We start from the raw sequence: 56,262 nt of genomic DNA on the forward strand, positions 1-56,262 counted from the left end.
AGCGGTGAACGAAGGCGACGTAGTCCGTCTGGCCGGTGGCTTTCAAGGTTTCAAGATGCGGGAAATCCGCCGGGTCGCCATGCCCGATCCTCCGACGAAGCTCGTCGGCCCCGGTGACCAGGAGATGGTAGAAGACGCTGCGTTGCCAGTTGGCAGCGGCCTCGCCCTCGTTACTGCGTCCATATTCGACGATGGAGCTTTCCTCGATGCCGTCATTCCGCCAGCGGAAAACCCGGCCTTCGTAGATGGGGTGAAGCGTGTCGATCAAGGCGACGGCGCGGGAGAGATCGAGCCCTGCTCCACCGCACCGGTCGCAAAAGCCGTGCAGCAGGTCCGTCTCCAATGCGCCGGCAAGGCCGCGCTCGACCAGCCAGGCGGCGATCCGGTCAATGTCGCTGTCGTTCATGGGCCTGTTCCGAACCATGGAATCCAAAGGCAATCTTCGCCGCCCAACCTGTAGAGGCCATGTTGGGCGGCAAAGGCATCGAGCGAACGCATCATCTGCGGCTGCGGGAGCTGAACTTACCGCTCCGCATCATTCAATGCCCTTCCAACTCCCGCTCCTCGAACAATTCGCGCAGGGCCTGCGCCGCGTCAATCGCTCTCGGGAAGCCGGCATACACTGTCGTCAGGTAGATGACCTTCTTGAGCTCATCCTGGGTCACCCCGAGGTTGAGGGCATAACCCGCATGGATCTTGAAATAGGGGCGGTTTCCCAGCGCCGCGAATGTCGCGACGGTCGCAATCTGGCGGGTGCGATGGTCGAGTCCGGGCCGCGCCCAGACGTCACCGAGCGCATAGTCGGTGATTGCGTCAGCCAGGAAAGGAAATTCCTGGCGCAGACTTTCCAGCACGGGCTGGCCTTCACCGGCGCTGAGCGTGGCGATCACAGCCTCGCCGCGTATGCGCCGATCGCTCCCATCCGGCTCCGCCAAGACGGGAGAAGCTGCCGCTACGATCATGCACGCTACGATCACACTCTTCATCATCATGCGGTCCTCATTGTGTTTCGGTAGACGACCGGAACAGCCATCGTCGAGATCGACCGCTCCGGCCTTACTCCTTCCCCGTTCAGTAGGGGCTCGCGGTCGGGCGGACGATCAGCTCGCTGACATCGACGTCGTCGGGCTGCTCGATCGCGAACAGGATCGCGCGGGCGATCGCGTCCGGCGAAATGGCGATCTTACGGAACTCCTTCATCGCCTCACGACCGGTCGGATCGGAGATGCTGTCCGCCAGTTCCGACTCGGTGACGCCGGGCGAGATCACGGTCACGCGGATCCTGTCGGTTTCCTGCCGCAGCCCTTCCGAAATCGCCCCAACGGCGAACTTCGTCGCGCAATAGACCGCGGCGGTCGGCGACACGGCATGGCCGCCGATCGACGAGACATTGATGACCTGCCCCGATCCCTGCGCTTCCATAATCGGCAGCGCGGCGGCGATCCCATGGAGAACGCCGCGGATGTTCACGTCGATCATCCGGTCCCATTCTTCGACCTTCAGAGCAGCGAGCGGCGACAGCGGCATGACGCCGGCGTTGTTGACGATGACGTCGACGCGTCCGAACGTGGCTTTCGCGAAGCTGATGAAGGCTTCCATGTCTTCTCGGACGGTGACATCGAGCGCGCGGTACTGAGCCGAGCCGCCTTCGGACCGGATCTCCGAGATCAGCCTTTCCAATCTGTCCGTCCGCCTGGCGCCCAGCACGACATGGGCGCCGTGTCGGGCGAGAAGACGCGCGGTCGCCTCGCCGATGCCGCTGCTCGCACCCGTGATGGCGACGGTTTTTCCTGTGAGGTTCGACATCTCCATTTCCCTCCTGTGGTCCGGCCTGCGGGGGTCCGCGCCGGTACGAGGCGAAAAGTGACCCAGTCAGCCAGGAGAGAGGTAGACCAGAGCTGCCGCCTTCTTGCCTAATCCTCCAAACATGCGATTGCCGGATTTCGCTTCGGGTTCGAGGCGTCTATGATCCGGCGTCGTTTACGGCGGGATTTATCGGCTGATTTCTAAAGTTTCGAGGAACGCATATGACAGGAGCGGGCATAAACAGGCAGGACGAATTCGCCGCCTTGATTGACCAATATGCCGGAGAGGACGGCGTCCATGCGACCGCCATCCCGCGAGTTTTCCTGATCCGATGCTCGCAGCCGAGCGAGCCGATCCACGCGCTTCACGAGCCGGCCCTATGCATCGTCGCGCAAGGACGCAAGCAGGTGATGCTCGGCGAGACGATTTATCTGTACGACCGGGCGCAGTATCTCGTCGTTTCGGTCGACCTGCCGATTGTCGGACAGGTGATCGAAGCCACGCCCGAGGCGCCGTATCTGTGTCTTCGCCTGGATCTCGATCCGGCAATGCTCGGCGCCTTGATGTTGGACTCCGGATTGGGTGACGTCGAAAGCCTGCGTCCTGGGCAGCGTCGCGGATTGGGGCTGGTGCTGAGCCATGTCACGCCGGAACTGCTCGATGCGGCCGTCCGGCTTCTGCGACTGCTCGCGGCGCCGCGCGATATATCCGTTCTGGCGCCCCTTGCCGAACGCGAGATCCTCTACCGGCTGCTTATAGACGACCAGAATTCAAGACTGCGTCAGATCGCGCTCGCCGACAGCAAGCTCAACCAGATCAACCGGGCGATAGGCTGGATCAAGCGAAACTACCGGGAGCCGTTCCGTATCGACGCTGTCGCCTCGGAAGCCCGGATGAGCCCCTCGGCACTGCACCACCATTTCAAAGCCGTGACCGCGATGAGCCCGCTGCAATATCAGAAGCAATTGCGGCTTCAGGAAGCCCGCCGTCTGATCCTGGGCAGGTCCATGGACGCCGCGATGGCCGGCTACAGCGTCGGATATGAAAGCCCGTCGCAGTTCAGCCGCGAATATAGCCGGCTGTTCGGGGCGCCGCCCCTGCGCGACATCGCAAGGCTGAGAGCCGTGCCGGACCTCGTCCTGGATGCCTGACCTAAGTCGGATCGAGGAGCCGTGGCCCGGGACCTTGTTCGGAAAGTTTGTCCCACGGGTTTCGTAGCGGGCAGGATTTCACCGACAGGCAGCCGCATCCAATGCAATCGTTGAGTTGATCGCGCAACCCGATCAACTTGGCGATGCGATCATCGAGGTCCTTCTTCCATCCGGCGGACAGTTTTTTCCAGTCTGCAGCGGTCGGCGTCCGGCCTTGCGGAAGCACCGACAAGGCGTCGCGAATCGAGGCCAGCGGAATGCCGGCGCGCTGTGCCACCTTGATGATCGCCACGCGACGCAGGACCTCGCGCGGATAGCGGCGCTGGTTTCCCTGGTTCCGGGCACTCTGTATCAGCCCCTTGGTTTCATAGAAATGAAGCGTGGAAACGGCGACGCCGCTGCGTCGTGCGACCTCGCCCACCGTAAGTTGTTTACCATGTTCCTGGGGCTTGATCCTGCCCATGAAAAAACCCTCTTGACCTCAACTTTGGTTGAGGTCTTATAGCATAGCCTCCTCAAGTGACAATGCCTGGATCGAGGAGGCCGAATGACCACAACCGCCAATCCACTGCCCGATATCACCCGTCCCGATGTCGGCACAGTCCTGGTCAGCCCATGGCTGGTGGACACGCCTGAGCGTCAGCAGGCCGCTGTGGAGGCCACCATCGCCGCGTGGGAGAGTGCGCCATGGCCGCACGGCTTTCTCTCGCTCAGCTGTTTCGTGAGCAGCGATGGCGAAACGGTGCTGAACTACGCCCAGTGGACGAGCGATGAAGCCCACCACGAATTCGTGCGAACCCAACGTCCGACACTCGTTCGCGGGATCGACGATGCAGTTCCGGGCATCGAACGTCCGGGCGTGGTCAGATACCGGCTCTATCGCAGCCACGTTTCGGACGGCCCGCCACGGACCGCCGACTGCATTGTCATAATCAGCATCCAGGCCAACGGCCCCGAGCGGGCGCGACAGTGGATCGATACCGTACTCGACGCCCTGAAGGCCGAGACAGATCCGCATGCCGGGCTGATCTCCGCGCACTTTCACATCAGCATCGACGGCACCCGCATTCTCAACTACGCCGAGTGGACCGACGAGCAGGCCCATCGCGAGGCCCTCGAACGCTCCGGCCCGGGAACCATCGGTTCGGCTCCCGCGTGGCGACAGGTCCAGACCATGCCGGGAGTGACGCATATCGGATTCAAGCGGTACCGCCTCCAACGGTCTCTCTCCCCCAGCCGCTGAGCTTGAGTGCGGGATTCCAACCGACCGGCAGCCCTATTTGACCTCAAACCTCCTTGAGGTCCCACAACCGCATTTCTCAATCGACAATCCGTAAGGAGCACGAAACCGATGGACGGCAAAATCAATCTTGCGCTGATCTATGGCAGCACGCGGGAGGGCCGCTTCTGCGACAGGATCGTAAACTGGGCCGTATCCGAGATTTCCGGTCGAAGTGATTTTGCCCTGGACCTGATCGATCCGGCTACGTTCGACCTGCCGACGCAACATGGGCGCAAAGAGAGTGCCGGGCTGGCCGATCTGACGCGACGCATCGGCAAGGCCGACGCGTTTATCGTCGTTACCCCTGAATACAATCACGGCTACCCGGCGGCTCTCAAATTCCTGATCGATTCCGTTTCCGGCCCGTGGCAGGCCAAGCCCGTCGCCTTCGTCTCCTATGGCGGGATTTCCGGCGGGCTGCGCGCGGTCGAGCAGCTGCGCCAGGTCTTCGCGGAACTGCATGCCGTCACGATCAGGGATTCCGTGAGCTTCGTCGATCCCTGGGGCAAATTCGATACCGACGGCAGGCTACTCGATCCAGACGCTCCCCGGAAAGCCATGGCGACGCTGCTGGCGCGCTTGCGATGGTGGGCAGTTGGTCTGCGTAATGCGCGCAAGGTCGCGCCCTATGGCGAGATCGCGGCATGAAGCGGCTCGATCCCCTGGTCCTGCGGGCCGACAGCACGGCGAGCACAGCCGCGCCCACGGTCCACGTCAATCTTCCCTGGCGCAAGGTGACGCTGCTCCTCGTCAGCGCGCTCACCATCATGTCGGGAGCGACCATCGCACCGTCGCTGCCGGCCATCGAGGCACATTTTGCCGCCACCGAGAATGCCGCGCTGCTGACCCGGTTCGTGCTGACCATGCCGGCCCTTCTCATCGCACTCTGCGCTCCGCTCGCCGGGAGTCTCGCCGACCGCTATGGGAGGCGGCGGCTGCTGATCGGCGCGACGCTCCTCTATGGCTTCGCAGGCATGTCAGGCCTCCTGCTCGGCACGCTCCACGGCCTCCTCGTCGGCCGGGCGCTGCTCGGCATGGCGGTCGCCGGGACCATGACGACGGCGACGGCGCTCGTCGGCGACTATTTTGCCGGGCCGGAGCGGGATCGGTTCATGGGTTTGCAAGCAGCCTTCATCGGCTTTGGCGGGCTGGTGTTCCTGACCGGGGGCGGAGTGCTGGCCGAATTTCACTGGCGTGCGCCCTTCGCGGTCTACGGTCTGGCGTTGGTGCTGCTTCCGGCCATCATTCTCTATATCAGCGAGCCGTCCCGCTTGGCGCCGGGTTCCATGTCGGCGATGAACCAACCGGCTGTCGGCCACCCGCGGACAGCGATCGCCGCGCTCTTCGCCATCGCGGCCCTGAACAGCGTGGTCTTCTATCTTGTCCCAACCCAGCTGCCGTTCTACCTCCAGACTCTCGGCACCGAGGCGCCAAGCCAGGCCGGGCTGGCGATCGGCCTGTTCAACGTCACGATGGCGGCCATGTCCCTTGCCTATGGCCGGACTCGTCATCGCGTCGGGATCATGGGCATGTTCGGGGTCGGATTCGGCTTCATGGCGGCCGGGTATGGGCTTGTCGCGGCGGCAGGATCCTATCCCGCCATCCTGGCCGCCATGGCCGTGACGGGAATCGGGATGGGCGCGATCATGCCCAATCTGATGGCGAGCGCGCTGACCATCGCGCCGCCGGCGCTTCGCGGCAGGGTCGCCGGCGGCCTGACCGCGAGCATCTTCGTCGGCCAGTTCCTGTCGCCCCTCGTCAGCCAGCCCTGGATCGAATCCTTCGGCTTCGCCGCCGCCTTCCGGGACATGGGACTGCTTTTGGCCGCAGTGGCGGTCGGAGCGGGATTATTGGCCGCGGGATCGAGGAGAGCCGCCTCACCGGTTTCCACGTCACCACGGTCCTGACATTTGCGCAAGCGCAGTTGAGTCAGGCTGCCGGACACTATATGCCTCCGTCGGGCATCCGATTGTCCGGAAGGCGGAGACTGTCGCGGTCCGGCGGATTTCTCACCAATGCAAGGCGGCGTCACTGATGACGAACTACTTTGAAAGCCCGTTCAAGGGAAAGCTGCTCTCCGAGCAGGTGACGAACCCCAATATCATTGTGGGCAGATACAGCTACTACTCGGGATATTACCACGGGCACTCGTTCGACGATTGCGCACGCTATCTCATGGCCAACCGCGATGACGTGGATAAGCTGATCATCGGCAGCTTCTGCTCCATCGGAACCGGAGCGGCCTTCATGATGGCAGGCAACCAAGGCCACCGGAACGACTGGGTCACGACGTTCCCCTTCTTCTACATGAACGAGGAGCCGGCCTTCGCCGACGCACGCGATGCATTCCAGCCGGCAGGCGATACGGTCGTGGGAAGCGATGTCTGGATCGGTGCTGAGGCCATGATTATGCCCGGCATCCACATCGGCCATGGCGCCGTGATCGGAAGCCGTGCGCTGGTCACAAAGGACGTTGAGCCTTACACGATCATCGGCGGGAATCCCGCCAAGCCGATACGAAAGCGGTTCTCCGATGAGGACATCACCAAGCTTCTCGAGATGGCATGGTGGGATTGGCCGCTGGACCAGATCAAAGATGCCATGAAGCTGCTGTGCTCGGCCGATATCGCGGCCCTTCACCGTCATTGGCGCGAAGGACGCCATTCGTCGAATCATTGAGCGCTTCGAGCAAGCTGCACCGGGTCAAGCCCTATGGAAATCTATCTCTCGACGCTTCTGGCGATCTGTGGCCTCTACCTGCTGGCGGCTGCGAGCCCGGGTCCGAATTTCTTCATCATCAGCCAGCTTTCGCTCTCCGGACGCCGCCGCCTTGCGATCCTCGTCGCTCTCGGCATTGCGGTCGGCTCGACGACATGGGCCACGCTCGCCATGCTCGGCGTTGCAGCGTTGCTGGCCCAGCTGGACTGGCTTTACGCCGGCATCCGGCTTGCCGGTGCGCTCTATCTGATCTGGCTTGGCGGCAAGCTGCTGATCGGTGCGGCGCGCCCGGCTCCGAACGCACCGAGGGAAATCGGCATCGGCACGACGGCTCATGCGCTGCGAACCGGATTGTTCACCAGCCTGTCCAATCCCAAGTCGGGTGCGTTCTGGACGGGCGTCTTCGCGACGACCTTTCCGGCCCAGGCGCCGCTTTGGTTCTACCTGATGACCGGGCTTCTGGTCGCCCTCATGTCGCTCGGCTGGCATCTCGGGATCGCGCTCGTTTTCACGTCCGCCCGGGTGCAGGCGGGATATCAGCGGGCGCAACGCGTCATCGACGCCGTCTGCGGCGGCATTCTGGTGAGTCTCGGCGTGCACCTGGCAAGCGAGCGATGACCGAAATAATGGCGCAAAATATCTATGACACCCCGGAGTTCTTCGAGGGCTACAGCCAGTTGGGCCGCTCGGTCGAAGGGCTGGCCGGTGCAGCGGAATGGCCCGCGCTGCGGGCTCTGATTCCGGATCTTCACGGCCTTGAGGTCGTCGACCTCGGCTGCGGCTTCGGCTGGTTCTGCCGCTGGGCGCGCGAACAGGGAGCGGCGCATGTTCTCGGCCTCGATGTGTCGGAAAAAATGCTGGCGCGGGCCAGGGCTGCCACCTCGGACGCCGCGATCACCTACGTCAGAGCCGACCTGGAACGGCTCGATCTGCCTGAAGCGTCCTTCGATCTCGCCTACAGCTCGCTTGCCCTGCATTACATCGTGGATCTCGCTGGGCTGCTGGCGAAGGTGCACCGCGCCCTCATCCCGGGCGCACACCTGATCTTCTCGATCGAACACCCGATCTACATGGCGCCGGCGCATCCGGGATGGTCGGTCGATCGAGAGGGTCGCAAGACATGGCCCATCGACAGCTATCAGGTCGAAGGCCCGCGTAGGACGGATTGGCTCGCCAAGGGCGTAATCAAGCAGCACCGAACCATCGGAACGACCCTCAATCTGCTGATCCGCCTCGGGTTCGCGATCTCCCATGTCGAGGAATGGGGGCCGACGGACGAGCAGATCGCAGCCAAGCCGGAACTGGCGGAGGAACGCGAGCGGCCGATGTTCCTGCTGGTCGCGGCTCGACGGTAGGGCGCTCTGGATGAGAGATTCGGCGGCTTAGTCCGGCGACTGATCGGTGAAGCCGGCCTGCGCCGCCCGGCGTTCGAGATCGTCAATCGTGATGACGCGCTTGCCGATCGGCCAGAGCGATAGCCCGGCCAGCTTCAGATGCGCCCAGGCGAAGGGAATGCCGATGATGCTGACTGCCAGGGGCACGGCCGTGAACAGATGCCCGAGCGCCAGCCACCATCCCGCCAGCAGCAGCCAGATGATGTTGCCGAGCACGCCCAGCGGACCGGTACCGATGTCCTCGCGCCCATCATGCCGATCGCGCGACACGACGGTCCGACCGAACGGCAGAAAGGTGTAGTCGGCGATGCGGACCGCCGCCCAGGCCCAGGGCAGGCCGACGATCGTGATCGCCATGATAACGGCGGCAATCAGCCAGCCGAGCGCCATCCAGATTCCGCCAGTGAAAATCCACAGGACGTTCAGGATCAACCGTAGCGCTTCCATCATGACGCTCCCTGCAGGAATTAGATTGATATGGCGCTCTCGGACGGTCACCGCCAGCCGCGATGATGTCCGCGGCAGCGAGCCGTTGTGAGCCGTTCTACTCGGCAGCCGCCGCAGGAGATTCGTTTGGCAGGTGCGCGATGGCCGCCGGCTTCGGTCCGCCGGTCGCCCAGTCCAGCAGTTCGACGGTGTGGACGATCGGAATTCGCGTGCCGGTCGCGATCTGAGTGATGCAGCCGATGTTGCCGGTCGCTATCAGGTCGGGCCGAAGGCTTTCGATGTTCTTGACCTTGCGGTCGCGGAGCTGCGTCGCGATCGCCGGCTGCAGCAGGTTGTAGGTACCGGCCGAGCCGCAGCAGAGATGCCCTTCCGGCACCTCGAGCACCGTGAACCCGGCATCCGCCAGCAGGCTTTTCGGCTGGGTCTTGATCTGCTGGCCATGCTGCATCGAGCAGGCGGAATGATAGGCGACGGCGAGGCCGGGCCGGCGGACCGGCGCGGTCAGGCCGAGCTCCACCAGGAACTCTGTGATGTCGCGCGTGAGATCCGAGATTCGTGCCGCCGATGCCGCCCAACCCTGATCCTCCCGCAGCATGAAGCCGTAGTCCTTCACCTGCGTGCCACAGCCCGAGGCATTGATGACGATCGCGTCCAGCCCTTCGCCGTCGATCTCCCGCATCCAGGCGGCGACATTCGCGCGGGCATATCCGAGCGCCGGATCCTCCTTGCCGAGATGATGCGGGAGCGCGCCGCAACAGCCGGCGCCCCTGGCCACCACCACCTCGACGCCGTGACGGGTCAGCAGCCGGATTGTCGCCTCGTTGATGCCGGGATCCAGCACCCGTTGCGCGCAGCCGCTGAGCAGCGCCACGCGCTTGCGACGCGCGCCCTCGGCGGCGAAAACCTGAGGCCGATCCACCGGCGAGGGTGCCGGCAGCGATCGCGGCGCCATGGCGACCATCCCCTTGAGCCGGCCGGGCAGCACCCGCGTGAACGGACGCGCGAGCCAAGCCCCGGCGAGCGCCAGCCGGAACAGGCCCGGCCGCGGCAGCACCAACGCCAGGAGACGCCGCATCAGCCGGTCGGGCAGCGGCCGCTCGTAGGTTTCCTCGATATGCCGGCGGGCATGGTCGACGAGATGCATGTAATGCACGCCGGAGGGGCAGGTCGTCATGCAGGACAGGCAGGACAGGCAACGGTCGATATGCTTGACCACTTGGGCCGTCGCCGGCTTGTCGTTCTCCAGCATGTCCTTGATCAGGTAGATGCGGCCGCGCGGGCTGTCGAGCTCGTCGCCCAGCAGCGCGTAGGTCGGGCAGGTTGCCGTGCAGAAGCCGCAATGCACGCAGGTGCGCAGGATCTTCTCCGATTCGGCGGTGTCGGGATCGGCGAGCTGCGCCAGGGTGAAGTTGGTCTGCATCGTCGCGGTCGTCGCTTCAAATGGCGGCCGACAAGCGGCCCGGGTTCAGGATGCGGCGCGGATCGAAGCTCTCCTTGACCCGCCGGCTGAGCAACGCCAGGGGCTCGGGCTGCGGCTGAAAGACCGGAACGGCGACGCGGGTCTCGTCCGGCGCGCGAACCAGCGTCGCGTGGCCGCCGCAGGCGGCGATCGCGCCCCGCACCGTCTCGGCCGCGGCATCAGCAGTCGCCGGCAGCGCGAACCAGATCAGCCCGCCGCCCCAGTCATAGAAATATTGGGATTTTCCGAGCACATCCAAGGCCGCCACCAAAGTCGTTACCACTTGGGCCCCGGCCATCGGTGGCACCGAGAGCCGCCAGACCGCCGTCTGCCGATCGGCGACGAACGGCGCGACATCGCGCAGGCCGCGCCAGAACAGCGCGGAGTTATGGCTGTGCAACTCCTCCGTCGCGGCGCCGAGGTCGGCCAGCTCCCGGCGCAGCGCCGCACAGCGGAACTCGACGGATGGTCCCGGCCCTTCGACCCGGATGGCGGTCACCGCGTCGCCCGCGCGGGCGACAAGCTCCACCGGCAAGGCCGCCGCAAGCGCCGCCGGCAGATGCGCCGCGCCCGAGACCTCATGGCTGCTCTGCAGGGCCCGGCTCATCGCCCGGACCGCCACCGCATCAGCGAGGCCGACGAGCAGGAGCGTGCGCGTCTTCTCCGGTGCCGGGAGCACCTTGATCGTCACATCGGTCAGCGCGACGAGCGTGCCGTAGGACCCGGCCAGCAGCTTGCAGAGATCATAGCCGGTGACATTCTTGACGACGCGACTGCCGGCCTTGAAGGCCTCGCCGCGGCCGCTGACCGCCTTAAACCCGAGAAAATGATCGCGGGCGCCGCCGGCCTTGATCCGCCGCGGACCGGACAGGTTGCAGGCGAGCGCGCCGCCGATCGTACCCTTCCCCGCCGGCGCGCCGAACAGCGGTCCCAGATCGGGCGGCTCGAAGGCAAGCTGCTGCTGCTTCCCGGCAAGCGCGGTCTCGATCTCGGCCAAGGGCGTGCCGGCGCCGGCGCTCAGCACCAGCTCCTCCGGCTCATAGAGCGTAATGCCGTAGAGCGCCGAAAGGTCGAGCGTGTGGCCCGCCTGCACGGGCCGGCCAAGGCCGCGCTTCGTCGCGGCGCCGACCAGCTCCAGCGGCGCCTCGTCAGCCGCCGCCCAGGCGACTGCCTCGGCGACCTGCGCCGGGGTTTCCGGTCTCAGGACGGTCGTCATCAGAACCGCGGCAGGTCCGGGAACGGAAGCTGCCCATGATGGACATGCAGGCGGCCGAGTTCGGCGCAGCGGTGAAGCTGCGGGAACATCTTGCCCGGATTGAGCAGCCCGCCCGCATCGAAGGCGCATTTGATACGCTGCTGCTGCTTCAGGTCGATCTCGTCGAACATCTCATGCATCAGGTCGCGCTTCTCGACGCCGACGCCGTGCTCGCCGGTCAGCACCCCGCCGACGGCGACGCAGAGCTTCAGGATATCGGCGCCGAACGCCTCCGCCTTCTCCAGCTCGTCGGGCTTGTTCGCGTCATAGAGGATCAGCGGGTGCAGATTGCCGTCGCCGGCATGGAACACATTGGCGACGCCGAGGCCGTAATGCGCCGACATCTCGCCCATGCGCTTCAGCACCAGCGGGAGCTGGCTGCGCGGAATCGTGCCGTCCATGCAGTAATAATCCGGCGAGATGCGCCCGACCGCCGGGAAGGCCGCCTTGCGGCCGGCCCAGAACTTCTGACGCTCCTCCTCGCTTTGGCTCACCTGCTTCGCGACCGCGCCATGCGCATCGGCGATCGCCTCGACCCGCTCGATCAGATGGTCGACCTCGACCTGCGGGCCGTCGAGCTCGACGATCAGCAGGCCCTCGACATCGAGCGGATATCCGGCATGGACGAAGGCCTCGGCCGCGTGGATGGCCGGCCGGTCCATCATCTCCATGCCGCCCGGGATGATTCCGGCGGCGATGATCGCAGCGACGCAATCGCCGGCCGATTCGTTCGTCGGAAATCCCAACAGCAGCGCCCGCGCCGTCTCCGGCTTCTTGAGAATCCGCACCGTCACCTCCGTGACGACGCCGAGCAGCCCTTCGGAGCCGGTCATCAGGCCGAGCAGGTCATAGCCTTCGGCATCCAGATGCTTGCCGCCGAGCCGGATCACCTCGCCGGTCACCAGCACCATTTCCAAGCCGAGCAGGTTGTTGGTGGTGAGGCCGTATTTCAGGCAATGCACGCCGCCGGAATTCTCGGCCACATTGCCGCCGATCGAGCAGGCGATCTGGCTCGACGGATCCGGCGCGTAGTAGAAACCCTCATGCTGCACCGCGTTAGTGATGCCGAGATTCGTCACGCCCGGCTGGGCGACGACGCAGCGGTTTTCGAAATCGATCTCAAGGATCCGGTTGAACTTGCCGAGGCCGAGCAGGACACCGTCGGCAAGCGGCAGCGCCCCGCCGGAGAGCGACGTGCCTGAGCCGCGCGGCACGACCTTGACGCCGTTCTCGTGGCAGTAGCGCAGGACCTGCGAGACCTGCTCGGTCGTGCTCGGCAGCACGACGACGAGCGGCGATTGCCGATAGGCCGTCAGCCCGTCACTCTCATAGGGACGGCGCTCATCGGCGTCGACGATCACCCCTTCGCCGGGCACGATGCGGCGGAGATCCTCGGCAATCTGGGCGCGCCGGGCGAGAACATCGCGATCCGGCTCTGGCATGCGCATGGAACGGAGCCTCTCGACTGCCCGCCAGCCAAACATAGAATAGCGGGCAGGCCCAAAAACGGTCCGCCACAATTTGCGCGAGCCGGCAGTTCGGGTCAATGCCGGCCGTAGACTTGGGCCGATCATCGACTCGACCATCCCGTTGGCGCAGACAACAAAAACCGCGCCTTGGGAGGCGCGGCCTGTCCGTTCCGATTGCCGGCGGGTCTGGTTCCCGGCGGGTCACCGCCAGGGCGGCAAGCGCCGCTTAGCCCTGACGCGCCTTGAAGCGGGGGTTGGCCTTGTTGATGACGTAAACGCGGCCCTTGCGCCGAATCACCCGGCAGGCCTTGTGGCGCAACTTGGCCGACTTCAACGAATTCACGACCTTCATGGTCCGATCCTCAATGGTCGCAAGCATGATCAAATGAAGGCCGGAACATAGGGAACGCGGCCGGCCCTGTCAATTCCCGCGTGCGGCCGGCCTCTACCAGTCCGACAGCATCTTCTCGGCCACCTTCTTCAAGGCATAGATGCGATATACGCGCAGTTCGCCGCTGTCGAAGGCCGCCACCCGGCTCGTCCAGAGATTGACCTCTTCGGTGAGGCAACTGGCCATTTCGGGGTCGAGATCGCCGGCGGAGGCCGTCGCCGTAAAATTGGCCCAGCCCTGGATGATCATGCTGCGGACGGCGGCGGTCACGTCCTCGGTGATCCGGATGTCGAGCTTCAGGTCGGCAAGAAAATCGGTGTATTCCTGTGCCGTCCACGGGTGCGGTGCCACCGGCTCCTGCTTCATCCAGGCCTGGATCTCCGGACTCTCCTCGCCGCCGCGCCTGGTCAGCACATAATCGGTGAACAGAAGCTGGCCACGTTCCTTCAGGGCCAGATCGAGAATCCGCATGAGGCGGTGCTTGTCGACGATCGGGAAAAAGATGCTGTCGGCAAAAATGGCGTCGCAGCTGTTCAGCGACAGCTCGAATTTCTGCAGGTCGAACGGCGCGACCATCGCCTTCTTCGCCATTCCGGCCAGGTTCGACAGAGCCGCGCCGGCCTGGGCAAGCTCGTGGTCGCTCTCGAAGCCGGCGATCCAGACGCCGAATTCCCCGGCGATGGTGCGCGCGGGCCCGCCGAGCCCGGCGCCGAGATGCAGCATGCTCATCGCCGGGGTAAGGCCGAACGGCTTCACCAGCTCCAGGATATGGTCGGGCCCACCCGGGGCGCAAAATCCTTCGCCCCAGACCGCCTGAAGCATGCGAACGCGCGGCGAGTCCCAGGGCCGTTCGGGATCGCGGTAGCCCTTCTGCCGCGTCAGCGTGTCCTTGCCGTGCGATCGGCGGTCCCGCTTGCGGCGCCGGAGATACAGCTCGTTGCCGTCCCACCAGGCCTTCAAGCGCAGGCGGAATGGGATTTTCCCGGCAACGGCACGCTGCGGCTTCGAGCGTTCCGTCCCACGCACCATCGCTCAGCCCTCCTTCCGACGCGTCGCAGCGTAGGAATGTAGTGGTAAACATCTAATAAATATGGCGCTTTTGGCGAAACCCGCTCGGAAGGCGCGAATGCGGCGGCTCCAAGCCGGCTTGACCCGCGATGCAGGCCATGGACGGGTCACGGGAGAGGCTCTAATGTCGCCGCCGCCATGACGATGAACACGACGCGCGCCACGACGAGCGTTCAGGGCGCGCCGCTGGCGCAAGCCGGCTTCCCCCTCACCATCGGGCAGCATATCCGCCGCACCCTCGTCCTCGCGGTGCCGGTGATGTTCGCGCGGGCCGGACTCGTGATCATGGTGACCGTCGACACGGTGATGACCGGCCGGGCCGGGGCGCAGGAGCTCGCCTATTACGGCATCGGCTTGGCGCCGCAGCTCGTGATGCAGACGATCGGCATCGGCCTTCTGGTCGGCACCGTGGTCCTGTCGGCGCAGGCCGACGGCGCCGGCGAGACGGAGCGGTGCGGGCGGATCTGGCGTCTGGCGCTGATCCTCGCCCTCGGCCTTGGCCTCTTCTACGCAGTCGCGCTGCTCTGGGGCGAGGGCATCCTGCTGCTGATCGGCCAAACGCCCGACATCGCCGCCGGCGGCGGCGCGGTGCTGCGCTACTTCGCCCTTGGCATGCCTGCCATCCTGATATTCATCGCCACCTCCGCCTTCCTCGAAGGCATCAGCCGGCCGCGCGCCGGCATGGTGGTGTCGCTGGGCGCGAATCTGGTCAATGCCGGACTCAACTGGATCTTCATCTTCGGGCATCTCGGGGCCCCTGCAATGGGCGCCGCCGGCGCCGCGCTCGCCACGTCGATCACCCGCTGGCTGATGGTGGCCGCGCTGGTCGGCTATGTTCTGACCATGCGGGACGCGGCGCGGTTCGGCGTCCACGTGCCGCTCGCCGGCCATTGGCGGATGCTTCGGACGCTGCTGCTTCTGGGCATCCCGCTTGCGGCCGCTATCGGGCTCGAGACCACGGCCTTCGCCGCCAGCACGACCTTCGCCGGCTGGATGGGCACGGCGCCGCTGGCCGGATTTCAGATCGCCTTCAACACGACGGCCCTCGTCTACATGCTGTCCATCGGCCTGTCGACGGCGACGGCGGTGCGGGTCGCCAACGCCATCGGCCGGCGGGACCGGGTCGGGCTGGCGCGCGCCGGCTGGACCGGGGTCGGGCTGGCGATCCTGCTCATGCTTGCGGTTGCCGTGATCCTCAATCTGACCAGCGGCGCGATCGCGGCGATCTATACGGATGATATCGCGGTGCAGGCGATCGCGATCCCGGCGCTCGGCATCGTCGCCTGGCTCGTCATCGCCGACGGCGCCCAGGGCGTATTAATGGGCGCGATGCGCGGCGCCGGCGACGTGATCCTGCCGACGGCGATCTATGGCTTGGCATTCTGGGGGCTGGCGATCCCCCTCGCCTATGGCCTCGGCGTCGCGGCCGGCTACGGCGTGCCGGGGCTGCTGTGGAGTCTCTGCGTCGGACTGATCGTGGCGATGGTGCTGCTCGCGCTGCGCTTCCACTTCCTTAGCAAGCAGGAGATCCGAGCTTTATGACATGTGACGATTTCCTGGGCGATTTCCTGGTCATCGGAGCCGGCGTTTCCGGCGCCTCCGCTGCCTACGAGCTGGCGCGGCATGGCCGCGTCTTCCTCCTCGAAGGCGAGGCCGGACCCGGCTATCACAGCACCGGGCGGTCGGCGGCCCTCTACACCCGAAACTTCGGGAACCGGGTCGTCCGCGCGCTCAATGCCGCCAGCCTGCCCTTCCTGCTCGACCCGCCGCCGGGTTTTGCCGAGCATCCGCTTCTGACGCCCCGCGGCTCGCTCACGATCGCCACCGCGGAGCATCGCGCCGCGATCGACCAACTGCTCGCGCTCGGCGGTGACGGGAACGAGATCCGCGAAATCACACCCGATCAGGCGGTCGAAATGGTTCCGATCCTGCGGCGCGAACGGATCGCCTTCGCCGCCTATGAGCCGGACGTCATGGACATGGACGTCAACGCGATCCATCAGGGATTCCTGAAAGGGCTGGCGGCGCGCGGCGGAACGCTCGTCTGCGGGGCCGCGGTGACGGCGATCGAGCGGCGCGGCGGCGCCTGGCAGGTCGCGACCGCCAGCGGCGGGGCCTTCGCTGCACCTGTTCTGATCAACGCCGCCGGCGCCTGGGCGGACGTGATCGGCCGGCTGGCCGGCCTGGCGCCGATCGGGCTGGTCCCGAAGCGGCGCACCGCGGTCGTCGTCGATCTGCCGCCGGGCGTCAGCCCGCGCGCCTGGCCGGCCGTCGACGAGGCGGGCGAGGACAGCTATTTCAAGCCGGAGGCGGACGCGCTGATGGCCTCGCCCGGCGACGCGACGCCGGTTCCGCCCGGAGATGTGCAGCCGGAGGAATTGGATGTCGCGATCGTCGCCGACTGGCTGGAACGCGCGACGCATCTCGAGGTGCGCCGCATCGCCCATAAATGGGCCGGGCTTCGCAGCTTCGTCGCCGACGACGCGCCGGTTGTCGGCCGCGACCCCACCGCGGAGGGCTTCTACTGGCTGGCCGGACAGGGCGGCTACGGCATTATGATGGCCGAGGCGCTCGGGCGCGCGACTGCCGCCCTGGTGGCGACGAACACGCTGCCGGCGGATATCACCGCCGGCGGCGTCACGGCCACCGACCTGGCGCCCGACCGTTTGCGGCGCTGATCCGGCGGCGCGACGCAAGGGCTCCCCGTGCCCGGTCAATCGCCGCCCAGACCTCCGCCAGGGTCAGGCGGTCGCGGCGCAGGATGAACTGCATCACCGGGTCGGAAATGATCTCCTCGACGGAGGGCTCGACGCCGGCGGTCGCGTATGGTCGTTTCATCACTCTATTCCCGGGATATAGCTTGGAGGCGGGCGGAGCATCGCCGTCATGCGGCCGGCGCTTCGCCTTCGGCGATCCAGAAAGCCCGTGAGCCGCCGGTTGCCGCCTCGGCGAGGATCTTCGACACGGCGAAGTTCGCTTCCGCCTGGGACGCCTCATGGAAACGCTCCCGGTAGACGGTGACGGCCCGCTCGAAGGCGAGATATTCGGGACCACCGCGCCGCAGGGCGTCCCGGTAGGTAAAGAAGACGGCATCTGCGACGATCATCTCCAACTCCTCATCCCAGCACTCCCCTCACAGCGCATTTTTGCGCATCTCTGCGGATGCGAAGAGGAAGCGTAGCGTTCTTCGGCGCGGCGGCGCCTTAATCTGGATCAGGCCAGCAAGGAATTGGTTGCATCACGGCCAACAGTCGAACGCCCTCATATGTTGCTCCGACTCGGCGCAATGGAATCGGTGGAAAGGCTTGCCGAGCCGATGCACCGGTGCGCCCGCGATACCATTTTCTACGCTCATGACTGATGGACGGTCGGGCTCTATACTGTCGAAGTCAGAACGACAACAGGGATAGGGCATGAAGAACGAAGACCGACTGCCGAACACCGCCGACGATCTCATCGGCGCGCTCGAATCGGCGCAAAAGGGAAGCAGGACACTCGACGTTCAACTCGCCTTCAAGCTCGGCGAAGCCGGTGGCAGCATGGAGGATTTCCCGGCAACGACGCGGCTGCCGGCGAAGTGGCATGCGCTGGGGGACTTTCCGGCCATCGCGAAGATCATGCTGGACGAGGGTTTCTCGTGGCAGAGCGTGTGCGACGTGCTGGATTGCGAAGCGCCCGCCTACACCACGTCGCTCGACGCCGGCATTCCGGGAGAGAATATCGTCTTCGTGATCCGATCCGCAAAGCGGAATCAGTGGGGCGCCATTCATAAGACCGCCGATGGCGAGGAGATCTTCGGCTGGGGCGCGACGGAGGTCCTCGCCCGGCGGACCGCCGCGTTGAAGGGATGGGAGAGAGCAACCGCCGCAATGCCGGAGATGACGCAACCGGACGCATCCTCCCAGAACGGCTTACACCACGATGTACGGACAGAGTCAGCCGGACGCCGTAAATCTGTAATAAACGGCGAGCATCACGCGGTGAGAACCGAAAAATCCCTGGAAGAAGCCTTCGCAGAGCAGGAAGATCGTGATTGGGAGATCTTGTTTTAGCTCTGGGGATTAGGCAATAGTTTCTTGGATCGAATGCGCGGACTTGGCGCGGCCGTCGCAATCGTTCTTCTTGGAGCCCGACCCGATCACATAGAAACGATGTGATCGGTGAATCGGTCTCTAATTATTTGAGTTTGAGCACGATCGCCATTCTGTATTGACGGCCGGCACAGACTGGCCAGGGGGGGCTTCTGTTTACCAACATAACACCCGACCGAAATGCTGACCGCGGCCCCGAGGCAGCCTCCACCCGCTTCAGCATCAGACGATCGCGCCCCCATGTCATCGTGCTCGGCAACGAGAAGGGCGGCTCGGGAAAATCGACCACGGCCATGCATTTGGCTGTCGCCCTGATGAAGAACGGCTACAGGGTGGGCACGCTCGATCTGGACGCACGGCAGGGTACGTTCTCACGCTATATCGACAATCGGCGCAGCCTGGTCGAGGAGACCGGACTGCCTCTGCCGCTGCCCGAGCACCGCCGCGTCTTCCGCTCCGAGGCCGCCGCGCGCGCCGAGGCGGAAGCCGAGGAGGAGACGAAGCTGCGGACGGCGCTGGCCGAGCTGGGCGATCGCGACTTCATCGTCGTCGACACGCCCGGCAGCGATTCTCACCTCTCCCGCGTCGGCCACACCAATGCCGATACGCTGATCACGCCGCTCAATGACAGCTTTCTCGATATCGACCTTCTCGCCCGCATCGACCGGGAAGGTCGCAAGGTGCTGGCGCCCAGCGTCTACAGCCAAATGGTCTGGGAGCAGCGCCAGCGGCGCGCGTTGAGCGGCCGCCCGCCGATCGACTGGGTGGTGATGCGCAACCGCCTCGGCCATGTCGACGCCCATAACAAGCGTGACATCGCCCGCCTGCTGGACCAGCTGGCGAAGCGGCTCGGCTTCCGCGTCGCGCCCGGCTTCGGCGAGCGCGTGATCTTCCGCGAGCTGTTCCACAAGGGATTGACGCTGCTCGACCTGCGGGCCGAGCGCTCCGGCGCGCCGTTCAGCGTGAGCCACGCCGCCGCCCGTCAGGAGGTCCTGGCGCTGCTCGACGCGATCGGTCTGTCGGAACGCGCCGAAGTGTCACTTTAGAGTACGATCCGATCAGGTTGACCCATCCTGATCGGATCGTACTCTCATTCAAATAATTAGAGACTGATTCACCGATCACATCAGTTCGATGTGATCGGATCAGGCTCTAAAATGGATTCGTTCGCAAGCTTCGGGAAGATCCCCACCCCGGCGGCGCGTAACGTCCTCCTCGACTGGAAATGCCGGAAGAGGATGACAGACCGTGACCGCCATGCGCCCCGCAAGACCGCAACCGGATATCCCTCGGCCGGACGCGACCAAGGGCACGGATCCGCTCTGGAGCGCCCCGTCGAAATGGATCGACCCGACGATCCGAACGCTCCTCCGGTGGGAGGATCGCCGCCGGCAACGCCGGGCGCTCCTTTATCTCAGCGACGCGATGCTCAAGGACATCGGATTGTCCCGCGCGGATGTCGAGAACGAGGCCGCCAAGCCCTTCTGGATGCCCTAGTACCACCTTTCGTAGAAAGTTGGTACGTGAGTTTAACTCTAAGTACCTGATTCACACGCAAATTCGAGAAACGGAGCGTTTCGCGAATTTGTGCGACCAAGTACTAGGCGGCACTGCTCAGGACGGTTCGACGACGATCTCGTCCATCTTGTGGATGTAGAACGCCAGCCGGTCACGTACTCCGGCCGTCTCGTCATAGGGCGCGAGATAGCTCCAGACCGCGTTTTCGCTCGTCTTCCCATCTGCGGTGAGCGTCCAGTAGGACGCATCGCCCTTGAAGGGGCAGTGCGTCCGGTGGCTTGTCGGCGTCAGCAGATCCATTCGGACATCCTCGCGCGGGAAATAGAAGACCGGCGCATGGCCGGTCTCCTTCACCGTCAGGACATCGGCGCTGTCCGCGACCGCGACGCCGTTGAAGAGGACGCGCACGCGCTTGCCCTCGCGCAGCAGGTCGACCCGATAACCGGGATGCTTCTTGAATCCCGGAGCCTTGTTGTCGCTGGACTCGTTGAGCATGAATTGCCTCTCAGACCTCCAGATTCTGTTTGCGGATCGGCAATGAGCGGATCCGCGTGCCCGTCACCGCGAAGATCGCGTTCGCAACCGCCGCCGCGATCGGCGGCGTACCCGGCTCGCCGATCCCGCCGATCGGCGGTCCGCCCTCGATGATGACGGTCTCGACCACGGGCATTTCGTCCATGCGCAGCAGTTCGTAATCGTGGAAGTTGCTCTGCTGCACCTTGCCCTCCTCCAGCGTGATCTCGCCGCGGAGCGCGGCCGTCAGGCCGTAAACGATGGCGCTCTCCATCTGCGCCTCGATGCTGTCCGGATTGACCGCCATTCCGCAGTCGATAGCGCAGGCGACCCTATGCACCCGCACATCGCCGTCCTCTATGGAGACTTCGGCGACCTGCGCCACGAGGCTGCCGAAACTCTCATGGAAGGCGATGCCGCGGCCACGGCCCTGCGGCAGGGGCGCACCCCAATCGCCTTTCTCCGCCGCGGCGTCGAGCACCTTCAGGGCCCTGGCATCATGCGCCAGGAGCCGGCGGCGGAACTGGTAGGGGTCGGCCTGCGCCGCGGCGGCAACCTCGTCCAGGAAGCCTTCGGTGAAGAAGCCGTTATGCGAATGCCCGACCGAACGCCAGAAGCCGATATCGAGATGCGTCTTGCCCATTACATAGTCGACACGCCGGGCCGGGAAAGCGTAGCGCAGCTCGACCGCTCCTTCGACGTTGCTGGGATCGACGCCGTTCTCGATGGCGCCCGGGAAGACGTGCTGCATCACCGACGGAGCGGAAATCCGCGTCGTCCAGGCGAGGATATTGCCGTCGGCATCGAGACCGGCGCGGAATCGCGCTACGGCCGCCGGCCGGTAGAAGTCATGCTGGATGTCCTCCTCGCGGGTCCAGATCAGCTTGACGGGCCGGCCGACCGCTTTCGAAGCCGCGACCGCCTGGGCGACGAAGTCGGGCTCGAACCGCCGGCCGAAACCGCCACCGAGAAAGGTCGTATGGACGGTCACCTGCGACGGCTCGAGGCCGGCCACCTCGGCCGCCGCGGCGGTTACAGAGACAGGCGACTGGTTGGGCGCCCAGACCTCGCAGGAGCCGTTTCCGACGCTCGCCGTGCAGTTCATCGGCTCCATCGTCGCATGGGCCAGGAGCGGCGCGTCATAGTCGGCTTCCACGAAGGTCGTCGCATCAGCGAGCGCGGCCTCGGCATCGCCATCCTCCTCCGCCAAGGCGGCGTCGGACGCCTCGAACGCGGCCCGTAGGCTGTCCATCAAGGCGGCCGTCGTTGCACCGTCATGCGGAGTTTCGGCGAAAGTGACGGCGAGGGCGTCGACGGCCTGCTTGGCGCGCCACCAGCGGTCGGCGACGACGGCGATGCCGCCCGGCACCTCGACGACATCGATCACGCCCGGCATGCCGTCGATCGAGGCGCGATCGACGGATCCGACGGCGGCGCCCTTGACGGGCGCATTGCGAACGGCGGCATATGCCATGCCCGGAACGGTAACGTCGACGCCGAAGACGGCGCGGCCTTCGACCTTGGCCGGCAGGTCCGGACGATCGATGCGCCGCCCGATGAGCGTGAAGTCCGCCGGGTCTTTGAGCCGGGGCTCCGCTGGCGGCGCCATGCGGGCCGCGGCCGCCGCGATCTCTCCGAAGCCGAAGCGGCGATCGCCCGCCGCATCGACGACGAATCCGGCCTCGGTCGAGAGCCCGTCCGGCGATATCCCCCACGCCTCCGCGGCCGCATGCACCAGCATTTCCCGCGCGGTGGCCGCCGCTTTGCGCAAAACGTCGTAATGCGCGCGGATCGACATGCTGCCGCCGGTCATCTGCATGTCGAGCCAGGGATTGTTGTGGTCGGGATGCGGCGCGGCGCTCACCACCGAGACGCGCGACCACTCAGCACCGAGCTCATCGGCGAGGATCTGCGCGAAGCCCGAATAGACGCCCTGCCCCATCTCGGCTTGGCCGACGGTCATCGTCACCGCGCCGTCAGGCTCGATCCGGATGAAGCTGTTGATCCCCGTCGTCGCGGCGGCGGCCTGCGCCCGCCCAGCCGGCCCGCCCAGTGCCGGCCCCAGCGTCGGCAGGGCGAACTCGAGCAGGAGCGCGCCGCCGACGACGGTCGCGGATTTTAGAAAGGAGCGGCGGGACGTTTTCATCATGTCGATCATCGCTCGGCTCCTTCTCAGGCTTCGGCCGCGGCGTGGATCGCCCGGCGAATCCGGGCATAGGTCCCGCAGCGGCAGAGATTCGTCATCGCGGCGTCGATATCGGCATCGCTCGGTCGCGGGCTTTCGGCCAGGAGGGCGGTGGCGGCCATGATCATCCCGGGCTGGCAGTAGCCGCACTGCGGCACCTGCTGCGCAAGCCACGCCTGCTGGACCTTGCGGCCGAGATCGGACGACAGCCCCTCGATCGTCGTCACCTCGCTCCCGGCGACGGCCTCGACGGGGGTGATGCAGGCGCGCGTCGCCACGCCGTCGACATGCACGGTGCAGGCGCCGCAGAGGCCGGCGCCGCAGCCGAACTTGGTCCCGCTCAGGCCGATCTCGTCCCGCAGGACCCACAGCAGCGGCGTCTCGGGCTCGATGTCGAGATCCTGCCGGGTCCCGTTGACGGTAAGACTGATCATGATTTTCCTCCTCGCCTCTGAATAGGAAGGATGTTCTATGCCGGCTCCGGTCGACTGCAATATCGACGGGCCTCGGACATGTGTCACGGATAGGGGCAGGATAACCGATCGACTCGCGCCGTATACTTAAAATCCTGTTACAGGATCTTGCCGTCGGCATGCCGCGTCACGGCCGTTCGGAGCATGCTTCGGCGCTCTTGGGCTTGGGGCTTGGGGGCTTGGGCGCTTGGAATCGGCGAAAGACCCCCGGCGCGGGGGCGGCGCGATCTCTCGATGTCAAGCCGGCGCGGACTTTCTAAGAAAGTGGGTGCTCGGCCGGCACCACCGCTGCCTTCGCGACGGTGCTCCGCCCCTTGCGGCTCCAGGCGGTGATACGGTCGAGCAGCTTTTCCCGTGCGAAAGGTTTCAGGATAAAGTCGTCGCCCCCGGCGTCCAGCGCGGCGGAAAGGTCTTCGGACGTGTTGGACGCCGTCAGGAACAGGATGGGCGCCGTGATATGCGGCAACTGGGCATGAATGCGCCGGCAGGTCTCGATACCGTTCAAGCCCGGCATCTTCACATCCAGGAGGATGATTTTCGGCTGAACCCGCCAGAGCAGGTCCAGACAAGCAAAGCCGCTTTCGGCCGCCACGAAGCTATATCCTGCGGTTTCGAGGATGACGCGCAAGACCTTAAGATTCGTAGGATTATCATCCACGCCGAGGATAAGCGTTGATTTCCGGTCTGGGTAAGACATGGCACACCCCCTCCCGAAGCAATTTAACCGCTAACGATAAATAATCCGTAAATAACCACAGCATGCTTGATAAAAACGCTGATAATCGCTTCATTCCGACACACCTCGTCATGGAGGCGCCCGTCCCTGCTGCCCAACAGTCTCGAAGTCAAAAATGCGACGGCGGCCCCTTCGACTCCGAGATGGCCGGGCCAACGGCGATAGCCGGTTGTGACCGCACCTCTACAATGCAACGCGCGCCCATGGTAATCTCGACTGCGTTTCATCCGTCACGCGGTTGACCGCAACAGGCTGATGAAACACCACCAAATCCCATTCGGTCCACCCAACCCAAGCCGCAGGTCCTCTTAGCCCTTGTTCGACGTCGCCGGTGTTGTCCTGATCATTGCAAGCCTTTCGGCAATGATCAGCCTCATCCAGCCCTTGGCCGTCCAGCTGCGTCTGCCTCCCACGGTCCTGCTCGCGCTGGTCGGTGTGGCAATCGGCGCCGGCGCATCGTTCCTGCTCTACACAACGATGACGGACGCCTTCAACGAGGTAGCCGAGCCGATCGTCAAACTGCCTTTCACCTCGTCGACCTTCCTCGTCATCTTTCTGCCGCTTCTGCTGTTCCAGGCGGCCTTGACGATCGACGTGCGGGAGATGGTCCGCGACGCCGCGCCGCTTCTCCTGCTGGCGGTCGTCGCGGTCTTCGTCGCCACGATCGTGATCGGCTACAGCCTGTCGATGATCGGCGGCGTTCCTCTGCTGGTCGCGCTGCTCGTCAGCTCGATCGTCGCAACGACGGACCCGTCCGCCGTCATCGCGATCTTCCGCGATCTGGGCGCACCGGGGCGATTAACCCGCCTGATCGAGGGCGAGAGCCTGCTCAACGACGCAGCCGCCATCGTGCTGTTCACGATCCTGCTGGGCATGCTCCTGTCGGGACAGGAGCCCGATCTGGTCGACGGTGCCTGGCGGTTCGTCGCGGCGTTCGGCGGCGGGATCGTCCTCGGGCTCGCCGGAGCGCGGCTGATCGCCATGCTGCTGCCGTGGCTGAGAGGGCTACGGTCGGCGGAGGTTACCCTGACCCTGGCGCTGCCCTATCTGATGTACATTCTGGGCGAGCATCTGCTGAACGTTTCCGGCGTGATCGCGGTCGTGACCTCCGGACTTGCGTTGAGCGCGACGGTGCGTGCGCGCCTGTCCCCGGAAAACCGGACCTATCTCGAGGCGTTTTGGGAGCAGCTCGCGTTCTGGGCCGGCTCGCTGGTCTTCATTCTCGCATCGATCCTGGTGCCCCGGCTGCTCTGGAATGTCAGCCTGTACGATCTCGGCCTGATCCTGATCATGGTGCTCGCCGCGCTCGCCGCGCGCGTCCTGGTCCTCTTCGTGCTGCTGCCGATGTTGAGCGCCGTCAAGCTGACCCAGAAGGTAAGCCACGCCTATAAGCTGGTGATCACCTGGGGCGGGCTGCGCGGCGCGGTCACGCTGGCCCTGGCGCTCGCCGTGACCGAAAGCCGGGTTCTCGATCCGGAGGTGAAGCAAGTCGTCGCAGTGCTCGCGACCGGTTTCGTTCTGTTCACCCTGTTCGTCAACGGCCTGACGCTGCGCCCGGTCATCCGGCTGCTCAAGCTCGACGGGTTGTCGCCGGTGAATCAGGCGCTCCACCGACAGGTCCTGGCGCTCTCGCTCGCCGATGTGAGAGATGCCGTTCAGGACACCGCACGGGCCTATGAGATCGCGCCGACCGTCGCGCGGTCGGTGACCCGACCCTATGAGGAGCGGATCGAGAAGGCAACCGCCGGTCAGTCGCTTGAAGAGGCGATCTCGGACCGGGACCGTCTCACGATCGGGCTGATCGCGCTGGCCAACCGCGAATTGGAGCTGGTGCTCGACCACCATGGGCAACGGACCGTGTCGCCGCGAATTGTCGAACGGCTCCTCGAGGAGACCTCCCGGATTCTCGACGGCGCGCGGTCGGCGGGCCGGATCGGCTACAACCGCGCGGCACGCAGCGTCGTCGCCTATTCGCGCGCCTTCCGGTTCGCGCATTTCCTGCACCGGAACCTCGGGATCGATGGGCTGCTGGTCCGCGAGCTGGCCGACCGGTTCGAGGTGCTGCTGGTCCGCCGGCTGGTGCTCGAGGCGCTGAAGCAGTTCAACGAACATCGCCTTCGCCCGATGCTCGGCAGGCGCATGGCCGAGATTCTGGGCGAGATGCTGAGCAACCGGCTTGATGCAACCTCGCGGGCGCTCGACGCGCTGCGCCTGCAATACCCCGCGCACGCTGAGGCCCTGGAAGGCCGCTTCCTCAAGCAGTCGGCGCTGCGGCAGGAGCTCGAGGCCTATCAGGACCTGCACGAGGAAGGGCTGGTCGGCCGCGAGCTGTTCGATCATCTGCGGCGCAGCGTCGAGGCGGAGCGTCGGCAGGCCGAGCAGCGGCCGCCGCTCGATCTCGGGCTGAAAACCGAGGACCTGATCCGGCAGTTCGATTTCTTTCGCGGCCTCGACGAGAGGCAGCTCCGGACCTTGTGCCGCCTGTTCCGGCCGCGCTTGGCAGTACCAGGGGAAATGATCATCCGGACCGGCGAGCGTGGCGATCGCGTGTTCTTCGTCTCCTCAGGCGCCGTCGAGGTAATCCTGCCGACCAACCGGATCCGTCTCGGCCGCGGCGATTTCTTCGGTGAGATGGCGCTTTTAAGCCGAAGGCGCCGGCAGGCGGATGTGGTGGCCCTGACCTACTGCCACCTACTCGTGCTCGACGAAGGCGATTTTCGACGGTTCCTCGATACCAACCCGACTGCCAAGAAGGAGATCGACCGCGTCGCGGAGGCCCGAGCGAAGATGAATCAGGATCTTCGTTAAGAGCGTCCACCATGGTGTGCGTCGGTCGACCCGAAGCCTCGCGACCGGCCCGCCACGGCCAATAAATCCTCGTCCGGCATGAAATCTTTTCTTGAACACGGGGGCGGCTTGGGCCAAAGCTTCTATGAAATTCCAGTCCAATCCGAAGAAACGGATAAGGGCTGGACAGGAGCCATGGCTTCTGCGTCTTCATCAGGGAGGAATGTTGAATGCGTCTTCTTGCTTGCCTCGCCGCCACGGCGCTCGTGGCTCTTGCCGTTCCCGCCGCCGCGCAGGAGGATTACCCTGACGGTCCGATCACGCTGGTCGTGCCGTTCTCGGCCGGCGGCCCGACCGACACGGTAACCCGCCTTATCGCCGAGCCGATGAGCCGCGAGCTCGGCGAGCAGATCGTCGTGCAGAACATCTCGGGTGCCGGCGGCACGCTGGCGGCGACGCAGGTCGCCAACGCAGCGCCGGACGGCTACACGATCCTGATCCACCACATCGGCATGTCCACGGCCCCGACGCTGTATCGCAATCTGCCTTACAATCCGCTCGAGGACTTCGAGACGATCGGCCTCGTGACCGAGGTGCCGATGACGATCATCGCGCGCAAGGACTTCGAGCCGGAGACGCTTCAAGAGCTCATTGACTACGTCAAGGCGAACCAGGACACCGTCACCTATGCCAACGCCGGGATCGGCGCGGCCTCCCATCTGTGCGGCATGCTCTTCATGGATGCGATCGACACGCAGCTCACCACCGTGCCCTATCAGGGTACGGGCCCGGCGCTGACGGACCTGCTCGGCGGCCAAGTCGACTTCATGTGCGACCAGACGACGAACACGACGGGTCAGATCCAGGCGGGCGAGGTCAAGGCCTATGCCGTGACGACCGGCGAACGCCTCGAGAGCCTCCCCGACCTGCCGACGACGGCCGAAGCCGGCCTCGGCGAGTTCCAGATCGGCGTCTGGCACGGCCTCTACGCGCCTGCAGGCACGCCCGAGCCCATCATCGAGAAGCTGACCGCGGCATTGCAGACGGCGCTGAAGGACGAAAACGTGGTCGAACAGTTCGCCGAGCTCGGCACCACTCCCGTCCCGCAGGACCAGGCCACGCCTGAGGGTCATACGGAGAAGCTCGCGTCACAGATCGAGCTCTGGCGGCCGATCATTCAGGAAGCCGGTGTCTACGCCGACTGATCCGACGCACTCTGATGAGACGAGCGGGATGGCCCTTGCGGTCGTCCCGCTTCGTCACCGGAACATGCCGCTCGCGCCGCCACCGGCTTTCGTGGAAAGTTGGTCCATTGCTTTAGTTCCGAGCAGCTGATCGCTCGATAGCGGGGAATCTGCGATTTCCCGTATTTACGTGATCACCTGCCAGGGTCTAGGTCTCGGATGCACCATGGACACCCGGAAATCCCTTAGAGCGCCTAACATAACCCGTCCACGGTCTGCGCCGTCGTCCGGCGGCCGTGGGCTAGGAGGGCGGTGCGACGCGATGCTGGCGCATCGCGAGCGCCGGCCGACGCCGCCCCACGGCCGCCGGACGACGGCCCGCGCCGGGCGCAGCCCAACGCAGACCGTGGACGGGTTATGTTAGGCGCTCTTAAGGACCTCCTCGCCGGGCTCGTCTTCATCGCCTTCGGGCTTGCCTTCGGCTATGCCTCGCTGGGTTATGATATCGGCTCGGCCCTGCGCATGGGGCCGGGTTACTTCCCGCTCTTCCTTTCCGGGATCCTGACCGTTCTCGGCGTGGTGATCCTTGTCCAGGGCTTCTTCCAAACCGAGGAGAGCCCGATCGGCCCGACGCCGTGGCTGGCCTTGGTGCTGCTCGTCGGCGCCCTGTTCATCTTCGGCTTCACCGTGCAGGGGCTGGGCCTGGTGCCCTCGCTGATGATCACGGTCTTCATGAGCGCGTTCGCCAGCCGGCACACCGGGGTCCTCGGCGCGATAGCGCTCACCATCGGCCTCACCCTGGTCTGCGTGCTGATCTTCGTCTATGGGCTGGGCCTGCCGCTGCGCCTGCTCGGCCCCTGGCTCGATTTCTAAGACAGGACCGCGCTAGAATGGAACTTTTCGCCAATCTCGGCCTCGGCTTCGAAACGGCGCTCAGCCCCGACAATATCCTCTATTGCTTCATCGGCGTTCTGCTCGGCACGCTCGTCGGTGTCCTGCCCGGAATCGGGCCGACGGCGACGATCGGCCTGCTGTTGCCGATCACCTTCAATTTCGAGCCGGTGTCGGCGCTGATCATGCTCGCCGGCATCTATTACGGCGCGCAGTATGGCGGCTCGACCACCGCGATCCTGATCAACCTTCCGGGCGAATCCTCATCCGCCGTGACGGCGATCGACGGTTATAAGATGGCGCGACAAGGTCGCGCCGGTCCCGCTCTCGCGACCGCCGCGCTCGGTTCGTTCTTCGCCGGCACCGTCACGACCCTGATCCTGGCACTGTTCGCCCCGCCCTTGGCCAGAGTGGCCTTGCAGTTCGGATCGCCCGAATATTTCTCGCTTCTGGTCCTGGGGCTGCTCGCATCCATTGCGCTTGCCCACGGCTCGGTCGTCAAGGCGCTTGCCATGATCGTGCTCGGGCTTCTGCTCGGCCTGGTCGGGCAGGACATCTATACCGGCACGCCGCGTTTCACCTTCGGCCAGTTCGAACTCTATAGCGGAATCAGCTTTGTCTCGCTTGCGGTCGGCGTCTTCGGCGTCGCCGAGATCCTGCGCAACCTCGAGCACGAAACGATACGAACCGTTGCCGTCAAGCATGTGAGCGGCCTGTGGCTGAGCAAGGATGATTTCAAGCGGATCATCGCACCCGTCCTCCGCGGAACCGCGGTCGGTTCGGTGCTCGGCATTCTACCGGGGGGCGGCCACGTCCTTGCCGCTTTTGCCTCCTATTCCCTGGAGAAGAAGGTATCGAAGGAGCCGGAGAAGTTCGGGACAGGTGCGATCGAAGGCGTCGCCGGGCCGGAATCAGCCAACAATGCCGGCGCCCAGACCTCCTTCATCCCCCTGCTCACGCTCGGCATTCCGGCGCATCCGGTAATGGCGTTGATCATCGGCGCCTTCATCATCCAAGGCATCACGCCCGGCCCGAACGTCGTCACCGACGAGCCTGAGCTGTTCTGGGGCATCATCGTGTCGATGTGGCTCGGCAATCTGTTTCTCGTGCTCCTGAACCTGCCGCTGATCGGTCTGTGGGTGAGGATGCTCACCATCCCCTACCGCGTCCTGTTCCCTGCCATCATCGCCTTCGCCAGCATCGGAACCTTCAGCATCCATCTGAACGCGTTCGACGTCTATGCCATCGCGGTGCTGGGCATCATCGGCTATGTCCTGGTGAAGCTCGACTGCGAGCCCGCCCCTCTCCTGCTCGGATTCGTCCTGGGTCCGTTACTCGAGGAACATCTGCGCCGGGCGATGATCATTTCCCGGGGCGACCCCATGGTCTTCATCGAGCGCCCGATCAGCGCGGGCCTGCTGCTCGCGGCCGCCATCGCCGTCGTGATCGCGATTCTCCCCTCAGTGCGTAGGAAACGCGAAGAGGTCTTCCAGGAGGAAGACTGACGGAGCGCCAGGAATGCTCAGATGCGAGGCGCGTCCAGGCTGATCGGCGCCCCCTGCAACCGTCTTTCGCTTACCGTAGAAGACGCTGTACCTTGGTGCGGGATCGTTCTTAGGGGTGGGGATATGTCTGAGTCGAACCAGAGATCTGCGTTTCCGCGCCGGACGGACTGCACAGGCCACAATAATGCAACTGGCATCTCCCGTCCGAGGCCGCAAAAATTCGGTCTTTCCTGCCTCACTCTGATCTTCGGAGTGGCGTTCAGCGCTCTTGCGGCGGCCGCCGAATTTTTGCCTGCGCCGAAGGGGGATGTCGTGCTGACCGTTTCCGGCAATATCGAGCACGCGAACGCGCCGGGTGCCGCGCGCTTCGATCTTGCCATGCTGGAGGCGCTGCCGAGCCACAGGATCATCACCCAGACGCCCTGGACCGACAGCGCGGTCGAGTTCATCGGCCCGCTGGCCCGCGACGTCATGCGGCTTGTCGGCGCGGAAGGCGCGGTCGTGCAGGCGGTCGCCCTGAACGACTACAAGGCGCCCATTCCAATGGCCGATTTCCACGATTACGACGTCATCATCGCGCTGAAGCTGAACGGGCAGCATATGAGAATTCGGGACAAGGGCCCGCTCTGGATTGCCTACCCGCTCGACGAGCATCCGGAAATCGCGAGCTCAGCGCCGCCGAAGATGGTCTGGCAGCTCAAGGCGCTGGTGGTTCAATGACGCCCTCTCGCCGGGTGCTTACGCGAGCGGCGATTGCAGTGATCACACTGCTGTTTGCCGCCGCGGGATTTCTCAGCGCCTGGCGTTTGGTGGAGGAGCGTGACCGCAATCTCGAAATCTTCCGCACCGGCTCATGGATCGCTGTGCAGGCCGAGATCGAGTTGCTGCAACTCATCAACGCTGTCAGCGCGTACTACTATGGCGAGCGACCGGACAAGGAGAAGGTCTTTCACCAGTTCGAGATCTTCTGGAGCCGGATCCCCCTGTTGCTCGAAGGCGAAGAGGGCAAGATCCTGCGCCAGTTGATGCCGACCGCGGTCATCGAGCGGACCGCGGACGACCTTTTCGCAATCGAACGATCGCTGAAGACGCTCGTCCCGGGCGACGAGGCCGCCTTTCGCGCCTTGCGCGCCGATCTCGAGCACATGCACGGCACGTTGCACGACCTGGTTCTGGGCGTCATGACGCATGAAACAGCCGTTCAGAACAGAGAGCGGCTGGTGCGAAGCTATGCGGAGATCTTCGCGGCCTTCTCGCTGGTCATTATCTGCGGAAGCCTGCTCCTAATCATGCTGCTGCGCGAGCTCCGCCAATCCGCGCGACTGCTGGCGCAGTCCCGGCGATCCGAGCAGGAGGCCGCCGAGGCCAATTTCAGCAAGTCGCGCTTTCTCGCCGCGGCGAGCCACGATCTCCGGCAGCCGCTTAATGCCTTGAGCCTCCTGCTGGGCCTGCTGCAGTCGCGGGTGACGGATCGCTCCTCGGTCGAACTCGTCGAGAAGAGCCAAGAATCGCTGATTCATATCACCCGGCAGCTCGATAGCTATCTCGATATAACGAAGCTCGACACGGGCCGGATCGCCGTCGAGCCCGCGCCGGTCCCGCTGGGCGCCCTGTTCGAACGCGTCGCCGACACCTTTCGGGATGAGGCGGCACGAAAGGGGCTGCGCCTGCGCGTGGTCGAGAGCAGTGCTTGCGTGATCAGCGATGCTTTCCTGCTCGAGCGGATTCTCGCCAATCTGGTGTCCAACGCCATTCGCTACACCGAGCGTGGCGCCGTGCTGATCGGCTGCCGCCGCCGCGACGGCGAGATCCGGATCGACGTGATCGACACCGGGCCGGGCATCGCGCCCGAACATCACACGGCGATCTTCGAGGAATTCCACCAGATCGCGAACCCGGAACGGGCACAGGGCGATGGGCACGGCCTCGGCCTCGCGATCGTGCGGCGTTTGATACGCCTGCTCGGCCACAGGATCGAGCTTCGTTCCGTCCCCGGCCGTGGATCCTGCTTCTCGATCACGCTGCCGGTCGCCGCCGCGACCGATGGCGCGATATCTGTGTCGTCAACGGAAGCGGCGGCGGAAGCCGCCCCCTCTACCGCCCAGGATCTCGCCCAGGACGTCGCGCGGGCCGCGCCGACAGCCGATCCCAGCGACAGCCGCGTCCTGATCATCGAGAACGACGCCCTGATCGCGATGTCGTTATCGATGGCCATGGAGGACCTCGGCTGGACTTCCGTCACCGCCGTCTCTGCGGAACAGGCTTTGGATCTGGTCCCGACGATGGCGTCGCGGCCCCGGCTAATCATCTCCGACTACCGGTTGCCGGGACGGAACGGTATCGAAGCAATCGATGATCTGCGCCGAGTCCTGGGTGCCGAGATTCCCGCCTGGATCGTCACGGGCGATATCGGCCAGGAGGTCAGGGCCGAGACCCACAGCCGGAATATCGGCCATCTGATCAAGCCGATCGGCGCCGACGCGCTCCGCAAGGTCGTGGCGAACCTGGACCGTGCCAAGACCCCGGCCGACACGCCCCCTGCCGCTGATGATTAGGGCCTGATCCGATCCCTATGCGGTCGCCGTGGGATCCCGATGGACCAGCGGAAAGGACGGGTGATCCATCGGGTCACCGGGGTTCAGCCGGACCTCCGGAAATGGCGGCGATGTAGTCCCGCAGCGTCGCGCAAAACGCGCGTCGTCGCCGACCCACCGCGTAGAGAATGCGCGGCGGCGCATCGTCGATGAATTGCCGGGCGCCCCATGCAGCGTCAGGAAATTGAAGGCGATGGCATCGCCCGGCTCGACAGACCAGCCGCGGATTTCGTACGCGGCTCGGCCCGCGTCGATGTCCGGGACCGGTTCCAAGCCGTCTTCCTCGTTCAGCGGCGTCCTGTTGAATCGCTCCGGCCTGAACCAGCGGCCCCAGAGATGCGATCCCGCGACATATTCGATGCAGGTCTCCCGCGGCACCGCATCGAGAGCGAGCCAAAGGCTGCAGGTCTGCTTGCCGTCGACGCAATAGTAAGGCTGGTCGTGATGCCACGGCGTCGAGGTCGCCGCACCGGGCTCCTTGACCAGGACATGCTCGTGGAACAGGCGCACCTCGCGTGAGCCCGTGAGATCAGCGACGACCGCCGCCGCCGGCGAGTCGAAGACGAACCGCTTGTACTCCGGAATGCGCTGCCAGTTGCAGTAGTCCGAGAAGAACTCCGCATCGCTTCCGGCGGCCTTGTAGCGGCGACTCTCGGCGCTCGGCGCGGCCATGTTCTTCTCGACCCCGGCCCGCAGAGGCTCGATCCACGCCTTGAACAGGCCTCGCAACAGCACGACGCCGTCCTTCAGGTAGGTTTCGACGACCGGCGCATCGACGAGGCCGCTCCGCAGCTTCCAATCGGTCTGACTCATGACACTCTCCCGGAAAATCGCCCGATTTGTATAGACAAATATATTATTTTGTAAATACAAATGACCTGCCTTTCGTGCCCGCTTCCGGGAGCCGGCGAAGGAGGTTATATCTGCCGATAATCGAGAATGTCTCGCCCGCCGGCCTCATCGACGCGTCCACGACATCGCAAGAACGGAGCCCCTGAACAGGCATGCCACGCGATACGCTCCCGCTATACCTGCAGGTAAAGCAGTTCCTCTGCGAAAAGATCGATTCGGGCGCTTGGCCGGAAGGCCATCACATACCGACGGAGCACGAGCTCGTGTCGATGTTCAAGGTCAGCCGGATGACCGTCAATCGCGCGCTCCGCGAGCTGACGGCCGCCGGGCGCCTCCGGCGCGTTCCCGGTGCCGGCACGTTCGTGACCGATGCGAAACCGAGCTCGGGCCTGCTGGAGATCCGGAACATCGCTGATGAAATCAAGGATCGCGGCCACGTCCATTCCAGCGAAGTCCGTCTCTTGAAGGCCGAAACGGCAAATCGGGCGATCACCGACGCGCTCGGACTCGACCAGGATGCGGTGGTGTTCCGCTCGATGATTCTCCACTTCGAGGAGGGATGGCCGATACAGCTCGAGGACCGTTACGTGAACCCCGATTTTGCCCCGGACTATCTCGCCCAGGATTTCACGTCGACTACGCCGAACGCCTATCTCATGTCGCTCGGGCCGCTCGATCGGGCCGAGCACAGGGTGGAAGCGATCCGGCCGACCGCCGCAGTGCAGCGACAGCTTCGGATTTCGGCCGACGAGCCGTGCCTACTGTTGCATCGGCGCACATGGTCGGGGCGCCATATCGTGACGCGCGCCTGGCTTACGCATCCCGGCAGTCGATACCGGCTCGGCGCGCAGTTTTCGGGGCGACATTGACAGAGCCCGATTCCGCCTCGCAATATCGGCCCAGATCGTCGAACCGGCGATTCCGCTGAACCAGCCGGTCACGAAGAAGAATTCATCTTTATTCAGGGAGGAGCAGCATGAAAATCTCCAATCCGGCGTGGTTGCTGGCCGCCGCCTTGGCGGTTGCGGCCGGGCCGGCCACGGCGGCGGACAACGTCAAGATCGGATTCAACGTGCCGTTGACCGGATTCGCCGCGGCCGACGGCAAGTCGGCCCTGAACGGTGCCGAGCTGGCGGTGGAGCAGGCGAACGCCAGTGGGGGCATCGACGGCCAGATGGTCGAGCTGGTGGTCTATGACGATCAGGCCTCGCCGACCGAAGCAGTCGCGGTGGCGACCAAGATGATCGAGCAGGACGGCGTCAAGGTCGGCGTCTCCGGCAGCTACTCCGCCTCGACGCGGGCGGCGGCGCAAGTCTTCCAGGACGCCGAGATCCCTTACGTCTCGGCTTATGCCATCCACCCGGACATCACCCGCGCTGGCGACCATACCTTCCGCACAACTTTTGTCGGCGAGGTGCAGGGCCGCGCTGGGGCCAAGCTGATCGGCGACCTGCTCGGCAAGAAGCGCGTCGTCATGATCACCATGAACAACGATTTCGGGCAGTCGCTCGCCGCCGGCTTCAAGGAGGCCGCCGACCAGTTCGGAATCGAGATCGTCAACGAGTACGAATATGGGCTCAAGGACCGGCAGTTCGGCGCAATCGTCGCCCAGGTCAGGGCCAACGATCCCGAGGCGATCTACGCCTCCGGTTACTACTTCACGGCTGGCCCGCTGGTCAGTCAGCTCCGGGCCGCGGGCGTCGACGCACCGATCATCGGCCAGGAGGGCTATGACGGGCAGAGCTTCATCGACATCGCCGGGAAAGCCGCCGAAGGCGTGATCATCACCACGTCGCTCGACCGGGATTCCGAAAGTCCGGAGGTCCAGGCGTTTCTTGAGGAGTTCGAGGCCAAGGCCGGCTATCCGGCCGACATGGTCGCGGCCTCGAGCCACACCGCCGTCAAGGTCGTCGTCGACGCCGTGCGACGGGCCGGCACCGACGATCCGGCGGCAATCCGCGATGCCATCGCCGCGACGAACCTGACCGCCTCGACGGGCACCATCTCCTTCAACGACCTCGGCGAGGTCCGGAAGGACGTCCAGGTGCAGATCGTCAAGGACGGCGCTTGGCACCATTACGCGGTGATCAGCAACCAGAAGCTGCTGGCGCCGCCGGAATCGTGATTCAAGCGGCGTGAGATCCCAGTCATGATGTCTTCGGCGCCGCGGAGTGGCGCGGCGCCGTCATCGCCATGCTCTATCTGAACCTCTTCCTCCAGGGTCTCGCGCAGGGCAGCATCTACGCCCTGATCGCGGTCGGGCTGACCTTGGTCTATGGGCTGCTGCGCATCCTGCATGTCGCCCATGCCGGGCTGTTCGCGCTCGGCGCCTATATCAGCGTGACGGTGACCAACGCGACCGGCAGCTTCCCACTTGCCGTGCTTGCGGCGGTGGCGATCACTGGGCTGGCCGGCATGGCGATCTACCGCCTGCTCTATGAGCCGATCCTGGATCGGCCGCCTTTCGTCGCCCTGATCGCTTCGATCGGCCTGTTCATCGCCATGGAGGAGGCGTTCAGGCTGGCCTTCGGGCCCTACGGTCTGTCCTATGCCGTGCCGCCGAACATGGAAACGATCACCTTCGGAGGCCTGTTCCTCAGCCGCGCGCAGATCCTTCTGATGGTGGTGGCCGCGCTGCTCCTCGGCGGGCTCGGCCTGCTGACCGAGCGGACGCGAACCGGGGTGGCGTGGCGGGCGACCGTGACCGACCCGCCGATGGCCCAGTCCTTCGGCATCGATATCGTCCGCGTCCGCTATCTGAGCTTCTTCATCGGATCGGCGCTCGCCGCTGTCGCCGGAGTCATGATCTCGCTGATCAACAATCTGGTCGAACCGACCATGGGCAGCGTGCCGAGCTACAAGGCGCTGGCGATCATCGTTCTCGGCGGCCTCGGCAGCGTGAAGGGAACCCTGGTGGCCGCCCTCGCCTTGGGCGTCATCGAGGCATTCGGGACGATTTATCTCGGCAACCTGCTCGACCGCGACGCCATCGCCTTCGCGTTCCTCATCCTCGTGCTGATGCTGCGGCCGCACGGCCTGTTCGGAGCCCGGTGACCGCCATGGCTTACGAGATCACCCTGCTCACGATCATCGGCATCAATCTGATCCTGGCGCTCAGCCTGAACCTGATCACCGGCTTCTGCGGCCAGATCAGCCTCGGTCACGCCGCCTTCTACGGCACCGGCGCCTATTGCGCGGCGATTCTGACGAAGGCCGGCCTGCCCTTTCCGCCGGCCCTGCTTGCCGGCGGGGTGGTGGCCGGCCTGCTCGGGCTCATCGTCGGGCTGACCAGCCTGCGGGTCCGCGAAGACTTCCTCGCGATCACCACGATGGGCGTCGGCTTCCTGTTTCTCGGCTTCGTGCGCAAGCAGTCCTGGCTCGGGGGCGAGCTCGGCGTCTCCGGCATCCCCGCCCCGGGACTCAGCGACCTCGGCTATATGGTGCTGGCGATTGGGATCGCCGCGGCGGTGGCGCTGTTCAGCCTCTATGTCCGGCGGTCATGGATGGGCTTCGCCTTCGACGCCGTTGCCGACGACGAGGACACCGCCCGCGTGATCGGCATTGGCGTCGCCGGCTACAAGCTGACGGCCTTCGCCCTCGGCACCGCCCTGGCCGGAATCGCCGGCGGTCTCTATGCGCATTATGCGCGGATCATCGTGCCCGACACCTTTGGCTTCACGCTGTCGGTCACTATTCTTGCGATGGTCGTGGTCGGCGGCATCGGCTCGACCTGGGGCGTCATCGTCGCGACCGTCCTCTTGAGCCTGATGCCGGAGCTGTTTCGCTTCGTGAACGATTACAAGCTGCTTCTGTTCGGCGGACTCCTGCTGCTGACCATGCGGTTCAGCCCCGGGGGGCTGGCCGGGTTGACGCGGGAGACCTGGCACCGGTTGCGCCGAAACCAGGGCCGAAACCGGGAACAAGTCGATGACGGCACCGCTGCTCGCTCTTGAGGATCTGCGCGTGCGCTTCGGCGGTGTCGCCGCCGTGGACGGCGCGTCCTTGACGCTGGAGCATGGTACCTTCACCGGGCTCATCGGCCCCAACGGCGCCGGCAAGACGACGCTCCTCCGGCTCATCATCGGCATCGTTCGTGCGGACAACGGACGAATCCGGCTCGACGGACGGGACATCACGAAGCTGGCCGTGTCGCGCCGCGCCCGACTCGGTCTCGCCATGTCGCACCAAATCGTGCGGCCGTTTCGCTCGTTGAGCGTCCTCGACAATGTCGCGCTCGCGGCAGGCCGGCGGCGCACCCGCGATCCGCTCCTGTCCCTGCTCCATGTCAAGCGCTCGACCGAACGGGCGCGGGCCCGCGAGCTCCTCGATCTCGTCGGCATCGGCGACGCGGCCGACGCCGAGCCCGCCAAGCTGCCGCTCGGCTATCTCAAGCGGCTCGAGATGGCGCGTGCGCTCGCGCTCGAGCCGCGCCTGCTGCTTCTCGACGAACCGCTGGCCGGACTCAATCACAGCGAGGCGCACCGACTCGCCGACACCATTGCCGGTATCCATCAGACCGGAACCACGGTACTGCTCATCGAACACAATCTGGCCGAGGTCATGCGCGTATGCCGCCGACTGGTGGTGCTCGACCAGGGTCGCGTCATCGCCGAAGGGGAGCCGCGCGCGGTGATGGCCGATCCGAAGGTCCGCGCCGCCTATCTCGGAGAGGCACCACATGCTGCGGCTTGAGAACCTCACCTGCGGCTATGGCCAGATGCGGGCGGTGCACGGGCTCGATCTGGAGGTGCCGGCGGGCGGTGTGACCGCGCTCGTCGGCGCGAACGGGGCCGGCAAGACCTCGACGATCATGGCGGTGGCGGGTCACGTCGCGATCCGCTCCGGCCGCGTGCTGGTCGACGGGCAGGATCTCACCCGACGGCCGGCCACGGCGCGGGTCGGCGCCGGTGTCGCGATCGTGCCAGAGGGCCGGCGGCTGTTCCCCGACCTCACCGTCGAGGAGAATCTGATCGTCGGAGGTTATGCGCTGCCCGCCGCGCGCACGCCGCCCAACCGCGAGCGGGCCTTCGCGCTCTTCCCTCGGCTGGCCGAGCGCCGCCGTCAGCGCGCCGGATCGCTGTCTGGCGGGGAGCAGCAGATGCTCGCTATCGGCCGAGCCCTTATGACGGAGCCGCGGTTCCTGATGATCGACGAGCTGTCGCTCGGGCTGATGCCGAAGATGGTCGATCTCTGCTATGAGGCGCTGGCGAGCTTGAAGACAACAGGGCTCACGGTGCTGCTGGTCGAGCAGAACACGGCGCGCGTGCTGGCGGTCGCCGACCGGATCTGCGTCCTCGAATCGGGCCGGGCCGTCTGGCGCGGCACCGCCGCGGAGGCACGCGCCGACCCGCGGCTGATCGAGTCCTATCTAGGCGAGCGCGAGGCACCGGCGCTGCCCTGATCGGGCCGGCGTTCCTACAGCGCCAGATATTCCCGACGGATCTCCTCGTTCGCCAGGACCTCGCCCGGGTCGCCGGTGAACACGACCGATCCGTCGTCGAGAATAGCGCAGCGATCCGCGATCCGGAGCGCGGCGACTGCGTTCTGCTCGACCACTATGACGGTCATGCCCGCCTTCTTGACCTCGAGCAGGATCTGCTCGATCTCGCTGACGATCTGCGGCGCCAAGCCTTCATAGGGCTCGTCGAGGAGCAGCAGCGAAACGTCGCGCGCCAGCGCCCTGGCGATCGCCAGCATTTGCTGCTCACCGCCGGAGAGCGTGATCCCCTCCTGCTGGCGGCGCTCCGCCAAGCGCGGGAAGTGCTCGTAGATCCGTTCCAAAGGCCAACCCGGATCCTTGGCGATCTGGGCCAGAATAAGGTTCTCCTCAACGGTCAGGCCCGGGATGATGCGACGGTCCTCGGGCACGAGCGACACGCCCATTCGGGCCGCCTTGAATGCCGGCAGACCGTGAAGAGGCTGCCCGCGCAGATATATCTCCCCCTTGCGGAGCTGCGGCTGTTCGGCGCGCGCGATGGTGCGCAGGGTCGTCGTCTTGCCCGCGCCATTGCGCCCCAGAAGCGCGAGAATCTCGTTGTCCCCCACCGTCAGGGAGACACCGTGCAGGATGTAGCTTTCGCCGTAATAGGCGTGAAGATTGCGGCAATCGAGCAGATGGCCGTTCGGCGCTGCGTTCATAGGTGCACGCCTCCGAGATAGGCTTCCTGGACGGCCTCATCCTCGCGAATCTGCGCGGGCGGACCGTCCGCGATGACGCGCCCCTGATGCAGGACCGTGATCCGCGACGAGAGCGAGAACACCACTTCCATGTCGTGCTCGATGATGATCTTGGTCATGCCCGTCGCGGAGATCTTACGCAGAAGCTCCACCGTACTGTGCGTTTCCGTCTGGGACATGCCGGCAGTAGGCTCGTCCAGGAGCAGGAGCCGCGGGCGGTGCGCGAGGCAGACCGCGAGCTCGAGGCGCCGCTTGTCGCCGCGCGAGAGATGCTTTGCCGGCATGGTGAGATGCTCCTCCAGGCCGACATCGACGAGAACCTCCTCGGCGAACTGGCGCAGCTCGCCGGCACGGCTCGGATGCTCGAACAGATTGAGCTTGTAGCTGCCGTCGCGGGCGGCGAATGTGGCCACCATCACATTGTCGAGAAGGCTGAGCTCGGGAAAGATCTCCGGGCTCTGGAAGACCCGGGCCACGCCGAGCTGATTGATCTCATAGGGCTGCAGCGGGACCAAGCCGTGCCCGTCGAAGACGACGGAGCCCCGGTCGGGCTTGATGCTGCCCGTCAGAACATTGAGGAGGGTGCTCTTGCCCGCCCCGTTCGGTCCGATGATGCTGTGAACGCTTCCCGCCTCGACCTTGAGGTCGACATTGTCGAGCGCGGTCAGCCCTGCGAAGCGCTTGGTCACGCCTCCGACATCGAGCAATGCCATGGCCCGGCTCCCCTCAACCTTTCTGCGAACGCTGCCGCAGCGGCGCGGTGGGTGCGGACGCACCTTTCGGCGCCGCCCCGCGCGCTTCGGCTTCCGTCGCGCTCTCGTGCCGCTTCCTTCCCCAATCGGCGAGCCGTTGCAGGCCCTCCATGACGCCGCCCGGGAGAAAGATCACGAAGAACATGAAGATCAGGCCCTGGATGAGCAGCCATTGCTCCGTCGATGCGGAGAGGACGTTCTCGAGATAGAGAACGATGCCGGCCCCGATCATCGGGCCGATGAGCGTGCCAAACCCACCAATCACGGACATGATCACCACCTCGCCCGAAGTCGTCCAGTGCAGGCTCTCGGTCGGCACATAGGTCTCGTAAAGCGCATAGAGGGTGCCGGCCAGGCCCGCATACAGCCCGCTGATGGCGAAGGCCGTAACCTTGTAGCGGTAGACGTTGACGCCAGTGGACTGAAGCCGCGTCTCGTTTGACTTGATGGCGCGCAGCATCAGACCGAAGGGCGAGCGCGCGATACGCCGAGCGAAATAGATCGCCAGCAAGGTCCAGGCCGCGACGAAGTAGTGCATCTCGTCGCCGTCCAGCTTAACGCCGAAGAGCTCCGGTGTTCGAATCCCGGTCAGCCCATTGTCGCCGCCCGTCCAGTCCTGCAGCGGCGCGAGGGCCGCGTAATAGAACATCTCGGCGAAGGCAAGCGTCAGAATCGCGAAATAGATGCCATGGCGGCGCAGGGTGAGATAACCCAGCAGAATGGCGACCGCCGTCGCCACGGCCACGCCGATCAGAATGGCGACGAGTGCGTTGGCGTTTGCGTGCAGGAGGTAGTATCCGGAGCAATAGGCGCCGATCCCCCAGAAGGCGGCATGGCCGAAGGACAAGTAGCCCGTGAAGCCGACAAGAATGTCGAAGCCGAGGGCGAAGATCCCCCAGATGAGGATGCGGGTCGCCAGCTCCCGATAGCCCCCGATATAGGGCATGATCCAGGGCAGAGCGATAAGAATGACCGCGGCGACGGCCATGAACACCGCCTCCCGCCGCGGCGAGGCGTTGCGGAGCTGCGCGATCATCCCATTACTCCCTTGTGCCCGAACAGGCCGCGCGGACGCCATAGCAGGATCACCGCCGCGACGATATAGACGATGACCTGCGAAATCGGCGGATAAAGGAGAACGGCGAGACTGACCGCCTCGCCCATGAGAATGCCGGCGATGATCGCGCCGGGCAGGCTGCCCATCCCCCCGATCACCACGACCAGGAAGGACGGCACCAGCATAGCCATGCCGACCTCCGGATAAATCGCGGTCGTCGGTCCTCCGATGACGCCGGCTATTCCGGCCAGCAGCGCGCCGAATCCGAACACCAGGGTGAAGCGGGCCGTCACATTGATGCCGAGAAAGCGCAGCATCTCGGGATCGTGCATCCCGGCGCGGACGACGAGGCCGAAGCGGGTGTAGCGCAGGAGCAGGAACAGCAGCACGACGATCGCGATCGTGACCGCAACGATGATCAGCCGCCAGGGCGGGTAATAGCCGATGCCGATGTCCACGGGTATGAGCGCCCAGGTCGGCGGCGGAAAGGGCTTGGTGCTGCCGCCGAAGATCCAGCGGAGAATCTCCTGTATGACCAGCGCCAATCCGAAGGTGACGAGAATCTGATCGGTCACCGGCCGCCGGTAGAAGAACTGAATCAGCCCCCGCTCCAGGATGACGCCGATCCCAAACAGGATCAGCGGCACCAGGATGAAGGCCGCCCAGTATCCGGTCGTGCTGGAGATGAGCCATCCCAGATAGCCGCCGATCACGAACAGCGCGCCATGCGCGAAGTTCGCGACGCCGAGCGTCCCGAAGATCAGCGTCAATCCAAGAGCAATCAGAACATAGATGGCACCGATCTGCAGCCCCGTCAGCAGCTGCAGCGCCAAGCTTCCGATATCCATGTCATTCCTCGCCGAAGGCGCCCGCCACCGGTCCGGGACCGTGGCGGGCGCCGTGCCGCTCCCTTACTTCGCGCCGACCGTTCTATGCCGTCGGCTCGTAGGGACCAAGCTCGCCGGGCATCATGTCGCAGTCATACTTGACGCTCTCGCCCGGAATCTGCTCGACGGTTTCCAGAAGGTCGAATTCGTTCTTCTTCTGGTCCGGCGCCTTGCCGCGCACGACGAGGATGTCGTGGAACGCCTGGTGGTCGCAGCCGCGATACAGCGTTTTGCCCGGCCCGACTCCGGTGCATTCGAAGTCCTCCAGGGCCTTGATGACTTCCGGCGGATAGAAGGTTCCGGCGGTTTCGGCGGCATTGGAATAAAGGATGGTCTGGACATAGGCCGTGTGGGCCGCCTGCGACGGCGGTTGGCCATATTCAGCCTCGAACGTCTTGACGAAGGCCTGTGAGCCCGCGTCGTCGAGGCTCGGCCCCCAGTTTGTCGTGCCGAAGATCCCTTGAATGTTCTCGGATCCCGCGCCCTGGGCCATGAGGCGGCTGTAGAGCGGCACCACGACCTCCATCTGCTTGCCGTTGACCTGCCGGTCGCGCATTCCGAAGCGCACGGCCTGGGTGAGGGAATTCACCATGTCCTGGCCGTAATGGTTGAGAACCAGGACATCGGCGTCGCTGTTGAGCACCGCCGTGAGGAACTGGCTGTAATCGGTGGTGCCGAGCGGCGTCATGATGTTGTTTACGGTTGTCCAGCCCTGCTTCTCCGTCGAATCCTTCATCGACTCATACTGGGTGTGACCCCAAGTGTAGTCGGCGGTGAGATGATAGGCGCGGCGATCCTGGCCATATTCCTTGGCGAGGATGGGTCCGAGCGCCTGGCCGGACATATAGGCATTGAAGAAATGACGGAAGCCGTAGCGGCGGCGGTCCTTGCCGGTGGTATCGTTGGAGTGGGTCAGGCCAGCCATGAAGATAATGCCCTTCTCCTGGGCGAGGTACTGCTGGGCGATGGCGACGGCGCTGCTCGACCCGCCGCTGAACATGATCACCCCGTCCCGCTCGATCATCCGGCGGGCGCTGGCTCGGGCGGCATCCGGATTGGTTTGCGTGTCGCCGGTGACGAACTCGACCTTCTTGCCGAGCACGCCGTTGCCCTTCAGAGCGCTGGGCTGCAGGGTCTCCAGCATTCCGCCGCCTTCGTTGAGGTGCCTCACGGCCAGCTTATAGGCGCGAAGCTCGTCCTCGCCTTCATCCGCATAGGACCCGGTCTGCGGCACGTTGAAGCCATAAACCACCGTCGAGCCGTTGACGGGAAAATTGCCGATGGCGTCCTGCGCATAGGCGCCGCGGACGAAGTGGAAGGGCGCGGACCCGCTGAAGCTCAGCGCACCGACCCCGGCCGTCACGCCGGCCATGGTCCTGACGAATTGCCGCCGGTTGACCGCGGAGGTCTTGCCGCCTTTGATGGTATGATCTTCCGACATGCATCATCCTCCCTAGAAGATTGTCGATTTTCCGGATGTTTATTTTCCAGGATAGCGTTGCACACGGCCGTCTGATATTCGACTTTTGTCTAAGCTGAGGCTTGTCGGCGGAGACCGTCACGCTGCATAGTTGCGGGTAAGGGAAGACTGCCGAGCGTTTTTGCGGAGGAGAGCTTGATGACGGCTTGGCGCATCGTGATCGCGGACGACCATCCGCTGTTTCGCGACGCCCTCCGCCAAGCGATCGCGGAAATGCTTCCCGGAGCCGAGATCGCCGAGGCCGGCTCGCTCGACGACGTGCAGATGACGCTCGAGGCGACGCCGGAAACGGACCTGCTTCTGCTCGACCTCAACATGCCCGGAATGCAGGGGTTCTCGGGCCTTCTCTTCCTGCGCACACAGTTTCCGGCCGTGCCGATCGCGATCATCTCCGCAAACGAGGAGCCGCAGGTGATGCGCCGCGCCTTCGCCTTCGGCGCGGCTGGCTATGTCCCGAAGTCAGCCGGGCCGGACAAGATCCGCGCCGCGCTCGCCGCCGTCCTGGCCGGCGAGACATGGCTGCCGCCCGGCGTCGGCCCGGAAATGTGCGAGACGGACAAGGAGGCGGGCTTGGCGACGAGGCTCGCCAGCCTGACGCCGCAGCAGATCCGCGTCCTGATGATGCTGAGCCAGGGCCGGCTCAACAAGCAGATCGCCTACGAACTGAGCGTCAGCGAGGCCACGGTGAAAGCCCACGTCTCCGCCATTCTGCAAAAGCTCCGGGTCGAGAACCGCACCCAGGCCGTCATCCTGGCCGGGCACCTCGCCGCGGACGCGGACGCTCCGCAAAAGGCGATCCTGCGATCGGCCGCGACAGCGCAACGAGTGCCCTGACCATTCCGGTCCGCCGCCGCTATTCGGCGGCTTGGCGGTCGGCGAGAGTCTGCGTGATCAGCGCGCGCAGCGCGGCCGGCTTGATCGGCTTGTTGAGCAGCGGCAGGCCCAGGGCATCGGCGCGCATCTTCAGCGCGTCTGAACGGTCGGCCGTAATCAGGATGGCAGGGAGGTCGATGCCGAGCCGCCGGCGCAGCGCCTCGACGCAGGCGATGCCGTCCCCCTCGTCGAGATGGTAGTCGACGATCACGAGATCGGGCCGCTCCGTCCCGTCGCCAACCACCTCGAGAGCCTCGGAGAGGCCGCTCGCCACGCGCACGCTGCGAGACCACGCCGCGAGCAGCGTCCGCATGCCGTCGAGAACGCTGGCCTGGTTGTCGATACAGAGAACGACCGCTCGATCGAGCGCGGAGCTGAACCGCGCGGGCTCCGGCGCGACAAGCGGCGGAGCGATCGTCATCTCGCCCCTTGGAACGCGGAGCGTGAACATCGTTCCTCGGCCAAGCTCCGACCGGAGGCTTACCGGATGGTCGAGGATGCGGCTGATCCGCTCCACGATCGACAGCCCGAGCCCGAGGCCCTGCTCGGTGCCGGAGCCGATCGCGAAGCGCTGGAACTCCTTGAAAACGAGCAGTTGCTTGTCCTGCGGAATGCCGCTTCCCGTGTCCCACACCTGGATCAGGAGGAAACGACCGGCGCGCCGCGCGCCCATCAGCACCTTGCCGCGCGCCGTGTAGCGAAGAGCGTTCGAGAGCAGGTTCTGCAGTACGCGGTGCAGAAGCCGTCGGTCGCTTTCGACAGTGAGGCCGCAGCGCACGATGCGCAGCTCGAGCCCCCGCTTCTCGGCAAGCGGCATGAACTCGACCTTGAGCACCGTGAACAGGTCGTCGAGCGCAAAGCTCCCCACCTCCGGCGTCAGCGCGCCGGCGTCCAGCTTCGAGATGTCCAGCAGAGCGCCAAGCAATTCCTCGACCGATCCGAGCGAGGCGTCGACATTGCGCACGAGCGCGCGCTCCGGGCCGTCGGCGTGACCCGCATTGCGCGCGAATCGCTCGATGAGGCTCGAGACGTATAGCCGGGCGGCATTCAGCGGCTGCAAGAGATCGTGGCTCGCCGCGGCGAGAAAGCGTGTCTTGTCGAGATTGGCCTCCTCGGCGGCCGCGTTGGCGTCGCTGAGTTCGGCATTCAGTGCGGTGAGTTCCGCCGTGCGCTCGTGCACCCGCTGCTCGAGATTCTCGTTGGCGGCGGCGAGTTCGGCCGCCGCACGCACGCGCTCGGTGATGTCCGAATACGTCGTGACGTAGCCGCCGCCGGGCATGGGATTGGTGCGGATCTCAAGGACCGTGCCGTTCGGCCGCCGGCGCTCGAAGATGGTGTCGACGCTGTCGACGAAGCTCGCGAGCCGCTGCGCGACCAGGTCGTCCACCCTGCCGGGGCCGTACTCCCCACGCTGCGCGTTGAAACGGACGATCTCCTCCAGCGGCACGCCGACCCTGCCGAGATCGGCGGGCAGGTCGAGCAGATCGCGAAAGCGCCGGTTCCAGCTGACGAGACGCAGGTTCTTGTCGAAGACGCTGATGCCCTGACGCACATTCTCGAGCGTCGACTGCAGGAGGTCCCGATTGTACTGAATCGCCGCCGACGCGTCATCGAGCAGGCGCATCGCGCTTTCGATGTTCAGGCTCCGCCGTTCCAGCGCCAAGGCCATGACCAGCCGCGCCGAAGCGGCGCCGATGGCACTGGCGAGCAGGCGCTCGGTATGGCGTACGAGATGCAGGTCCGCGTCGACGCCCGGCAGGAGGCCGTGGCCGTGCTGCGCCGCGAAATCCTCGAAGGAGCGGAGGGCGCGTTCCGCGCCGAGATAGCGGGCCGCCACGGTCTGGAGCTCCGCAACCGTGATGGACCCGCGCCACAGCCCGGAACCGGCGTGGCTCTCGCCCGGCTCGGCATCTGCGAACGCGCTGGCCTGCAGCCGCTCGATCGAGGACTGCGTGCTCCACAGCGAAAGGCCCACATAGCCCACGATGTTGGCGAACAGACTCCAGAAGAGGCCATGGGTCAGCGGGTCGAAATGCACGCCGAAGAGCTGCTCCGGCCGCAGGAAGCCGATACCGAAGGGGCCGGACTGCAGCAACTCGACCGGCAACCAGCCCGACCTGACGAAAGCGGGCAGAAGCAGCGTATAGGCCCAGATGAGGAAGCCGAGCAGAATTCCGGCGAGCGCGCCCTTCTGCGTCGCACCGCGCCAGACGAGGCCGCCCAGAAAGGCGGGGGCGAATTGCGCCACGGCCGCAAAGCTCAGCAAGCCGATGGCCGCGAGGGCGGCCGAGTCGCCGATCATGCGGTAGTGGAGATAGGAGAGCAGCAGGAGCGCCAGGATCGCGGCCCGGCGGATCCAGAGGATCAGCCTGCTGAGATCGCCGAGCCCGGACAGCCCCAGGCGCCGGCCGCGGAGGAGAAGGGGCATGATCAGATCGTTGCTGACCATGTTGCTGACCGCGACCGAGGCGACGATCACCATGCCCGTGGCCGCCGAAAGGCCGCCCAGGAAGGCGATCAGGGTCAGCGCCTCCTGCCGAGCGGCGATCGGCAAGGCCAGCACGAACATGTCGCCGTCCGCCGTGCCGTCGGGGAAGGTGATGAGGCCGGCGATGGCGATCGGCACGACGAAGATGTTGATGGCGACGAGATAGGCTGGAAACAGCCACGTCGCCTTGCGGATGTCGTTCTCGTCGGCGTTCTCGACCACGATAACGTGGAACTGGCGGGGCAGGCAGATGATCGCGACGAATGCGAGACCCGTCATGGTGACCCAGGTCGTACCGTCGATGCCGGTTGCGAAGAGCCGGTGCAACTCCGGCGTGGCGGCGGCGCGCGCCGCGAGATCTCCGAACCCTCCGAACATGCCCCAGGTCACGAAGGCGCCAACCGCGAGGAAGGCGACGAGCTTCATCACCGACTCGGACGCGATGGCGAGCATCATGCCCTCGTGATGCTCGGTGGCATCGATATGCCGGGTGCCGAACAGGATCGCGAATAGGGCGAGGATCACCGACGCGATCAGCGCCGTATCGCCCCAGATCGGCAGGTCGCCCGTGCTCGACGGCATCACGACCGCGGGGTAGTGCGTGAGGACCATGAAGCTCGTCGAAACCGCCTTGAGCTGCAGCGCGATGTAGGGAAGCGTGGCGATCACCACGATCACCGTGATGGTCGCCGCCAGAATCTGGCTCTTGCCGTAGCGGGCTGCGATGAAGTCCGCGATCGAGGTGATGTTCTGGCTCTTGGCGAGGCGCACGATCCTGAAGAGGAGCGGCCAGCCCAGGGTGAACATGAGGATCGGGCCGATATAGATCGTCAGGAAGTCATAGCCTGTGGTCGAGGCGAGGCCGACGCTGCCGTAAAAGGTCCAGGAACTGCAATAGACCGCGAGCGAGAGCGCGTAGACGACAGGTTTGGCGGTCGGCCGCCCGCGGGCGCGGGCGACCTTGTCGCCATAGTGGGCGATGGCGAACAGAAAGCCTACATAGCCCAGCGAAAAGGCCAGGATCGCCCAGCCTTGGATCATGAAGCCTCCCTCCGCCGCGCGGCCGTTCCCGGCATATTGGAACACCGGGTCGCGTCCTCTGTCCATTCAAGAAGCTTCTGCCGCGAGGACAGCCAGTGCGGGATGAGCTCTCCGGGCTGAATGGGAGGACGGTGGCGATGAAGACTCCGGCCGCTAGAGTACGATCCGATCAGGTTGACCCAACCTGATCGGTGAATCGTCCTCTGATGCAAATAGTTGGAGCCTGATCCGATCACATCGAAACGATGTGATCGGATCAGGCTCTACGATCCGCCGCCCACAGCCGGAAAACCGCCTCCCCCCTCCTGGTCCAGCGGCATCGACAGGCTGCACCGGAACCCGCCCGGATCGAACGACAACTGTGTCCGGCCCTTGAGATCGTAGGCGACGCTTTGCGTGATCAGCTGCGTGCCGAATCCCGCGCGCCGCGGTGGCCGGACCTTCGGCCCACCCGCTTCCACCCATTCGATCCGCAGCTGCCGGTCCGGCCCGTCCTTCATGACCGACCAGGACAAGACGATTCGCCCGCCCGGCGCGCGTAGCGCACCATGCTTGGCCGCATTGGCCGCAAGCTCATGCAATACCAGGCTGAGGCCAAGCGCCGCGCGCGGCGCGAGGAGGAGGTCCGGCCCCTCAATGCTGAGGTTGCGGTCCTCCACCGCGAACGGCCGAAGAACCTGCCGGACGAGCGTTCGCAAGGACGCCTTCTGCCAATCGCTTCGGGTCAAGGAGCTGTGAGCCGCCCCGAGCGCCCGGATCCGCCCCAGAAAGGCCTCCGAGAACTCTTCGATGCCGGTCGCCCGTCGCGCCGTCTGTCCGGCGATCGCCTGAACCATGGCCAGCGTGTTGCGGACCCGATGGCTGAGTTCCGCCTGGATGCGCCGCTCCTGCTCCTCGGCTTCTGCCTCCTTGGTGACGTCCCTGGCGATCCCGACGACCCGGCCGACTGGACCGGATTCGGACGGCACGACCCACCAGCGATCGAGCACCCATCGCATGGCGCCGTCCGGACGGCAGATCCGGTAGCGTTCGTCGAAAGCACCCGCGCTCACGCCGGCGGCATATGCTGCCTGCACCCGCTCGCGATCATCGGGATGGATCGCCTCGCGCCAGTCGTGCGGGTTTGCGTAGAACCCGGAGCAGGGACGACCCCAGATCCGCTCATAGGCAGCATTCACATACAGGACCTTCTCGGCGACCAGGTCGAAGACCCAGAGGACGTCCTGGACGTTCTCCGCGAGCTGACGGAAAGTCGTCCGCCCCTCCTCGAGCACCTTCTCGATCCGCCGGCGTTCGGTGATCTCGCGCAGGACGGCGACGGCGTATCCGGGCACCCCGTCCTCTTTCACGGCCGACAGGCTCGCCCTGATCGACTTCGGCATGCCGTCGGGCAGCCGAAGGCGCGCATCAACGCTGCAGGGTGACCGCCCCGCGGCCACGGTCTGCAGCAATTGGCGATTCAGCGCTTCCTCCTCCGGATCGGCGATGTCCGCGATGTTGAGGCGACAGAGCTCCTCCGCCGAGCGCTCGGCGAGTTCTGCGAAAGAGCGGTTCGCGAACAGAATGCGACCATCGAAATCAAGCTGGGCGATGCCAAGCGGAGCCTGCTCGACCATGGCCGCAAAGCGATCGCCCGCCCCGCTTCGCGTGGCGACCTTATCTCGCTCGCTGCCAGACGGCGGAGACATACAACGATAACCAGCGCTGTCGGTGAACAGTTCCGCCACGCCTGGGCCGGTCGGCATTGTCCGGTCGGCGTTGCGCTGTTGCCCGTCATCGCGCGCCTGCGATATTTCGCCGGGCTCCAGGGAGAACGATAGGAGAGCGACCGTCTATCAGCGCCGCTCGCTCGGTGCGACGATGGAACGGGAGACGGGCCGGCGGCTGACCGCCGGCAGGCATGCGCCGGAACGCTGTCTCGAGGCGGCCTTTCGGTTCTTGCCCAATCGGGAGCCGAAGGCGGCGATCCTCGGACTCTTCGACATGCCGGCGACTCTCGCGGACTTAGCGACCGCGCCTGATGGCCGGGTCCTCGGCCTTGGCGTGAGCCTTGCCCCGCTGTTCCGCCGCCCGGAGGCTGTCGCCCTCCTCGCCCGCCAACGCCGCGCGGGCCCGCTGGGCCTCGGCCGCGACGTCGTGGGTCTCGGCGCGCGCATTCCTGATACGCTCCTAGTCACAGAAACGAGCAAGCCGGTCGGCTACGGTCGCCATCCCGCTCACGTCGGTGACCGCCTCGCCGCCCTCCCAGTTCTTGGCAAGGCGGATCCCCGTCAACTCATCCGGCATCAGCACGACCAAGTTGCCACCCCAACCGCGCATCATCGGCACGTAAAGGCTGCAGCCATCCTCGGAGTCGTACGGCGCGTGCCAGAACGCCATGTGATAGCGCCCTTGGCTGTCACCGATCTCTTCCCCCGTGGGCAGGCCGCGTTCATGGGTGCCGTAGATCATCTCCTCGAGCTTGGCCGCATGTAAAATCTGCTCACCGTCATGCTTTCCACGGTCATGATAAAGCTGCGCGATCTTGGCCAGATCGCCGAGGGTCGGATAGTAGCCGTAGAGCATCATCGGCTGGCCCTCACGGCCGTCGGGCTCGATCGTCTTGTTCGTGGGCGCGTGATGAATGCCGATCGGCTTGTAGACCTCCTCGACGAGCATGTTCCACAGGTCGGCATCCGGCCCTTCCTTCCGCTTCAGGTACTCATCCAGCAGGACGCCGAGCAGGAACATGTCCTGGTCGCGATAGCGCACGACCTCACTTGGCTCCCAGGGCAGATCCGGCGATTTGAAACCCTCGGCGACCTTCGCCGCCTCCGACTTTGCCTCGTACCAGGCCGCATAATTGCCCTCGAGATAACCGTCATTGATGTCGTTGGGCGTGCGCTGCGTCGTGCCGAAGCCGACCCCGGTCGCCATGTTGAGCACATCGCCGAAGGTGACGTCGTTCCACCCGTCATGCTCGGCCGAGACTTCGACGTAATCTCCGACCTTCTCCTCGAAGATCTCCGGTCCGTATTTCTGGGCGAGGTGCAACATCGCCGTCGCGGCCGCCGTCGATTTGGTGGCAGACCACACGCCGAACCGCTGGCGGTCGCAATAGGGCAGTTCGCCCGAGGCGCTCTTGCAGGCCTTCCGGTAGAGCGTGCCATCATGGACGAGCCCGCTCACGAGAACCTCATCCTGGTTCATCGCGCTCTCGAACTCCTCGAGCTTGTCTGCCCCGACCTTCGCCGCCAATTCATCCCAGCTGGCGATCGGGAACCGGTCGGCGACTTCCGCCTCGTAGGCGCGTTTCAACCGATCGAGGCCTTCAACCCCGCCCGGCCGGTATCTCGCCGGCGCCTGGCCCCAGGCCGTGAAATAGTCAGTGACGTAAAAGGGCGCGGTTTGTTGCACAATCTGGAAGCGGACATCGGAGACCTGGTCCTCGTTGTAGAGGAACATGGCGACTCCGTTATGCGTCTCGCCCTCGATGAGATGCATGAGGGCGAAGGGAAAGGACGCACGCGACCAGCCATTGTCGCCAGGTTCCGACCATACGCGTCCCGGCTGGACGATGATGTCCCAGAAACTGCGGCCCTTCGCCGTCGAGCCGTAGCGGATGACATCCCGGGAGACCGGAACGAGATCGCCGTCATGCGTGAAGAAGGGGATCTCGACCGCGGGAAACATCTTCGGATCCTTGCCCAGGACCTCGCGAGAGGAGAACTGCGCCGGTTCCGTGCTCATCTCCACCTCAGCGGAAATCACGAGCGTGCCGGTGAATTCATGCCTAGCATCTTCTGCGCCGTCTGGCGGAAGGAAGGCAGTGCTGTCCATGAGCACCGATGCCGCGTCGCTGGAACGAGGCTCATCGGCCTTGATCCTTGTCTGATCCGAATATACGGGAGAAGTGCCGATGAGTAGCGAGACGCAGAGCGCAACGCCGCCGCTCCAGATGCTTCTGTGCCCTGTCATGATCTAACCTTCACTGAGCCATTTCTTCGCCGCCGCGGCGGCGGTTAAAAGACGCTCTCACAGGAGGCCCATCCACGGCAAGAGGAGCCCGGGCCGCAGTTCAATCCCGCCACGCCGGAAAGCCCATCCGCATAGGGCTCATCGCCGCGCATCCGACTTTTCCCCGCGTGTGCGAGCGGATCGGCCGCAAGGGTTCGGCTCGATCTCTACATTGCTTCGAAGATCGCCTGCGCGCGCTGGTTGGAGACCGTGAAAGCGCTAACGCTATGCTTGCTAGTTGAAGGTGTGCAGCCGGAGCTTCAGAGACCCGTCTTCCTGCCGCTCGAACACGTGCGTGGCGATGCCGCCGAGAGTCTGGGCCGCGCCGTCGTTTCCCTCGCCTTGAGCCGACCAGTTCGCGGTGCCGTAGACGATCCTGCCGTCGCCGCCCGGCTCGATGATTTCCAGGTTCTGGTCCGTCACGCCGTTGGCGAAGAGCCCGGCGAAAAACTCTTCGATCTCCGCTGGACCCAACAGGACCGTATGGGTCGGGGGCAGCAGCTTGGCGTCCGGGAGATAGGTTTCGGCAAGGGTCCTGGCGTCACCTTCGGTGAAGGCTTTATTCCAGGTCTCATAGGCGGCCTGGACATCTTCGGGGATCCCGGGGTCCTGTTGTGACTGGGCGCTCGCGATGGGCGTCGTCGCGGGCGCGCCGATGAGCGTCAGCACAAAGGTCATTGCTGGAAAGACCTGCAGCATCGGATTACCTTCCTTCTCTTGCAGCGCCTTGCTGATGACCATAGGGTCGCCGGGAGAACCCCATCGAGCGGTCGGTCGGTTCTTGAGTTCTTTCGTGGTATTGGCGGGGTGGGGATCGGCCTTGCAGCCTTAACGACAGAATCTTGGGACTCGAGCGCCCGGCGCCATCTCATCTCACGTGGCTTTCCGCCGAAGCGGCTCGTGGGCTTTCCGCTTCGCCACTCTCGGCTCGTTCCAAGTTCGGATCGGCAAGGTTTTCTTTACCTTTCTTAAGCTATGACTGGGGCACCGGCCCTCGATGCCGGATTGGACCACGAGGCGCCGCCACCATGCCCGCTACCCGCAAGAATTCCCGTTCGCCGACGAGGACTGTCCTCCGCCGCCTGATGCCGTCCGAGCATGGGCTTTTCGTCCTGTTGTTTCTCGTCGCAATGGGCTTTGTCATGATGCCCTTCATCGGCCAGATGCAGGCGCGCGGGGACGCGATCACGAGCGGATGCCAGCGCCTCGCCTTCGCGCTCTCGGCCGAACCGGAGTCGATGGGCCTGCTCGACGCCAGCGGCACCCACGAGGTCTGGATGCAGGCGCCGTGGTCCGATGCGGATGGCGCGGCGGATGGCGGGATCGAGACCACCTCGGTGCGCTGTAGGGTCGAGGCCGCCTGGTCGCGCAGCGCCGAGGATCGCGCCCGTAGCTAGGCGACAGACGATCCGCGCAGCGTTCGGAACCGCTCACGCGGAACACGCGGGGAAGCACGCCCGGAATCCTACGCGACCACCTGGACCCAATATATTCCGGACGATGTCACGGCCTGATCCGTCGCCCCCGGAGTTATCCGAGATCCCGCATGACGTCTTCCAGTCTGATCGATATCGGCCGCAGCCGTCAATGAAACGGCCGGGGTCAACGGATGTTTGGCTCCGCCTTCCGTTGCTTCAGCCAGATCTAAGGCCATGAAAACAAGAGGGAAAGGATGGTGGGCGCGACTGGGATTGAACCAGTGACCCCTACGATGTCAACGTAGTGCTCTCCCGCTGAGCTACGCGCCCATCCGCGGATCGATCGTCGGGAACCTTGGGACCGATCCGTATGAGGAGTGGGCAATTAGCATTCCGCCGCCGGCTTTGCAAGCCCCCAGCAAAACCTCAGCTTGACCAGGCCTACAGGGTCGGAACCGCCGTCGGCGCCTGCGTCGCCAGCAGCGGCTGCAGGGTCGGGGCGAGGGCCTTCAGCAACTGCGCCGGCAACCCGCTGGTAAAGCGATATTCGGCGGCCTCGGGGCCGGGAACATGGGCCGTGATGGTGCCGAAGAACCGTTCCCCGATGAAGAAGACGAAAGTCGCGGTCCGGTTCACCACGCGGGACTCGATAAGCTGCCGCCCCGCCCCGTAGCGGACATGCCGGTGATCGCCCGTGCCGGTCTTGCCGCCGATCGGAATGACGGCGCCGTCCTCGCCGACAAAGGCGCCGTCGATGCGTCGCGCCGTGCCGTTCTCGGCGACATCCCGCAGCGCCCGACGCACCGTCGCGGCCACTTCGGGCGCCAGAACCCGCTCGGCCTTGCCCAGCTTCCGCTTCAGAGCCGTCTCGTAGGGCGTGCCGACGGCGAAATCGAGCCGTTCGATGCGGATCGTCGGCAGGCGCAAGCCGTCATTGAGGATGATGCCCATCAGCTCACCCAGCGCGGCCGGCCGGTCCGCCGAGCTGCCGATCGCGGTCGCATAGGACGGCACAAGGCTGTCGAAGGGATAGCCGAGCCGCTGCCAAGCGCGATGAATCCGAACGAAGGCGTCCTCTTCGAGGAGGGTCCGGACCCGCGTGTCCTGCACCGATTTGCGGCGCGTCTTGAACAGCCAAGCATAGGCGGCCTGCCGCTCGGCGTCGCTGGCCGCCAGCATCTCGGAGCGCGACGCGCCCGGATGGGTCTGCAGGTAGGCGGCCAGCCACAGCTCCAGCGGATGAACGCGTGCCAGATAGCCGCGGTCGGCGAGGTTGAAGCGCCCCGGCGCGTGCTTCTCATAGAGCCGACCGACCGTCGCCGGGTCGATGTCGGCGCCCGGCATCCGCTCTCGCAGGAAGGCGGCGAAGGTGTCGAGGTCCGCGTCGGGGCGAACCGACCGGAAGATCACGGCGAACCGCTCCAGCTTCGGACGAATGCGGCTTGCCAGCAGGTTCAGCGCCTCGTCCGGGCTGCGGCCGCGATAATCCTTATAGAACCGATTGAGGAAATCGCTCCCCTCGCGATCCGCGAAACGCTCGAGATAATGCCGCCGCGCCGGATGCTCCGGATCAGCGAGAAGGGCGCCCGCCCCGTCCGTCCCCTCGGCGATATGGAACGCGACGATATCGCGCATCATCCGGATGAACACCAGATTGACCGAGTTCCGGAACGCCTCGGCCACCGACATGACGCGGCCGTCATCGGCACTGTCGAAGTTCCCGAAGCGGTGGACCCCGCCGCCGGTGAAAAAGCGCTCGGCCGGGCTGGCCGAATAGCGCCGCGCCATCGCCGCGTCGAGCAGCGCGGCGAGGCTCTTATCCTTGGCGGCGGACAGATGGCGGACCGCCCAGAGCGTCAGCGGATCGGATGAATCCGATTCGACCGCGGCGAGTTCCTCACGGCCGAGATGGCCGTAGCGCCCGTGCAGTGTGGCGGCGATCTCGAGATAGGTAACGAGGGTGCGCAGCTTCGCGGTGGACCCGAGATCGAGCTTCGCGCCTTCGTTGATGTCGAGCGGCCGGTCGAGATTGTCGGCCTGCAGGCGGACGTAATTGGCGTTCGGCCCGCGCTCCATCAGCGTGACGCTGTAGATCACGCGCGCGGGATCACCCTTATCGAGCAGGCGGGGACCGGTCAGACCGAGCGTCTCGGCATAGGCGCGATCGCGGAGCTGCCGCAGGACACCGGTGACCGCCTCCTGGACCGGATCGTCGAGCGTTGTCGACACCGTGAGATCCAGCCGGTCGAGTTGATAGAGGCTCGGCAGGCCGAGCATTGGCAGCAGCCGCGACCGGATCGCGTTGGCCGCCTTCCGCTCGACGA

53 protein-coding genes and 1 tRNA gene (2 of these 54 cut by a window edge) are annotated in these 56,262 nt (G+C 65.2%); 26 read left to right on the top strand and 28 right to left on the bottom strand.

The genetic code is table 11. The features are described 5' to 3' along the window. The 3 genes from DT069_RS10935 to DT069_RS10945 all read right to left on the bottom strand — a co-directional run. Positions 1-406: the 5' portion of an adenylate/guanylate cyclase domain-containing protein gene (locus DT069_RS10935; RefSeq protein WP_119460341.1), read on the bottom strand. The gene continues 833 nt to the left of window position 1, outside the view; only the first 406 of its 1,239 coding nucleotides appear in the window; it begins with the start codon at positions 404-406; its stop codon lies beyond the left edge, outside the window. 133 nt (positions 407-539) lie between these two features. Then, positions 540-890 carry a carboxymuconolactone decarboxylase family protein gene (locus tag DT069_RS10940; RefSeq protein ID WP_425450154.1) on the bottom strand — a complete coding sequence of 117 codons (351 nt, stop codon included), beginning with the start codon at positions 888-890 and terminating at the stop codon, positions 540-542. 181 nt (positions 891-1,071) lie between these two features. Beyond that, positions 1,072-1,806: an SDR family oxidoreductase gene (locus DT069_RS10945; RefSeq protein ID WP_119460452.1), complete on the bottom strand. Its 735-nt coding sequence runs from the start codon at positions 1,804-1,806 to the stop codon at positions 1,072-1,074. A gap of 221 nt (positions 1,807-2,027) precedes the next feature. On the opposite strand from DT069_RS10945, the gene DT069_RS10950 reads away from it, so the two are divergent. Next, on the top strand, positions 2,028-2,957 hold the full coding sequence (locus DT069_RS10950) for an AraC family transcriptional regulator (protein WP_119460343.1): 930 nt from the start codon (positions 2,028-2,030) through the stop codon (positions 2,955-2,957). Between the two features lies 1 nt (position 2,958). Here the strand turns inward: DT069_RS10950 and soxR are convergent, their stop codons facing one another. Further along, on the bottom strand, positions 2,959-3,420 hold the full coding sequence (gene soxR / locus DT069_RS10955; protein WP_119460344.1) for a redox-sensitive transcriptional activator SoxR: 462 nt from the start codon (positions 3,418-3,420) through the stop codon (positions 2,959-2,961). Between the two features lie 84 nt (positions 3,421-3,504). Here soxR and DT069_RS10960 point away from each other — a divergent pair, with 84 nt between their 5' ends. From DT069_RS10960 to DT069_RS10985, 6 genes are all read left to right on the top strand, one after another. Next, the gene (locus DT069_RS10960; RefSeq protein WP_119460345.1) at positions 3,505-4,200 is read left to right on the top strand and encodes an antibiotic biosynthesis monooxygenase family protein; all 696 of its coding nucleotides are present in this window, start codon (positions 3,505-3,507) and stop codon (positions 4,198-4,200) included. A 108-nt stretch (positions 4,201-4,308) separates the two neighbouring features. Continuing rightward, positions 4,309-4,887: an NADPH-dependent FMN reductase gene (locus DT069_RS10965; RefSeq protein ID WP_119460346.1), complete on the top strand. Its 579-nt coding sequence runs from the start codon at positions 4,309-4,311 to the stop codon at positions 4,885-4,887. After that, on the top strand, positions 4,884-6,146 hold the full coding sequence (locus tag DT069_RS10970) for an MFS transporter (protein ID WP_119460347.1): 1,263 nt from the start codon (positions 4,884-4,886) through the stop codon (positions 6,144-6,146). Before DT069_RS10965 ends, DT069_RS10970 begins: the two co-directional genes overlap by 4 nt. A 127-nt stretch (positions 6,147-6,273) precedes the next feature. Beyond that, positions 6,274-6,918 (top strand): type B chloramphenicol O-acetyltransferase, encoded by a 645-nt coding sequence (catB, locus tag DT069_RS10975; protein ID WP_119460348.1) that lies wholly within the window; start codon positions 6,274-6,276, stop codon positions 6,916-6,918. Between the two features lie 33 nt (positions 6,919-6,951). Then, positions 6,952-7,575: a LysE family translocator gene (locus tag DT069_RS10980; RefSeq protein ID WP_119460349.1), complete on the top strand. Its 624-nt coding sequence runs from the start codon at positions 6,952-6,954 to the stop codon at positions 7,573-7,575. An 8-nt stretch (positions 7,576-7,583) separates the two neighbouring features. Continuing rightward, positions 7,584-8,312, top strand: coding sequence for a class I SAM-dependent methyltransferase (locus DT069_RS10985; protein WP_119460350.1), 729 nt, complete (start codon positions 7,584-7,586; stop codon positions 8,310-8,312). A gap of 27 nt (positions 8,313-8,339) precedes the next feature. Here DT069_RS10985 and DT069_RS10990 read toward each other — a convergent pair whose 3' ends face one another. From DT069_RS10990 to DT069_RS11015, 6 genes are all read right to left on the bottom strand, one after another. Continuing rightward, positions 8,340-8,801, bottom strand: a complete 462-nt coding sequence (locus DT069_RS10990; RefSeq protein ID WP_425450155.1) for a YccF domain-containing protein — start codon at positions 8,799-8,801, stop codon at positions 8,340-8,342. 94 nt (positions 8,802-8,895) lie between these two features. Then, positions 8,896-10,218 (bottom strand): glycolate oxidase subunit GlcF, encoded by a 1,323-nt coding sequence (gene glcF / locus DT069_RS10995; RefSeq protein WP_119460352.1) that lies wholly within the window; start codon positions 10,216-10,218, stop codon positions 8,896-8,898. Positions 10,219-10,234: 16 nt separating this feature from the next. Beyond that, the gene (gene glcE, locus DT069_RS11000) at positions 10,235-11,473 is read right to left on the bottom strand and encodes a glycolate oxidase subunit GlcE (protein WP_119460353.1); all 1,239 of its coding nucleotides are present in this window, start codon (positions 11,471-11,473) and stop codon (positions 10,235-10,237) included. Then, the gene (locus tag DT069_RS11005; RefSeq protein WP_119460354.1) at positions 11,473-12,960 is read right to left on the bottom strand and encodes an FAD-linked oxidase C-terminal domain-containing protein; all 1,488 of its coding nucleotides are present in this window, start codon (positions 12,958-12,960) and stop codon (positions 11,473-11,475) included. The genes glcE and DT069_RS11005 overlap by 1 nt, the downstream gene beginning before the upstream one ends. 247 nt (positions 12,961-13,207) lie before the next feature. After that, positions 13,208-13,333 carry a type B 50S ribosomal protein L36 gene (ykgO, locus tag DT069_RS11010; protein WP_119460355.1) on the bottom strand — a complete coding sequence of 42 codons (126 nt, stop codon included), beginning with the start codon at positions 13,331-13,333 and terminating at the stop codon, positions 13,208-13,210. Positions 13,334-13,426: 93 nt separating this feature from the next. Further along, on the bottom strand, positions 13,427-14,401 hold the full coding sequence (locus tag DT069_RS11015) for a class I SAM-dependent methyltransferase (protein WP_119460356.1): 975 nt from the start codon (positions 14,399-14,401) through the stop codon (positions 13,427-13,429). Between the two features lie 177 nt (positions 14,402-14,578). Here DT069_RS11015 and DT069_RS11020 point away from each other — a divergent pair, with 177 nt between their 5' ends. Next, positions 14,579-15,982, top strand: a complete 1,404-nt coding sequence (locus DT069_RS11020; RefSeq protein ID WP_119460357.1) for an MATE family efflux transporter — start codon at positions 14,579-14,581, stop codon at positions 15,980-15,982. Continuing rightward, complete coding sequence (locus tag DT069_RS11025; RefSeq protein ID WP_119460358.1) at positions 15,979-17,118, top strand: NAD(P)/FAD-dependent oxidoreductase; 1,140 nt, start codon at positions 15,979-15,981, stop codon at positions 17,116-17,118. Before DT069_RS11020 ends, DT069_RS11025 begins: the two co-directional genes overlap by 4 nt. On the opposite strand, the gene DT069_RS11030 is transcribed toward DT069_RS11025, so the two are convergent. Continuing rightward, complete coding sequence (locus tag DT069_RS11030; protein WP_119460359.1) at positions 17,078-17,278, bottom strand: hypothetical protein; 201 nt, start codon at positions 17,276-17,278, stop codon at positions 17,078-17,080. The two genes, DT069_RS11025 and DT069_RS11030, sit on opposite strands and share 41 nt — an antisense overlap. 46 nt (positions 17,279-17,324) lie before the next feature. Further along, positions 17,325-17,546, bottom strand: a complete 222-nt coding sequence (locus DT069_RS11035; RefSeq protein WP_162913127.1) for a hypothetical protein — start codon at positions 17,544-17,546, stop codon at positions 17,325-17,327. 307 nt (positions 17,547-17,853) lie between these two features. On the opposite strand from DT069_RS11035, the gene DT069_RS11040 reads away from it, so the two are divergent. The 3 genes from DT069_RS11040 to DT069_RS11050 all read left to right on the top strand — a co-directional run bounded on the left by DT069_RS11040 (position 17,854) and on the right by DT069_RS11050 (position 20,028). Beyond that, positions 17,854-18,492, top strand: a complete 639-nt coding sequence (locus tag DT069_RS11040; protein WP_119460361.1) for a hypothetical protein — start codon at positions 17,854-17,856, stop codon at positions 18,490-18,492. Positions 18,493-18,779: 287 nt separating this feature from the next. After that, positions 18,780-19,577: a division plane positioning ATPase MipZ gene (locus DT069_RS11045; RefSeq protein ID WP_425450156.1), complete on the top strand. Its 798-nt coding sequence runs from the start codon at positions 18,780-18,782 to the stop codon at positions 19,575-19,577. 211 nt (positions 19,578-19,788) lie between these two features. Further along, positions 19,789-20,028: a DUF1127 domain-containing protein gene (locus tag DT069_RS11050; protein WP_119460363.1), complete on the top strand. Its 240-nt coding sequence runs from the start codon at positions 19,789-19,791 to the stop codon at positions 20,026-20,028. A gap of 117 nt (positions 20,029-20,145) precedes the next feature. Here the strand turns inward: DT069_RS11050 and DT069_RS11055 are convergent, their stop codons facing one another. The 4 genes from DT069_RS11055 to DT069_RS11070 all read right to left on the bottom strand — a co-directional run bounded on the left by DT069_RS11055 (position 20,146) and on the right by DT069_RS11070 (position 23,917). Then, on the bottom strand, positions 20,146-20,544 hold the full coding sequence (locus tag DT069_RS11055) for a DUF427 domain-containing protein (protein ID WP_119460364.1): 399 nt from the start codon (positions 20,542-20,544) through the stop codon (positions 20,146-20,148). Between the two features lie 10 nt (positions 20,545-20,554). Next, complete coding sequence (locus tag DT069_RS11060; protein WP_162913128.1) at positions 20,555-22,711, bottom strand: xanthine dehydrogenase family protein molybdopterin-binding subunit; 2,157 nt, start codon at positions 22,709-22,711, stop codon at positions 20,555-20,557. Positions 22,712-22,734: 23 nt separating this feature from the next. Next, positions 22,735-23,181, bottom strand: a complete 447-nt coding sequence (locus DT069_RS11065) for a (2Fe-2S)-binding protein (protein WP_119460366.1) — start codon at positions 23,179-23,181, stop codon at positions 22,735-22,737. A 295-nt stretch (positions 23,182-23,476) separates the two neighbouring features. Further along, positions 23,477-23,917: a response regulator gene (locus DT069_RS11070; RefSeq protein ID WP_119460367.1), complete on the bottom strand. Its 441-nt coding sequence runs from the start codon at positions 23,915-23,917 to the stop codon at positions 23,477-23,479. A gap of 402 nt (positions 23,918-24,319) precedes the next feature. Between DT069_RS11070 and DT069_RS11075 the strand changes: the two genes are divergently transcribed. The 6 genes from DT069_RS11075 (at position 24,320) to DT069_RS11100 (ending at position 32,878) form a co-directional block, all read left to right on the top strand. After that, positions 24,320-26,764, top strand: coding sequence for a cation:proton antiporter (locus DT069_RS11075; protein ID WP_119460453.1), 2,445 nt, complete (start codon positions 24,320-24,322; stop codon positions 26,762-26,764). Between the two features lie 209 nt (positions 26,765-26,973). After that, entirely contained in the window at positions 26,974-27,948 is a 975-nt protein-coding gene (locus DT069_RS11080) for a tripartite tricarboxylate transporter substrate binding protein BugD (protein ID WP_119460368.1), read from the top strand. Between the two features lie 396 nt (positions 27,949-28,344). Next, positions 28,345-28,800, top strand: coding sequence for a tripartite tricarboxylate transporter TctB family protein (locus tag DT069_RS11085; RefSeq protein WP_119460369.1), 456 nt, complete (start codon positions 28,345-28,347; stop codon positions 28,798-28,800). 17 nt (positions 28,801-28,817) lie between these two features. Then, positions 28,818-30,323, top strand: a complete 1,506-nt coding sequence (locus DT069_RS11090; protein WP_119460370.1) for a tripartite tricarboxylate transporter permease — start codon at positions 28,818-28,820, stop codon at positions 30,321-30,323. Between the two features lie 252 nt (positions 30,324-30,575). Next, positions 30,576-31,043 carry a putative pterin-binding protein gene (locus tag DT069_RS11095; protein WP_425450157.1) on the top strand — a complete coding sequence of 156 codons (468 nt, stop codon included), beginning with the start codon at positions 30,576-30,578 and terminating at the stop codon, positions 31,041-31,043. A gap of 38 nt (positions 31,044-31,081) precedes the next feature. Then, positions 31,082-32,878, top strand: a complete 1,797-nt coding sequence (locus DT069_RS11100) for an ATP-binding response regulator (protein WP_162913129.1) — start codon at positions 31,082-31,084, stop codon at positions 32,876-32,878. A 15-nt stretch (positions 32,879-32,893) separates the two neighbouring features. On the opposite strand, the gene DT069_RS11105 is transcribed toward DT069_RS11100, so the two are convergent. Further along, positions 32,894-33,730, bottom strand: coding sequence for a phytanoyl-CoA dioxygenase family protein (locus DT069_RS11105; RefSeq protein WP_119460372.1), 837 nt, complete (start codon positions 33,728-33,730; stop codon positions 32,894-32,896). A 191-nt stretch (positions 33,731-33,921) separates the two neighbouring features. Between DT069_RS11105 and hutC the strand changes: the two genes are divergently transcribed. From hutC to DT069_RS11135, 6 genes are all read left to right on the top strand, one after another. Next, a complete protein-coding gene (hutC, locus tag DT069_RS11110; RefSeq protein ID WP_119460373.1) occupies positions 33,922-34,638 on the top strand; it encodes a histidine utilization transcriptional repressor HutC in 717 nt (238 codons plus the stop codon). A 107-nt stretch (positions 34,639-34,745) separates the two neighbouring features. After that, positions 34,746-35,894, top strand: a complete 1,149-nt coding sequence (locus DT069_RS11115) for an ABC transporter substrate-binding protein (protein WP_119460374.1) — start codon at positions 34,746-34,748, stop codon at positions 35,892-35,894. A gap of 68 nt (positions 35,895-35,962) precedes the next feature. After that, positions 35,963-36,823 carry a branched-chain amino acid ABC transporter permease gene (locus tag DT069_RS11120; protein ID WP_119460375.1) on the top strand — a complete coding sequence of 287 codons (861 nt, stop codon included), beginning with the start codon at positions 35,963-35,965 and terminating at the stop codon, positions 36,821-36,823. Positions 36,824-36,828: 5 nt separating this feature from the next. Further along, positions 36,829-37,722, top strand: a complete 894-nt coding sequence (locus DT069_RS11125; protein ID WP_119460376.1) for a branched-chain amino acid ABC transporter permease — start codon at positions 36,829-36,831, stop codon at positions 37,720-37,722. After that, positions 37,697-38,461 carry an ABC transporter ATP-binding protein gene (locus DT069_RS11130; protein WP_119460377.1) on the top strand — a complete coding sequence of 255 codons (765 nt, stop codon included), beginning with the start codon at positions 37,697-37,699 and terminating at the stop codon, positions 38,459-38,461. The genes DT069_RS11125 and DT069_RS11130 overlap by 26 nt, the downstream gene beginning before the upstream one ends. Next, positions 38,448-39,170 (top strand): ABC transporter ATP-binding protein, encoded by a 723-nt coding sequence (locus DT069_RS11135; RefSeq protein WP_119460378.1) that lies wholly within the window; start codon positions 38,448-38,450, stop codon positions 39,168-39,170. Before DT069_RS11130 ends, DT069_RS11135 begins: the two co-directional genes overlap by 14 nt. Before the next feature lie 14 nt (positions 39,171-39,184). On the opposite strand, the gene DT069_RS11140 is transcribed toward DT069_RS11135, so the two are convergent. From DT069_RS11140 to DT069_RS11160, 5 genes are all read right to left on the bottom strand, one after another. Continuing rightward, positions 39,185-39,907: an ABC transporter ATP-binding protein gene (locus DT069_RS11140; RefSeq protein WP_119460379.1), complete on the bottom strand. Its 723-nt coding sequence runs from the start codon at positions 39,905-39,907 to the stop codon at positions 39,185-39,187. After that, the gene (locus tag DT069_RS11145; protein ID WP_119460380.1) at positions 39,904-40,659 is read right to left on the bottom strand and encodes an ABC transporter ATP-binding protein; all 756 of its coding nucleotides are present in this window, start codon (positions 40,657-40,659) and stop codon (positions 39,904-39,906) included. The genes DT069_RS11140 and DT069_RS11145 overlap by 4 nt, the downstream gene beginning before the upstream one ends. A gap of 13 nt (positions 40,660-40,672) precedes the next feature. Next, entirely contained in the window at positions 40,673-41,734 is a 1,062-nt protein-coding gene (locus DT069_RS11150) for a branched-chain amino acid ABC transporter permease (protein WP_162913130.1), read from the bottom strand. After that, positions 41,731-42,603: a branched-chain amino acid ABC transporter permease gene (locus tag DT069_RS11155; protein ID WP_119460382.1), complete on the bottom strand. Its 873-nt coding sequence runs from the start codon at positions 42,601-42,603 to the stop codon at positions 41,731-41,733. The genes DT069_RS11150 and DT069_RS11155 overlap by 4 nt, the downstream gene beginning before the upstream one ends. An 82-nt stretch (positions 42,604-42,685) precedes the next feature. Further along, entirely contained in the window at positions 42,686-44,083 is a 1,398-nt protein-coding gene (locus tag DT069_RS11160) for a substrate-binding protein (RefSeq protein ID WP_425450158.1), read from the bottom strand. 177 nt (positions 44,084-44,260) lie between these two features. Between DT069_RS11160 and DT069_RS11165 the strand changes: the two genes are divergently transcribed. Further along, the gene (locus DT069_RS11165; RefSeq protein WP_119460383.1) at positions 44,261-44,956 is read left to right on the top strand and encodes a response regulator; all 696 of its coding nucleotides are present in this window, start codon (positions 44,261-44,263) and stop codon (positions 44,954-44,956) included. 19 nt (positions 44,957-44,975) lie between these two features. Here DT069_RS11165 and DT069_RS11170 read toward each other — a convergent pair whose 3' ends face one another. The 4 genes from DT069_RS11170 to DT069_RS11185 all read right to left on the bottom strand — a co-directional run bounded on the left by DT069_RS11170 (position 44,976) and on the right by DT069_RS11185 (position 53,261). Next, a complete protein-coding gene (locus tag DT069_RS11170) occupies positions 44,976-48,590 on the bottom strand; it encodes a PAS domain-containing hybrid sensor histidine kinase/response regulator (RefSeq protein ID WP_425450159.1) in 3,615 nt (1,204 codons plus the stop codon). A gap of 197 nt (positions 48,591-48,787) precedes the next feature. Continuing rightward, positions 48,788-50,269 (bottom strand): sensor histidine kinase, encoded by a 1,482-nt coding sequence (locus DT069_RS11175; RefSeq protein ID WP_119460384.1) that lies wholly within the window; start codon positions 50,267-50,269, stop codon positions 48,788-48,790. 424 nt (positions 50,270-50,693) lie between these two features. Continuing rightward, a complete protein-coding gene (locus tag DT069_RS11180) occupies positions 50,694-52,253 on the bottom strand; it encodes a serine hydrolase (protein ID WP_162913132.1) in 1,560 nt (519 codons plus the stop codon). Positions 52,254-52,754: 501 nt separating this feature from the next. Continuing rightward, positions 52,755-53,261 (bottom strand): YybH family protein, encoded by a 507-nt coding sequence (locus tag DT069_RS11185; protein WP_425450160.1) that lies wholly within the window; start codon positions 53,259-53,261, stop codon positions 52,755-52,757. 287 nt (positions 53,262-53,548) lie between these two features. Here DT069_RS11185 and DT069_RS11190 point away from each other — a divergent pair, with 287 nt between their 5' ends. Beyond that, positions 53,549-53,917 (top strand): hypothetical protein, encoded by a 369-nt coding sequence (locus tag DT069_RS11190; RefSeq protein ID WP_162913133.1) that lies wholly within the window; start codon positions 53,549-53,551, stop codon positions 53,915-53,917. 276 nt (positions 53,918-54,193) lie between these two features. Here the strand turns inward: DT069_RS11190 and DT069_RS11195 are convergent. Together DT069_RS11195 and DT069_RS11200 are read right to left on the bottom strand one after the other, a co-directional pair. Further along, positions 54,194-54,268, bottom strand: a tRNA-Val gene (locus DT069_RS11195). Between the two features lie 111 nt (positions 54,269-54,379). Next, positions 54,380-56,262, bottom strand: partial view of a transglycosylase domain-containing protein gene (locus DT069_RS11200; RefSeq protein ID WP_119460458.1) — the 3' portion only. 1,138 nt of this gene lie beyond the right edge of the window; 1,883 of the gene's 3,021 nt are visible here — the last part of the coding sequence; its start codon lies off the right edge, out of view; its stop codon occupies positions 54,380-54,382.

This window comes from Virgifigura deserti, from assembly GCA_003576685.1.
In the GTDB taxonomy this organism is placed as follows: Bacteria; Pseudomonadota; Alphaproteobacteria; order Dongiales; family Dongiaceae; genus Virgifigura; species Virgifigura deserti.

Bases quoted from the DNA above. Each gene is read 5' to 3' on its own strand.
- DT069_RS10945 (WP_119460452.1), bottom strand. From the start codon at position 1,806: ATGTCGAACCTCACAGGAAAAACCGTCGCCATCACGGGTGCGAGCAGC.
- DT069_RS10950 (WP_119460343.1), top strand. From the start codon at position 2,028: ATGACAGGAGCGGGCATAAACAGGCAGGACGAATTCGCCGCCTTGATT.
- soxR (WP_119460344.1), bottom strand. From the start codon at position 3,420: ATGGGCAGGATCAAGCCCCAGGAACATGGTAAACAACTTACGGTGGGC.
- DT069_RS10960 (WP_119460345.1), top strand. From the start codon at position 3,505: ATGACCACAACCGCCAATCCACTGCCCGATATCACCCGTCCCGATGTC.
- DT069_RS10965 (WP_119460346.1), top strand. From the start codon at position 4,309: ATGGACGGCAAAATCAATCTTGCGCTGATCTATGGCAGCACGCGGGAG.
- DT069_RS10970 (WP_119460347.1), top strand. From the start codon at position 4,884: ATGAAGCGGCTCGATCCCCTGGTCCTGCGGGCCGACAGCACGGCGAGC.
- catB (WP_119460348.1), top strand. From the start codon at position 6,274: ATGACGAACTACTTTGAAAGCCCGTTCAAGGGAAAGCTGCTCTCCGAG.
- DT069_RS10980 (WP_119460349.1), top strand. From the start codon at position 6,952: ATGGAAATCTATCTCTCGACGCTTCTGGCGATCTGTGGCCTCTACCTG.
- DT069_RS10985 (WP_119460350.1), top strand. From the start codon at position 7,584: ATGGCGCAAAATATCTATGACACCCCGGAGTTCTTCGAGGGCTACAGC.
- DT069_RS10990 (WP_425450155.1), bottom strand. From the start codon at position 8,801: ATGATGGAAGCGCTACGGTTGATCCTGAACGTCCTGTGGATTTTCACT.
- glcF (WP_119460352.1), bottom strand. From the start codon at position 10,218: ATGCAGACCAACTTCACCCTGGCGCAGCTCGCCGATCCCGACACCGCC.
- glcE (WP_119460353.1), bottom strand. From the start codon at position 11,473: ATGACGACCGTCCTGAGACCGGAAACCCCGGCGCAGGTCGCCGAGGCA.
- DT069_RS11005 (WP_119460354.1), bottom strand. From the start codon at position 12,960: ATGCGCATGCCAGAGCCGGATCGCGATGTTCTCGCCCGGCGCGCCCAG.
- ykgO (WP_119460355.1), bottom strand. From the start codon at position 13,333: ATGAAGGTCGTGAATTCGTTGAAGTCGGCCAAGTTGCGCCACAAGGCC.
- DT069_RS11015 (WP_119460356.1), bottom strand. From the start codon at position 14,401: ATGGTGCGTGGGACGGAACGCTCGAAGCCGCAGCGTGCCGTTGCCGGG.
- DT069_RS11020 (WP_119460357.1), top strand. From the start codon at position 14,579: ATGACGATGAACACGACGCGCGCCACGACGAGCGTTCAGGGCGCGCCG.
- DT069_RS11025 (WP_119460358.1), top strand. From the start codon at position 15,979: ATGACATGTGACGATTTCCTGGGCGATTTCCTGGTCATCGGAGCCGGC.
- DT069_RS11030 (WP_119460359.1), bottom strand. From the start codon at position 17,278: ATGAAACGACCATACGCGACCGCCGGCGTCGAGCCCTCCGTCGAGGAG.
- DT069_RS11035 (WP_162913127.1), bottom strand. From the start codon at position 17,546: ATGATCGTCGCAGATGCCGTCTTCTTTACCTACCGGGACGCCCTGCGG.
- DT069_RS11040 (WP_119460361.1), top strand. From the start codon at position 17,854: ATGAAGAACGAAGACCGACTGCCGAACACCGCCGACGATCTCATCGGC.
- DT069_RS11050 (WP_119460363.1), top strand. From the start codon at position 19,789: ATGCGCCCCGCAAGACCGCAACCGGATATCCCTCGGCCGGACGCGACC.
- DT069_RS11055 (WP_119460364.1), bottom strand. From the start codon at position 20,544: ATGCTCAACGAGTCCAGCGACAACAAGGCTCCGGGATTCAAGAAGCAT.
- DT069_RS11060 (WP_162913128.1), bottom strand. From the start codon at position 22,711: ATGATGAAAACGTCCCGCCGCTCCTTTCTAAAATCCGCGACCGTCGTC.
- DT069_RS11065 (WP_119460366.1), bottom strand. From the start codon at position 23,181: ATGATCAGTCTTACCGTCAACGGGACCCGGCAGGATCTCGACATCGAG.
- DT069_RS11070 (WP_119460367.1), bottom strand. From the start codon at position 23,917: ATGTCTTACCCAGACCGGAAATCAACGCTTATCCTCGGCGTGGATGAT.
- DT069_RS11075 (WP_119460453.1), top strand. From the start codon at position 24,320: ATGATCAGCCTCATCCAGCCCTTGGCCGTCCAGCTGCGTCTGCCTCCC.
- DT069_RS11080 (WP_119460368.1), top strand. From the start codon at position 26,974: ATGCGTCTTCTTGCTTGCCTCGCCGCCACGGCGCTCGTGGCTCTTGCC.
- DT069_RS11085 (WP_119460369.1), top strand. From the start codon at position 28,345: ATGTTAGGCGCTCTTAAGGACCTCCTCGCCGGGCTCGTCTTCATCGCC.
- DT069_RS11090 (WP_119460370.1), top strand. From the start codon at position 28,818: ATGGAACTTTTCGCCAATCTCGGCCTCGGCTTCGAAACGGCGCTCAGC.
- DT069_RS11105 (WP_119460372.1), bottom strand. From the start codon at position 33,730: ATGAGTCAGACCGATTGGAAGCTGCGGAGCGGCCTCGTCGATGCGCCG.
- hutC (WP_119460373.1), top strand. From the start codon at position 33,922: ATGCCACGCGATACGCTCCCGCTATACCTGCAGGTAAAGCAGTTCCTC.
- DT069_RS11115 (WP_119460374.1), top strand. From the start codon at position 34,746: ATGAAAATCTCCAATCCGGCGTGGTTGCTGGCCGCCGCCTTGGCGGTT.
- DT069_RS11120 (WP_119460375.1), top strand. From the start codon at position 35,963: ATGCTCTATCTGAACCTCTTCCTCCAGGGTCTCGCGCAGGGCAGCATC.
- DT069_RS11125 (WP_119460376.1), top strand. From the start codon at position 36,829: ATGGCTTACGAGATCACCCTGCTCACGATCATCGGCATCAATCTGATC.
- DT069_RS11130 (WP_119460377.1), top strand. From the start codon at position 37,697: ATGACGGCACCGCTGCTCGCTCTTGAGGATCTGCGCGTGCGCTTCGGC.
- DT069_RS11135 (WP_119460378.1), top strand. From the start codon at position 38,448: ATGCTGCGGCTTGAGAACCTCACCTGCGGCTATGGCCAGATGCGGGCG.
- DT069_RS11140 (WP_119460379.1), bottom strand. From the start codon at position 39,907: ATGAACGCAGCGCCGAACGGCCATCTGCTCGATTGCCGCAATCTTCAC.
- DT069_RS11145 (WP_119460380.1), bottom strand. From the start codon at position 40,659: ATGGCATTGCTCGATGTCGGAGGCGTGACCAAGCGCTTCGCAGGGCTG.
- DT069_RS11150 (WP_162913130.1), bottom strand. From the start codon at position 41,734: ATGATCGCGCAGCTCCGCAACGCCTCGCCGCGGCGGGAGGCGGTGTTC.
- DT069_RS11155 (WP_119460382.1), bottom strand. From the start codon at position 42,603: ATGGATATCGGAAGCTTGGCGCTGCAGCTGCTGACGGGGCTGCAGATC.
- DT069_RS11160 (WP_425450158.1), bottom strand. From the start codon at position 44,083: ATGTCGGAAGATCATACCATCAAAGGCGGCAAGACCTCCGCGGTCAAC.
- DT069_RS11165 (WP_119460383.1), top strand. From the start codon at position 44,261: ATGACGGCTTGGCGCATCGTGATCGCGGACGACCATCCGCTGTTTCGC.
- DT069_RS11170 (WP_425450159.1), bottom strand. From the start codon at position 48,590: ATGGACAGAGGACGCGACCCGGTGTTCCAATATGCCGGGAACGGCCGC.
- DT069_RS11175 (WP_119460384.1), bottom strand. From the start codon at position 50,269: ATGCCGACCGGCCCAGGCGTGGCGGAACTGTTCACCGACAGCGCTGGT.
- DT069_RS11180 (WP_162913132.1), bottom strand. From the start codon at position 52,253: ATGAGCACGGAACCGGCGCAGTTCTCCTCTCGCGAGGTCCTGGGCAAG.
- DT069_RS11185 (WP_425450160.1), bottom strand. From the start codon at position 53,261: ATGGTCATCAGCAAGGCGCTGCAAGAGAAGGAAGGTAATCCGATGCTG.
- DT069_RS11190 (WP_162913133.1), top strand. From the start codon at position 53,549: ATGCCCGCTACCCGCAAGAATTCCCGTTCGCCGACGAGGACTGTCCTC.